The sequence below is a fragment of the Streptomyces sp. NPDC090442 genome, assembly GCF_044769405.1.
Classification (GTDB): Bacteria; Actinomycetota; Actinomycetes; order Streptomycetales; family Streptomycetaceae; genus Streptomyces.
On the sequence record NZ_JBIVXW010000011.1, the window covers coordinates 86372 to 143461 of the forward strand.

Below are 57090 nucleotides of genomic sequence, written 5' to 3' on the forward strand. Positions count from 1 at the left end.
GGGCAAACGACCAGTTTGGGGAGGTGGAGGAGGCGGGGGCGGGGGCGGGAAAGCCCAAAGTTCGGGAGCCAGCCACTCCTCCCCCAACAAACCAGCCCTCACCTCCAGTGCCGGCGGCCTCACCGCTCTGCCGGAAGCCCCCACCTCACGCCGGGATTCAGCCGCGCACCCCGTTGAGGGCCATTGCCACCGCTGCCTCCGTGATCTCTTCCGGGTTCTCGGCGGCGCCGAGTTCGATGCGGCGGACCGCGGCGTCGACGACTCCCTGGAGCAGCATCGCGGCGAGACGGGGCTGTGCGTGGCCGAGAGTGGCCAGCGCCTCGACGATCATGGCGATCAGTCCGCCGTGCGCCGCGCGGATCTTCTCGCGGGCTCCGGCGTCGAGTTCACCGGCGGAGATGGCGACGACGGCGCGGTGGCGGCGGTCGCCGACCAGGGCGAGTTGCCGGCGCACATACGCCTCGACCTTCCCTTCGGGCGTCTCGGCACTCTCCATCGCCGACTCGACCTCCGCGGCCCATACGGGGAAGTCGGCGGCGCACAGTTCTTCGACGACGGCCGCGCGGGAACGGAAGTACTCGTATACGGAGGAGCGCGCGAGTCCTGTGCGCTCGGCGAGGGCAGGGAAGGTCAGCGCTTCCGTTCCGCCCTCGGACAGCAGTGTGCGGGCGGCGTCCAAGAGGGCGCCGCGCTGCATCGTCCGGTGCTCGGCCACCGAGGCCGCTCGAATCCTGGGCACGTCACCACTGTACGGATGGCGTCCTCGTCGTGGCACTCCGCATCGCAACATGGATTGTCGCGACGCGGGTCATCGCGACATCGATGCGGGAGCGATGTCGCGGCTTCGCTCTCCCGGCCGTTATGCCGTTCCCCAGCCCACCCCATTACCGCGGCCCGTGATCGGGCGAACAATCCAGTAGCGCCAAGGACCCGCGGCCCCGAAGCCCACCACCTCCATACAACGGACCATTGCCCATCCGCCGCATCCCCCGGAGGCACCCGCTGCTCTCAACGCCCAACATCCGCCAGCTTCGCGCGGAGCTGGAGTACGGACTTGGTGTGGATCTGGCTGACCCTGCTCTCGGTGACGCCGAGGACGTTGCCGATCTCGGCGAGGGTGAGGCCCTCGTAGTAGTAGAGGGTGACCACGGTCTTCTCGCGGTCGGGCAGGGTGTTGATGGCGCGAGCCAGCAGCCGCCGCAGTTCGCGATCCTCGGCGATCTCGACCGGGTTCTCGGCGGCGGTGTCCTCCAGGGTGTCCATCAGGCTCAGGCGTTCTCCGCCCTCGCCTCCGACGTGGAGGAGTTCCTCCAGCGCGACGACGTTCGCCAGGGACAGTTGGCTGAAGACGCCGTGGAGTTCTTCGAGCGGGATGCCCATCTCGTCGGCGACCTCCGCCTCGGTCGGGGTACGCCGCAGTTGCGCTTCGAGGGTGGCGTAGGCACGTTCCACGGCCCGGGCCTTCTGGCGTACGGAGCGCGGGATCCAGTCCAGGGCCCGCAGTTCGTCGATCATCGCGCCGCGGATGCGAGTGATGGCGTACGTCTCGAACTTGATGGAGCGTTCGGGCTCGAACTTCTCGATGGCGTCGATGAGTCCGAAGACTCCGGAGGAAACGAAGTCGGCCTGCTCGACGTTGGGTGGCAGTCCGACGCTGACGCGGCCGGCGACGTATTTGACCAGCGGCGAGTAGTGCAGGATCAACTGTTCCCGCAGGCGTCCGTCGCCTGACGCCTTGTAGGAGCGCCACAGCTCGTCGAGCGAGGTGGGCGGGGCGGGGCGCACGCTGCCGCGCGCGGCGGGTGGTACTGCCGCGCGGTCAGACCCGGAGGTGTGCTGGGGCATTCGTCGCCTTGAGCCGTTCTGCCGAGACGGGGGTGGGTGGGTGTATGAGGCTTGAACTGTCGTGAGCGTAGCGTGACCGCAGCGTCGCGGTGTGCGAGGAAGGCAGGTTGAGTGTGCGCAGATACGTTCCGCTGCCCGCACCCCAGGGTTACTTTGCGCGACACGGCGGCACTCGGACGGAGCGCCGGAGGCGTGTGCGCCGGGAGTGCGCCCCTGGGGGGCGGTAGGGGCGGACGAGGTGGTGCAACGGGCGAGATCCTTTGCGTGCGCCGTGCCGAATCGGGGGCGTCCAACGGGCCTGCCGCATATGCCGAAGCACGGCAAATCTGGCTTCTGCGGTCATTCCCCTCACCCTTTCACCCGTTCGCGCCAGGTCAAGTACCGCCTCGCCGGGAACCTTCGGTCGAGTTGGCGCGTCGCACCAACTCCCAGCCCTCACCGCACCTTTGAACGAATCCGAGGGAGTGGAGCTCAAAGAGCTTGCCCTGGGTGAGATCGCGGGGCGTGCCCGACTCCCGGGCCACGTGGGCGGTATCAGTGCCGCCACGTGCGGGAAGCGCTTCGAGCACTCGGAGGGCGACCGGGTCCAACAGGTCGCGGGCGAGCGTCGGGCCACGACGTTCGGGGCCCAGATCACCGATGCTGCCGACGAGTTCGATGACCTCGTCCGCGTCGGTGACCACCGCCGCCTCTCCGCGCAGGAGTTGATGTACCCCGGCGGAGAGTCCGCTGGTGATCGGGCCCGGCATGCCCATCGTGAAGCGCCCGAGATCCAACGCTCGTCGGGCGGTGACCAGCGATCCGCTGCGGAGTTCGGCCTCCACGACGACCGTCCCGCGGGTCAGGGCGGCGATGACGCGATTACGTTGGACGAAGCGGCTCCGGGTGGGATGGTCTCCTGGTGGCAACTCGGCGATGACCAGCCCCTGTTCGGCGATCCGGTCGATCAACTCGGTGTGTCCGCGCGGATAGGGATGGTCGGTGCCGGAGGCGAGTACGGCGATGGTCGGGCCGTCCGCGGCGAGCGCGCCGCGATGGGCAGCGCCGTCCACGCCGTACGCCGCGCCGGAGACGATGGTCCAGCCGCGTTCGGCGAGCCCCGCGCCGAGGGTGGTGGCCAAGTGAGCGCCGTAGTCGGTGCAGGCCCGTGCCCCGACCACGGCGACCGAGCGGAGCGCCCAGATCCGTAAGTTGGCCGCGCCGCGCACCCAGAGGCCGATGGGGCGGGCGTCGCCGAGGTCGTCCAGTTGGCTGGGCCATTCCTCGTCGCCCGGGCAGATGAAGCGTCCGCCGAGCGCGGCGACGGCGGCGAGGTCGGCGGCGGGCCGGGCCCGCGCCGCGCGCAGCCGGAGGCCCGCGAACTTGGTCGGGCTGGCACCGACGGGTGGTGGCGCATCGTCCTCGGACAGCGCGTGCCAGAGGGCCACCGGGCCCAGCTCGCGCAGCCAGCGGCCGGCGGTTTCGTCACCCGGTTCGAGGATCCGGGTGAGCGCGGCGCGGGCGGCTCGCTGCGGTTCGTAGCTGCGGGGAGCCGGGGTTGCGGTACGGGGAGTGGCGCGTTTCCCGGTGGCCACATCGGCCGTCGCGCGGGGCGGCCCGCCGGACGCCCCAAAGGTGCGGCCGGGTTTCGCCAGGGCACTGTGGGTGGGGCACCGCTTGCCGGAACCCACCCCCGAGCCAGATTTCGACTCCGCTCCACGCCCCGGACTCGCCCCCGGTAGGGGCTCCTCCTCCGACCTCTTGGTGACGAAGCCCCATTCATCGATGGCGTTCATCGCTCATCCTCGCCATCCACCGGGCGGACGAGGGCGATCCGCGGCCTGTGTTCCCGTGTCTTCTTGAACCTCTCCTCCTCGGTCGTTGGCAACGGTTGCCCCGTGCTGGGCACTGCCGTCGCCGGCCGCTCCGTTCCCGTCCTCATCGTGTGAGCTCCCGTCCGTGTGGTCTCCGGCTCCGTCCTCGCCCCCGGTTGCCCCTCCGGATCGGGATCCGGGGTCCGTTCCGTCCCTGCTGTTGGCTGTACGTCGGCGTCACCGCGCAGTCTCGCCCCGGCCACGGTGGACGTTCCCGCTCCGCCTCCCGTGCCGGCCCACGTTGTCGTGCCCGTCTGCGTCGTGATGGCCCCGCGCCGTACGCCCGTGCGGAGTTCCAGGGCCCAGTTGACGTCCTCTTTGGTCGGGCGGTCGCGGCCCGCCAGGTCGGCGGCGGTCCAGGCGACGCGGAGGACCCGGTCGAGGCCACGGGCCGTCAAGAGGCCGCATTCCAGGTCGCGTTCGACCTGGTTGAGCGCGCCGGGGTGTACCGGCCAGCGGGTCCGTAGCTCGTGACCGGGCACCTCGCTGTTGGTCTGCCAGGGCGTGTCGGCGAAGCGGGCCGCGGCGCGTTCGCGGGCAGCGCGGACGCGTTCGGCGACGGTGGCGGTGGATTCGGCGCTGCGGCCGAGGGCGATCAGTTCGGAGCGGGCGACCGGCTCCACGGCGATCCGGAGATCGATGCGGTCCATCAACGGCCCGGAGAGTCGGGCGCGATACCGGCGGATCGAGGAGGGCCGGCATTCGCAGCCGCCGGCGGCGGTGCCGTGCCGCCCGCAGGGGCACGGGTTGGCCGCGAGGGCGAGCAGGAAGCGCGCGGGCATCCGCATCATGCCGCCGGCGCGGGCCACGACGACATGGCCGGATTCGAGTGGTTGGCGAAGCGCGTCCAGGACGCGCGGGCTGCACTCGGCCGCCTCGTCGACGAACAGTACGCCGTGGTGGGCGAGGGATACCGCCCCTGGGCGGGGCAGCCCGGTCCCGCCGCCGACCAAGGAGGCCATGGTGGCGGAGTGGTGCGGGGCGCAGTAGGGCGGGCGGTGGACGAGTGGCTGACCGGGTGGAAGGGTGCCGGCGACCGAGTGGACAGCGGTGACCTCCAGGGACTCCTTGGGTGTCAGGGGTGGCAGTAGCCCTGGGAGTCGTTCGGCGAGCATGGTTTTGCCGGCGCCCGGTGGGCCCTTGAAGAAGATGTGGTGGCGCCCGGCGGCGGCCACTTCGAGGGCGCGTCGGGCGTTGTGCTGACCGGCGACATCGGCGAGGTCGGGGGTGTGCTCGCTGGATGGCAGGCCGGCGGTGACGCCGTTGCCGGGCATGGCGAGCCCGGCCAGGAGCGGATCGGGGCGGCCTTCGGCGAGGAGGGTGTCCTCTTCGGGGACCGGTTCGTCGCTGAGCACGGCGATGAGTTGCCGCAGGCTGCGAATGCCGAGGACGGCGACGCCGGGGACGAGTGAGGCTTCGGCGACGGTCTGTTCCGGCACGACGACCTGGCGGTAGCCGGCCTCGGCGGCGGCGAGCACGGCGGGCAGCACGCCTCGGACGGGGCGGACCCGGCCGTCGAGACCGAGCTCGCCGATCATCATGAGGTCGGTGAGCTCGCGGGGATCGAGCCGCTCGGCGGCGCCGAGGACCGCGCAGGCCACGGCGAGGTCGAAGCCGCTGCCGCTCTTGGGGACCGACGCCGGACTGAGGCCGACGGTGAGCTTCTTCTGCGGCCACTCGCCCCCGGAATTGACCACCGCGGCGCGGACCCGGTCCCTGGACTCGACCAGGCTCTTGTCGGGCAGCCCGACCAGGGTGAACGCGGCCACGCCGGGCTCCAGATCGGCCTGGACCTCGACGACCACGCCCTCGACGCCGACCAGGGCCACGGAGCAGGTGCGGGCGAATCCCATCACGCCACCCCCCGTACGTGCTCGACCACGGGGGCGCCGCGGGCGGGCAGGAGGACGCCGATGACATCGATGCGGACGCCGCCGGTCGGCGGGCCGCCGTGCCGTTCCATCCAGCGCTCGGCGAGCAGTCGCAGCCGGGCGGTCTTCTCGGGCCGAACCGCCGCCATGGGGTGTTCGTACCAGCTCGCCCGGCGGGTCTTGACTTCGCAGACGACCAGGGCGTCGCCGTCGGCGGCGACGATGTCGATCTCTCCGTCGCGGCAGCGCCAGTTGCGGTCGAGGATCCGCATCCCGGCTTCGAGCAGCCGCCGCACGGCCAGGTCCTCGCCGTAGCGGCCGAGGGCATTGCGCGGCGTCATCGGGGCGGTTGGTTGCGCGGGCTGCGCCGCTGCCGGGGGTGCGGGCACTGCGCGTGCTGTTGAGGCTTCCGGCAGCGCTCGCCCCCCGCGGTCCGTCGGCGAACGGCCGTCGGCCCGCCTTCCGGGCTCGCGGGCTAACCCGTGGCCTCCGCTCCGCGACCCCCGAGCGGGGCCCTTGGGAGCACTGTCACCATCTCCTGGTGCGCAGGGTGCGCACTCTTGGCGCTTGGGGTTGCCGAACTTCCCGTTGGTTCCGGCGTCTGTCGCGTCCACGGCCTGCTGGCCGGTGTGCATGGCGTTCATGCGGTACCACCTCCGGCACCGACTGTGACGCCTTCGCGCAGATCTATTGGATCTTGGTGGACAACCGCCTTGCTGTGGACAACTCCGTCACCCGTCAGGGCGGCGCGCGTAGGCGCCCGGCTTCCTCCGCCTCTGCCCCCGGCCGCGTCGCCCCACGGGCCGCCGCTCAGCTTCCAGGAAGATCCAGATCGCTCTTGTTGAGCTCTTCGATGTTCACGTCCTTGAACGTGAGCACTCGCACCTGCTTGACGAACCGGGCCGGTCGATACATGTCCCAGACCCAGGCGTCGGCCATCGAGACCTCGAAGAACACCTCACCCTGGACGGAGTGCACCTGCATCTCGTAATCGTTGGTGAGGTAGAAGCGACGCTCGGTCTCGATCACGTATTTGAACAGCCCGACGACGTCTCGGTACTCCCGGTAGAGCTTCAGCTCCATCTCGGTCTCGTACTTTTCGAGGTCCTCGGCGCTCATGGCAGATCCCCTTCAGCCGTGCGTCCCCCTATTGTGCGTCAGACCCTCTCGGTCTCCAGGAGCACCGGCGCACTCGGGGGCCCTTCGTCGAGCAGTGTGCGCAGCAGCTCGGCGAGTCTGGTCGGATACACCGTCTCATGCGACGCCGACAGTTCCTCCGAGGTCCACCACCTCAATCCGGAGACGCTGCGTCGTTCCAGGTCCGTGTGGCCCGCGGTGTCGGTGGTGGTCCGGTCGGTCCGTGCCAGGTAGTACCACTCGTCCTGTTCCCAGCGTCGCCCGTCGAACGGGAAGGCGCAGCGGCGCTTCCACAGCAGCGGGCCGAGGGTGGCCTCGGTGATACCGGTCTCCTCGGCGAGCTCGCGCAGGGCCGCCTCCGCACGGGTCTCGGCGCCCTCCAGGCCGCCTCCGGGGGTGAACCACCAGGTCTCGTACGGGCTGTCCGGTTCGAAGCCGTGCAGCAACAGGATCCGGTCGTCCGGATCGAGCAGTACGACGCGGGATACCTGGCGCACCCCGGCGTCCTGCGCAGAGACAGCAGCCTCGCTTGCCACAGGCTTCGCGCCCGACTCGCCGCCCCCTTCCGGGCCGTCCGTCCCGACAGCCACCCGCTCCGGCCCCGGCCTCAACTCCCGCTCACCCACGTCCGCGTCCCTTCCGTCGCACGATCGGCCCGTACGAGGCTCCCCCAAGGATGAGCACGGCTCCGGCGACGACCGCCAGGACGATGGGCGAGAGCGGTCCCGGTCGCGAGGTGCCGCCCGGGAGCGCGGCGAAGCCCTCGGGGCGCTGGAGCATGCCGATGCTGTCGAGCGGCCAGGCCCGGGCGTCGACCCGGGCGACGACGGCGCTGCGCGGCACGGAGCCGTGATCGCCGTCGGTGAGGTGGACGCGGGAGTCGAGGGAGTCGTTGCGGTGGTCGCCGAGGAGGAAGAGCTGGTCGGCGGGGACAGTGGCCCGGAATCCGACGGGCGAGGCCGGGCCACTGCCCTGGAGATACGGTTCTTCGACGGGGGATCCGTCGACCGTGAGTTGGCCCTTCTTGGTGCAGCAGGCGACCTTGTCGCCACCGATACCGACGACCCGCTTGACCATCGGCAGGTCGCTCCAGGTGGAGTCCTTGAAGACGACGACGTCGCCGCGGCGTATCTCCGAGCCGTCGACCTTCTCGGCGAGGACCCGGGCGCCGGCGGCGATGGTGGGCGACATCGAGTCGGTGGGCACGGTGTACGGGCGGTAGATCAGCGCGCCCCACACGAAGCCCCCCAGGAACAGCACACAGCCGACGGCCACGGCCAGACCGGACAGGATGCTGCCCGTGGTCCGGCCGTGGCCGTCCGTCGATCGTTCCGTAGTGCTGCTCATCCCAGCGCTCCCGCCCCGCGGGGCGGGCCCGCGTCGAAGATCCGGGACGGCACCTTACCTGGGGTTACGCGCTGCGGTCAGCCTCCTGCGGCGCCAGATGACGAGCGGCACCGCGCCGGCGAGCCCCATGGCGGCCGGAGCCGCACCCATTGCCTTGTTGATCCCGGACTGGTCGAAGGTGTCCGGTACGGGGAGGGTTGCCCAGCGGTTGATCGGCCAGGCGATGGTGAAGGCGCGACCGACGACCTCGGACTCGGAGACCGTTCCGTTGCCGGGGAGGTTCTGGTGGTAACGGGAGTCGAGGGAGTCGTCCCGGTGGTCGCCCATGACCCAGATCCGCCCCTTGGGGACGTGGATCGGGCCGAACGGGCGGTCGCCGCACGGGGTGGCGTTGGGGAAGATGTAGGAATCTTCCTTCAGGGCCTTGCCGTTGACCTTCACCGGGCCGGTGCCTTGGCACTCGACGGTGTCACCGCCGACCGCGATGACCCGCTTGATCAGGTCCTTCTCCTCGGCCGACGGCATCAGCCCGATGAAGCTGAGGACCTTCTGCACGGGGTTGGGCTGCGGGGTGGGGGTCTCGTTGAGCCAGCCGCCCGGGTCGTGGAAGACGACGACCTCGCCGCGCTGCGGCTTGGAGCCGAACCACGGCGTCAGCTTGTCGACCAGCACCCGGTCCCCGCGCTGGAGGGTGTCCTGCATCGAGTCGGACGGGATCGAGAACGCCTGCACCAGGAACGTCTTGATCAACAGTGCGAGGATCAGGGCGATGCCGATGAGGATCGGCAGTTCCTTCCAGAAGGCACGCGGCTTCTTGCCTTTGGTCACGCTGCCGATCGCCTCCTCGTCGGCCGCTGTGTCCGACTGCTTCGATAGATCGGTCCGCGGCCGGTCCGGCGCGGACCCGCCTGACTGGGCCTGTGGCTGAGATACGGAACTCGCCGCCTGCGACATGGACTCACCGCGTCCCGCCGGCTCTTCGGGCTCTTCGGTTCCGGACCGCGCGCCGACCGCCAAGTCCCCCACATCCACTCCTCACTCCGCGCTGTCGCCTGCCCGTCAACCGGTGCAGGCCCACCACTCCCATAACGAGCGGGAGTTCCGCAGGGGTCGGGAGTACGGCCAAACTGTCGGGTGACACCCTATGCGCTGCACCCGCCGCCGAGGCCCTCGCACCCGGCGCGTCGTGCACGGTGGCGAAGGTGTCCCGCTCTTCGAGGAACCGCCAGTGGCTGAACGGCCAGGCGATGACCACCGCGCGGCCGACGACGTTGTCCTCGGAAACGGTGCCGTGGTACGGCTCGTCCAAGTGGTAGCGCGAATCCGCCGAGTTGGAGCGGTGGTCACCCATCACGAAGATCCGCCCGGTGGGGACGTTCACGGTGAACTTCAGCTCGGAGGGCGGGTTTCCGGGGTGCACATAGGGCTCGGTGAGCGGGGTGCCGTTGACGGTGACCCGACCCTGCTTGTCGCAGCAGCGGACGGTGTCGCCGCCGACCGCGATCACCCGCTTGATGAGGTCCTGCTCGTTGGCGGACGGCAGCAGTCCGATGAAGGTCATGACGTCCTTGATCGGGCCGGGGCTGCCGGTGGGCTGGTTCTGCTCGCCCTTGAGCCAGCCGCCGGGGTCCTTGAAGACGACGACGTCGCCGCGGTGCGGCTTGGCACCGAACCACGGGGTGAGCTTGTCGACCAGCACCCGGTCGCCGATCTTGATCGTCTGCTCCATGGAGCCGGACGGGATCACGAACGCCTGCACCAGGAACGTCTTCAGGACCAGCGCGATGGCCAGCGCCACCCCGATGAGGATCGGGATCTCCTTGAGGTAGGAGCGGCGCCTGCGACGCTTGATGCGCTTGGCCTGCCGGCGTCGCTCGGCCCGCCCGCCGGTCGCCCGACGGGATCCCGGCGCCGCGTCGGCGGCCTCCCCCTGGCCACCGGGCGTCCCGTCGGCCTCCGGACCCGGCCCCACGGAGCTCTGCTCCCCGTGGCGGGGACGTCCGTGGCTACCCATGGGGGCCTGCCGGGGCCGGTATACGGGCGAACGCCCCAGGGGTGTCGAGGGCGCTCCAACGGCTGAACGGCCAGGTGATCAACGCGGCACGGCCGATGACCCTGTCCACCGGGATGGTGCCGCCACCCGGTTCGCCGAGGTGGTCGCGGGAGTCGCTGGAGCGGGCCCGGTGGTCGCCCATGACCCACAACCGGCCCGGGGGCACCACGATGTCGAAGGGGACGGCGGAGGGCGCGTCCCCGGGATGGAGATACCCCTCGGTCACCGGCTCACCGTTCACGTCGATCCGCCCCCGTTTGTCGCAGCAGGTCACCCGGTCCCCGCCGACGCCGATGACGCGCTTGACGTAGTCGGTGTCGTCGGACCGGGCCAGGCCCAGCGCCGCGCCGGCCTTGCGCAGCAGTCCCGTGACGGGATTCTCCCCCTGCTCCCTGTGAACGAAAGATCCGGTGCCGTCGAAGACGATGACGTCGCCGCGCCGGGGGGTGGCGCCGAAACGGTACGCCAGCTTGTTCACCAGGACCCGGTCACCGACCCGAAGGGTGTTCTCCATGGAGGTGCTGGGGATCAGGAACGGCTGCGCGACGAAGGTGCTGAGCAGGAAAAGGAACGCCAGGCACAGCGCGAAGAGGGTGATCGGCCGGTACCGCAGCTCACCGACCCGGGCCCGAAAACGCGCGGAGCGCGACCGCCGCTCCGGCCCCTGGTCGGGGTCGGGAGTGGGGTCGCGCTCCGTGAGCTGTGCGTCGGTGTCCATGAGGCCCAGAGCCTATCCGGCCGGGCCCGGACGCCGGTCGCGAGCGTGGTCTCGCGGTGCATCGGAGCTGGTCGTTGCCGCTCCGGTGCGGCGGGCTCAGCGCTCGCGCTTCTCCTTGATCTTGGCGGCCTTGCCGCGCAGCTCGCGGAGGTAGTACAGCTTGGCGCGGCGCACGTCACCGCGGGTGACGACCTCGATCTTCTCGACGATCGGGGTGTGCACCGGGAAGGTGCGCTCGACGCCGACCGAGAAGCTGACCTTGCGGACCGTGAAGGTCTCGCGCACGCCGGCGCCCTGGCGGCGGATGACAACGCCCTTGAACTGCTGCACACGAGAGCGGTTGCCCTCGATGACGCGGACGTGGACGTTGACGGTGTCACCCGGGCGGAAGGCCGGGATGTCGCTGCGCAGCGCCGCGGAGTCGACGGAGTCGAGGAGGTTCATGACCCACTGCTTTCTTCGCCGATGCCACAGGTCATCAGCGGAATGATCGGAAAGATTGGTTCGCTGCCGGTCACCGGGCGGACGTCGGTCCCCCTGTGGCAGGGGCGCACGCCGGGCGCGGACAGCAGCGGCTCATTCTTCCACGACGTGGTTCGTCCGCCCAAATCGGCCGTCCTCGCCCTTGGCCCAGCCCAATATGGAGAGCATCTCGCGGTCCTTCTTGTCGAAGGCGGCGGGGTCGGCGCGCTCGATCAGATCGGGGCGGTTGCGGTCGGTACGGCGGAACGCCTCGTCGCGGCGCCACCGGGCGATCTTGCCGTGGTGGCCGCTGACCAGCACCTCCGGGATGGCGCGGCCGCGCCACTCCGGGGGCTTGGTGTAGACGGGCCCCTCCAGGAGGTCGGCCATCGCCCCGGGGGCGAAGGAGTCGTCCTGGTGGGAGGCGGCGTTGCCGAGGACGCCGGGCAGCAGCCGGGCCACCGCCTCGACCATGACCAGCACCGGGGCCTCGCCGCCGGCCAGGACGTAGTCGCCGATGGAGACCTCGCGGACGTCCAGGCGGCCGCCGTACTCCTCGATGACGCGGCGGTCGATGCCCTCGTAGCGGGCCGGGGTGAACACCAGCCAGGGCTTGGCGGAGAGTTCGACGGCGAGCTGCTGGGTGAACGGGACGCCGCTGGGCGTCGGAACGATCACGACCGGCTCGCCCTCGCCGGACGCCAGGATGCCGTCGAGCGCCTCACCCCACGGCTCGGGCTTCATGACCATGCCGGGGCCGCCACCGTAGGGGGTGTCGTCGACCGTGTGGTGCTTGTCGTGCGTGCACTCCCGCAGGTCGTGGATGCGCACGTCGAGCTGTCCGCGGGCGCGGGCCTTGCCGACCAGCGAGACGTTCAGCGGTTCGAGGTACTCGGGGAAGATCGTGACGACGTCGAGCCGCATCAGCTCTCCTCGCAGTTGGAGGCGATCTCGGCCTGGGTCTCGTCGAGGAGTCCCGGCGGCGGGTCGATGATCGCGCGCTGCTCCTCCAGGTCGATCTCGGGCACGATCTCGGCGACGAACGGGATCATGACGTCGCCGCCCTCGGGCCGGGCGACGATCAGCAGGTCCTGGTAGGGCAGGTGGGACACCTCGGTGATCCGGCCGACGGCGGTGCCGTCCCGGGTGACGACATCGAGGTCGATCAACTGGTGGTCGTAGAACTCCTCGGGATCCTCGGGGAGTTCCTCGGGGTCGACCTCGGCGATCAGCAAGGTGTTGCGCAGCGCCTCGGCGGCGGTGCGGTCCGCGACGCCGTCGAAGCACAGCAGCAGCCGGCCGCTGTGGACCCGGCCGGTGGCGATGGTCAGCGGCCCGGCGGACGACGGGTCGGTGGCCAGGACGGCGCCCGGGGCGAGCCGGAGCTCCGGCTCGTCGGTGCGCACCTCTACGGTGACCTCGCCCTTGATGCCGTGGGCGCGGCCGATCCGGGCGACTACCAGCTGCACTGTTCTGCTCCCTTTGCGGCTAAGCCGCCGCCGCTCTCGCGGACGTGGCTGAGGAACGTCATGGTTCCTCAATTGATGGTGACGGTGGTGGAACAAAGGGACGGGTGGCCGTGCGGGCCGCCGGGAGTGCCCCTGGGGTTCCACGCTCGCATACGGACGCGGGCCGGGGACGACCCGAAGGCCCTCCCCGGCCCGAGCCGGTGTTCAACTTGATCAGCGAACTTGGTCGACGTCGACGAGGTCGACGCGGATGCCCCGGCCGCCGATCGCGCCCACGACGGTCCGCAGTGCACGGGCGGTGCGGCCGTTGCGGCCGATCACCTTGCCGAGGTCGTCGGGGTGGACCCGGACCTCCAGCACCCGCCCGCGGCGCAGGGTGCGCGAGGCTACCTGCACGTCGTCGGGGTTGTCGACGATGCCCTTGACGAGGTGCTCAAGGGCCTCCTCAAGCACGCTCAGTCCTCGGTGGACTCGGAGGTGGACTCGGCCGCGGCCTCGTCCGCCTTCTTGTCGGCCTTCTTCGCCTTCGGGGTGATGGCCTCACCCTTCGGCTCGTCACCGGAAGCCTTGGCAGCGGCCTCGAAGAGGGCGCTCTTGTCGGCCTTCGGCTCGGCGACCTTCATCGGCGCCGGGGCCGGCAGACCCTTGAACTTCTGCCAGTCGCCGGTGACCTTGAGGATGGCCATCACGGGCTCGGTCGGCTGGGCGCCGACGCTCAGCCAGTACTGCGCACGCTCCGAGTCGACCTCGATGCGGGAGGGGTTCTGCACCGGGTGGTACAGGCCGATCTCCTCGATGGCACGACCGTCCCGGCGGGTGCGGGAGTCGGCGACGACGATGCGGTAGTGAGGCGAACGGATCTTGCCCAGACGCTTCAGCTTGATCTTGACTGCCACTGGAGTGGGGTCTCCTGGTCTTGACGTGGTGGGGCACAACGAGATGCCACGTGGGGTTGCGGTACTCGGGGGCCCCGATGGACGCGTCAGCCGGAGGAGAGAGGGATCCTATGCGACTGTCGAGTACAGCAGGCAATTGTGCCACACGCCCGGAGGTCAGCCGACCGCGGCCACCTCGGGGATGCGGAAGGGCTTGCCGCAGCCGCCGCAGACGATCGGCGCCTGGGCCAGCACGGATGGAACGACCCGGACATTGCGCCCGCAGTCGCACACGGCCTTGACGCGGACGCCACCCCCGGAGGAGCCGTGCCGGGCGGCCGGCCCGCGGAAGCTGCGGGCGGTGTCGGTGGCGGTTGCGGCACTGTGGGCCTTGAGGGCTCTGGCGAGCCGCTCGATGGTGGGGCGGTAGCGCCGTCTGGCCTCGGGGTTCAGCGTGACCAGCGAGAAGCCGCTGCTGGGATGCGGCTCGTCGGTGTGGTCCAGGCCCAGCTCCTCGGCGATCGCCAGGAACCGGCGGTTGTGATAGCGGCCTGCCCGGGAGGTGTCGCGGATGCCGCGGGCGGCGGCGATGCCGTGGACTGCCTCGTGGAGCAGCCGTTCGAAGGAGAGCTCGGCGCCACAGGCGGACGAGGACTCTCCGATCAGGGATTCGGGCGCGGCCAGGTCCGGCAGCTCGGGGTGGTGCCGTTGAATGTCGGCCCAGGCGAGCGCCAGCTCGGCGGCGAGAACAGGCGGTGTCGTGCTCACGTCGTGACAACGAGCCGGAGTCGCCCGGTGTTCCGATTCCGGGGCATCCCAAATAATTTGCACGTACCGGTCAGTTTCTGGGCAGGAGGCGTGGCCCGTGCGTGGTACGTCGATCTGCACAGAAGGCGCCCCGCCAGTGGCAAGCCGGTACGTAGGGCGCGTACCCCCGCGTACGCCACATGGCGTACGCCGACCGCGCCTCGGGCCGCAGGTCCGAGGCGATGTTGCCGACGGTACGAAATGTCGTGGGCGCCGGTCCGTCCCGTCCACCGTAGGGCCGCGGGATCCGTCGCCCCGAGGCGGGTCCCGCGGGCGGGGCCGGCGCGCGGTCGACGCTGCGTGGCGGGACCGCGGGCCTCGGGGCACCCTGGAACGGCGCTCCGGGAGTGCACGGCCCGGCGCACACAGGGGCGCGCGGGAGCCAATCCCCGGCGCACCCCCTGGACGCCCGGTCGGTTGCGCAGTTGTCTGGTTCGCAGGGGGCGCAACGCTTGGAAACACGGGGGCGGACGGTACTGATCAGCTTCGGGTTCTCGGCGAATAGGGGCGCTATCGATGTCACCCACGCTCGTGCGGCACCAGCTTCCGAACACCGGGTACCTCCCCAGCGCCGGCCCGGCCGCGCCGGCCGGCACCCGCGCCCGTGCCCGCGACTGGGCGGAGATCCAGGAGCGGATGCTGGTCCCCCTCTACGAGGCCGCATACGACCGGCTGGGCATCGGGCCCGGCTCCCGGCTGCTGGGGCTGGGCTGTGGTTCCGGGCTGGCCCTGCTGCTCGCGGCGACACGCGGGGCGCAGGTCAGCGGTGTGGACGCGGACGAGTGCCGGCTGGAGCTGGCGCGCGAGCGGCTCACGCCGGACGGGATGCCGGAGGTCACCCGGCTGGTCAGCGGCGGGCTGGCGGACGCGGCGCCGGCGGACGCGGCGTTCACCGTGATCACGGCGTTCCATCCGGTGGGCTGCGGCGGCGGGGCGCAGGAGGTCGCCGGGGCGCTGACCGCGGCGGCGGCGATGGCCGAGCGCGGCAGCGCGGTGGTGCTGGGCGGCTGGGGCCCGGTGGAACGGTGCGCGGTGGCCGGGGTGCTGGGGGTGGCACGGCGGCTGGCCGAACCCGCGGCGAGCCTGGGCGCCGGCTGGCGGCCGGCCGGGCGGGACGACCTGGAGGAGCTGGCGGGCCGGGCGGGGCTGCGGCCCGACGGATCGGGGCGGGTGGCCTGCCCGTTCGGGTACGCGGACATGACGAGCGCGGTGCGCGGGATGCTGTCGACCGGGCTGTTCGACGCGGCGCTAGAGGCGGCCGGAGCACGGCAGGTGGAGAAGGAGCTGGCCGAAGCGCTCCAGCCGTACCAACGGGCGGACGGGACGGTCTGGATGGCGAACGTCTTCCGGTATCTGATCGCGCGCACCCGTTAGACGGGACCTCTGAGCGCAACGACCGAGCCCCCGACCACCGAGAGGTGGCCGGGGGCTCAGGTCAGTTCCGTCGCGTCACTGCATGAACTTCTTGAATTCTTCGGGGAGTTCGAAGTTCTGCGGGTCCTGGCCGCCCTGCGGCAGGCCGAGCGGGTTGCCGGCCGCGGCCGCCTCGCGGCGCGCCGCCGCGGCCTCCTCGTCGGCCTTGCGCTTCATCGGGTTGCCGCTCTTGCGCTTGCCCTTGGCCTGCTTGATCTGCTTCTTCTTCCGGCCGGCGCCGCCACCCATGCCCGGGATGCCGGGCATGCCGGGCGTCCCGCCGCCCTGGGCCATCCGCGACATCATCTTGCGGGCCTCGAAGAACCGCTCGACGAGGTTCTTGACCATGCTGACGTCGACGCCGGAACCCCGGGCGATACGGGCCCGGCGGGACCCGTTGATGATCGTCGGGTCCTGGCGCTCGGTCGGCGTCATCGACTTGATGATCGCGGCGGTGCGGTCGACCTCGCGCTCGTCGAGGTTGTTGATCTGGTCCTTCATCTGCGCCATGCCGGGCAGCATGCCGAGCAGCTTGGAGATCGAGCCCATCTTCCGGACCTGCTCCATCTGGGCCAGGAAGTCGTCGAGGGTGAACTCCTTGGGCCCCTTCGCCAGCTTGGCCGCCATCTTCTCGGCCTCTTGCTGGCTGAAGGTCTGCTCGGCCTTCTCGATGAGCGAGAGCATGTCGCCCATGCCGAGGATGCGGGACGCCATGCGGTCCGGGTGGAACGCGTCGAAGTCGTCCAGCTTCTCGCCGTTGGAGGCGAACATGACCTGCTTGCCGGTGACGTGCGCGATGGAGAGCGCGGCACCACCGCGGGCGTCGCCGTCCAGCTTGGAGAGCACCACGCCGTCGAAACCGACGCCGTCGCGGAACGCCTCGGCGGTGTTGACCGCGTCCTGGCCGATCATCGCGTCGACGACGAAGAGGACCTCGTCCGGGCTGACCGCGTCCCGGATGTCCGCGGCCTGCTGCATCATCTCGGCGTCGATGCCGAGGCGGCCGGCGGTGTCGACGACGACCACGTCGTACTGCTTGCCGCGGGCGTGCTCGATGGAGTCCTTGGCGACCTGGACCGGGTCACCGACGCCGTTGCCCGGCTCGGGGCCGTAGAAGGCGACGCCGGCGCGCTCGGAGACGACCTGGAGCTGGTTGACGGCGTTGGGGCGCTGGAGGTCGCAGGCGACCAGCAGCGGCGAGTGTCCCTGGGCCTTGAGCCAGCGGCCCAGCTTGCCGGCGAGGGTGGTCTTACCGGCACCCTGGAGGCCGGCGAGCATGATCACCGTCGGGGGCTGCTTGGCCAGGCGGAGGCGCCGGGTCTCGCCGCCGAGGATGCCGACGAGCTCCTCGTTGACGATCTTGATGACCTGCTGGGCCGGGTTCAGCGCCTGGCTGACCTCGGAGCCCAGCGCGCGCTCCTTGACCTGCTTGATGAAGGCCCGGACGACCGGCAGCGCGACATCCGCTTCCAGCAGGGCGATCCGGATCTCGCGCGCGGTGGCATCGATGTCCGCCTCGCTCAGGCGGCCCTTGCCCCGGAGGTTTTTGAAAGTACTCGCCAAGCGGTCGGAAAGCGTATCGAACACGGCGGTCGTCGATCCTCGGGGTCGGGGGCTAAGGTCCAGTCGGGTTCTAGGGTATCCGGCCGTGCAAGCGATCCGGCCCCTGCCCGAGGGGGGCGGGCGCCGTAGGGGGTGGACGAACGGATCCCGTAAGGGTCGGAGGCGCCCCTTGCGGGCCACAACGCGGGGGCGACGGAGGGTATTCCCGGGAGCACGTTACGCGGTCGGGGTCATCGGGCCCCGGGGAGCGGACGGCACGCCCCGTAGGGCGGGAGTCGAGCGCCCCGGAGGACGGGAGCGGGGCCCCGGGGGCGGTCGGCCTCTAATGGGCGTCGGTCTCTAATGGGCCTTTAGGGAACGGGGGTTGAGCCCTGGAGGGGCGGTTCTCCAGGGCCCGCAGGGTGGGGGGCCGGGCCTGGAGGCCGTGCTCCCCAGACCTGGAGGCGGGGATCGGCCCCTCGGGTAGTGCTCGGGTCGGAGAGCGCGAAGCTCGGCCCTGGAGGGGCAACGGTCGGGCTCCGGAGGGCGGCGGTTGGGCCCCGGCGGGGTGGCACTCCGCGTCCTGGAGAGCGGCGGCCGGCCCGCTGGGGCAGTGGTCAGGCCGGAGAGAACGGGGCCCGGCCCCGGAGGAGGGGCGGTCGGGCTCCGGAGGGCGGCGGTTGGGTTCCGAGGAGGCAGCGCTTCGGGCGCTGGGCAGTAGTGGTCGGCCCCTGGGCGCAGTGGTTGCGTCCGAGCGGGCGGGAACCGGGGCCTGGGGAGCGGTAGTTGGCCTCTAGGGGGCGGGGGTCGGGTCGTGGAGGGCGGACTCGACGGCCTCGGCCACCGCGTGGGCCGTCGGGTCGGGGAGGGGCGTGCCGTCGGGGTCGGTCACGTAGAAGGCGTCGACCGCGTTGGCGCCGAGGGTGCTGATGTGGGCGCTGCGCACGCTGACGCCGGCCGCGTCCAGGGCGCGGCCGATCCGGTGCAGCAGCCCGTGCGCGTCCTGGGCGCGCACCTCGATGACGGTGGCGGTGCGGGAACTGCCGGCGGCGACGGTGACGCTCGGCGGCGGGGCGAGGACCGCGCGGGAGCGGCGGGCGTAGGCGCGTTCGCGTTCGGCGAGGCGGGCGGCGATGTCCAGGGAGCCGTCGAGGGCCCGGACGAGGTCGGCGCGGAGCCGGGCGGCCTCGGGCAGCGAGCCGTACTCGGCCGCCACCCGCCAACTCAGCAGCAGCACCGGGCCCCGGCCGAGGGGGTCGAGGGTGCGCAGCTCGGCGGAGCGGACGGTGAGGCGGTGCAGGGCCAGCACGCCGGCGGACGCGGGGAGCACGCCGGGCGGCACGGCCGTCGCGGAGTGGTGGCCGGGCAACGGGCGGGCGGGGACGGCGATGAGGAGTTCCACACCGACCGGTTCCGGGGCGGTCGCGCCCGGGTCGTCCGCGGCGGCGTCCGTCGACCCGGCCTCGGGGCGGGGGCACAGGGTCAGCGCCGGGCCGCCGGTGCGCTGCGCCTCGACGGCCAGCCGCTCCTGTTCGGCGGTGGGGGCGTCGGTCTCGCGCGGGTCCGGTGCGGGGCCGCCGGCGAGCCGGTCGGCGACGCGTCGGACGAGGCCGGCGACGAGCCCGGCGCGCCAGGAGCTCCAGGCCGCCGGCCCGGTGGCGAGCGCGTCGGCCTCGGTGAGGGCGTGCAGCAGTTCCAGGGTGCCCTGGCTGCCGACGGCCTCGGCGACCGCGCCGACGGTCTCCGGGTCGTCCAGGTCGCGCCGGGTGGCGGTCTCGACGAGCAGCAGGTGGTGCCGGACCAGGGCGGCGATCACCTCGGTGTCGCCGGGGCCGAAGCCGAGCCGGGTGGCCATGTCGCGGGCGATGGTCTCGCCGGCCACCGCGTGGTCGCCGGGCCAGCCCTTGCCGATGTCGTGCAGCAGGGCGGCGACCAGGAGGAGGTCGGGGCGGTGCACCCGGCGGGTCAGCGCGGCGGCGCGGACCGCGGTCTCGACCAGGTGGCGGTCCACGGTCCAGGTGTGCACGGGGTTGCGCTGCGGGCGGCAGCGGACCCGCTCCCAGTCGGGCAGCAGGCCGGCGATGACGCCCTCGGCCTCCAGGGCCTCCCATACGGGCACGGTGGGCGCGCCGGCGCCGAGGAGCGTGACCAGTTGTTCCCGGGCCTCGGCGGGCCAGGGCACCGCCAGCGGCGCGCCGGCCCGGGCGGCGGTGCAGCGGCGGATGGCGTGGGTGGCCAACGGGAGCCCGGCCTGGGCGGCGGCGGCCGCGGCGCGCAGCAGCAGCGCCGGGTCGCGTTCGGGGCGGGCGGTGCGGGCCAGCACCGCCTCGCCGTCGAGTTCGACGACGCCGTCGGCGAGCGGCGAGCGTTCGCCGCGGGCGCCGCCGCGGCCGGCCAACAGCCCGCGCAGCGCCGGTTTCACGGACCGGGCGCGCAGCACCCGGCCGACCTCGCGCCAGGTGACGTCGGCGGCGTAGGCGATGGTGCGGGCGGACTCGTAGGTGCGGCGGAGCAGGGCGTCCGCGTCGAGCAGGCCGAGGGCGCCGGCGACCTGGTCCTGGTCCTGGAGGGAGAGGCGGTCGGTGGCGCGCCCGGTGGTGCGGTGCAGGGCGTCCCGGGTGTCCAGGAGCGCGGTGCGGGCGGCCTCCAGTCCGTCGCGGGGGGCGTCGGCGAGCCAGGAGGCGGCGATGGCCCGTAGGGCGGTGGCGTCCCGCAGGCCGCCGTGGGCCTCCTTGAGGTCGGGTTCGAGGAGGTACTGGAGCTCGCCGTGGCGGGCGGCGCGCTCCTGGCAGAGCTCGCGGAGCTCCGCCAGCCGCCGGGGGGCGCTCTCGCGCCAGTCGGCGTAGGCGGCGGTGCGGACCGCGGCGGTCAGTTCGGGGTCGCCGGCGAGGTGGCGGGCGTCGAGCAGGCCGAGCTGCACCTTGAGGTCGTCGCGGGCCGCGCGGCGGGCCTCGGCGGGGGTGCGGACGGAGTGGTCGAGGTCCAGGCCGAGGTCCCATACGGGGTACCAGAGGCGGTCGGCGAGGGCGGCGAGGGCGGCGCTGGCGGCGCGGCCGTCGTGCAGCAGCACCAGGTCGAGGTCGCTGCGCGGGGAGAGTTCGCCGCGGCCGTAGCCGCCGACGGCGACCAGTGCGGTGCCGGTGGCGGCCGGGCCGCGGGAAGCAGGGGCGAGCGCGCCGGCCAGTAGGGCGGCGAGCCAGTCGTCGGTGAGGTGGGCGAGGGCGGCCCGGCGGTCGGGGCCGGTGGGGGTGTCGTCCTGGAGGAGCCGCAGCCGGGCGGCGGGGTAGTCGCCGCCCGTGCGAGCGGTGGCGGCGGGGTCTGCGGTCTCGACGCGCTCGGTCAACTCGGTTTCTCCTCGGTCGTGTTGTCCCCCGCGGCGCTCCGGTCGTCCCCCGCCGCCCGCCGCCGGCGGCTCACAGCGCGTCGGGTCCGCGCTCCCCGGTCCGCACCCGCACGGCCTCCTCGACGGGCACGCTCCACACCTTCCCGTCGCCGATCTTGCCGGTGCGGGCGGCCTTGACGACGACCTCCACCAACTCCTCGGCGTCCGCGTCCTCGACGAGCACCTCGATCCGGATCTTGGGCACCAGGTCGACGGTGTACTCGGCGCCCCGGTACACCTCGGTGTGCCCGCGCTGCCGTCCGTAGCCGCTGGCCTCGGTGACGGTCAGGCCGTGCACCCCGAACGCCTGGAGGGCGTCCTTCACCTCGTCGAGCCGGTGCGGCTTGATTACTGCCGTGATGAGCTTCACGCGTCCACCTTCTTGGTCGGGGATTCGCCCAGTGCCGTGGTCCTGCGGGCCGCGGTGCCGCCGCCCGCGCCGGCGAAGTCGTAGGCGGTCTCGGCGTGTGCGGCCTGGTCGACGCCGGTGATCTCCTCGTCCTCGCCGACCCGGAAGCCCATCACCAGGTCGATGGCCTTGGCAAGGACGTAGGAGACGACCAGCGAGTACAGCAGGACGCAGACCACACCGACGGTCTGCTTGCCGAGTTGGGCGAAGCCGCCGCCGTAGAAGAGGCCCTTGGCGTGGCTCTGCACGCCGCCGGTGGCGAACAGCCCGACCAGCAGCGAGCCGACGATGCCGCCGACGAGGTGGACGCCGATCACGTCGAGGGAATCGTCGTATCCGAAGCGGTACTTGAGGCCGACGGCCATCGCGCACAGCACCCCGGCGATCACGCCGAGCGCGATCGCGCCAAGCGGGCTGACCGCGCCGCACGCGGGGGTGATGGCCACCAGGCCGGCGACCGCGCCGGAGGCCGCGCCGAGGGTGGTGAACGAGCCGTGCCGGAGCTTTTCGTAGCCGAGCCAGCCGAGCATCGCGGCGCCGGTGGCGACCTGGGTGTTGAGGAAGGCGACCGCGGCGACGCCGTCGTCGTTGCCCAGCCAGGAGCCGGCGTTGAAGCCGAACCAGCCGAACCACAGCAGGCCGGCGCCGAGCATCACCAGCGGCAGGCTGTGCGGCCGCATCGGGTCCTTCTTGAAGCCGATGCGCTTGCCGACGACGAGGATCACGCCGAGCGCCGCGGCACCGGCGTTGATGTGCACGGCGGTGCCGCCGGCGAAGTCGATGACGCCCAGTTTGAACAGCCAGCCGCCGTCGGCCCACACCCAGTGGGCGACCGGGAAGTAGACGACGGTGACCCACAGGGCGATGAAGAGCGCCCAGGCGGTGAACTTCACCCGGTCGGCGAGGGCGCCGCTGATCAGCGCGGGGGTGAGCACCGCGAACATCAGTTGGAAGACAGCGAAGACGTAGATCGGGATGGTGCTGGTGCCCCAGAGCTGGGTCAGGCCGATGTGGCCGAGGCCGGCGAAGTCGCCGTTCCAGCCGATGACGCCGCCGGCGTCGGTGCCGAAGGCCAGCCCGAAGCCGTAGAGCACCCACAGGAGGGTGACGATGCCGAGGCTGATGAAGCTCATCATCAGCATGTTCAGCACGCTCTTGACCCGGACCATGCCGCCGTAGAAGAAGGCCAGGCCGGGGGTCATCAGCATCACCAGGGCGGAGCAGACGAGCACGAACCCGGTGTTGGCGGGGCTGAGCGTGGCTTTTTCCGCCAGGCCGTCTGCGAGCGGAAGGATGCCTGGGGGCATCGGCGTCTCCTCGTCGTCGATGCGGCCCGTGCGGGTGGGGGTGGGCCGGCTTCGCGATGAGGGTGTCGCGGCGCCGTTTCGGCCAAACCTTGCCGGTGTTTCACCGGGGTGACGAAGTCGTCCTGCGTGTTACGCCGCGATGAACTCCCCGTGCGTCGCGGCGGTCCGCTCAGCCGGCGACGGCGGTCTCCGGGAGCTGCCGGCAGAGCTCGTCGCTGAGCTCGACGACCTCGCCGACGGTGCCGAACTCCCGCAGGGCGGTGTCCACCGTCTTGCGCAGCCGGTTGTTGACCCGTTCGGAGCGGACCTGACGGGCGAACGGTATCGCCTGCTGGGCCATCTCGGCGCACCGCTCCGGCTCCTTCTGGAGCAGGTGGACGGTGGCCATGCCGATGAGGTTGAGCGCGTAGGAGCGCTGGTGCTCGGGATCCTTGGCGAACAGTTCGACGGCGCGGCGCATGACCGGCTCGGCGAGCGAGGCGTAGGTGGGGCTGCGGCCGGCGACGTAGGCGAGGTCGCGGTAGGAGTGGGCGTTCTCGGCGTTGAGTTCGGCCTCGGAGAAGAAGCGGATCCAGTCCGGATCGGGTTCGCCGGCGGTGATGTCGGAGAAGGTGTCCTCGGCCATCCGCACCGCGCGCTTGACCTTGCTGGGCTGGCCCATGCCGGCGTAGGACCGGGCCTCCATCGCATACAACATCGCCTGGGTGCGGGGGGTGGCGGTCTCCCGGCTGCCGTACTGGGCGAGGTGGACGAGCTCCAACGCGTCGTCGGGCCGGCCGAGATGGATCATCTGCCGGCTCATGCTGGAGAGGATGTACGAGCCGAGCGGGCGGTCGCCGGCCTCCTTGGAGGCGTGCAGCGCGAGGACGAAGTACTTCTGGGCGGTGGGCTGGAGGCCGATGTCGTAGCTCATCCAGCCGGCCAGCTCGGCGAGTTCGGCGGCGACCTTGAACAACCGCCGGGCGATCTCGGGCGGCTGGGGCTCCTGGAGCAGGTCGGTGACCTCGTGGAGCTGGCCGACCACCGCCTTGCGCCGCAGGCCGCCGCCGCACTGCGCGTCCCACTGCCGGAACATCGCGGTGGTCGCCTCCAGCAGCTCCAGCTCGGGGCGGGAGAGCCGGGCCGGGCGGCGGGGCCGCTCGGAGGGCGCACCGGGCTCGCCCGGGGCCGCGGGCACCGGCACCAGCCAGCGCTGCATCGGCTCGATCAGGGAGGGGCCGGCGGCGAGCGCGAGCGAGGTGCCCAGGAAGCCGCGGCGCGCCAGCATCAGGTCGCTGCGGGTGAACTCGCTGATGAGGTTGACGGTTTGGGGCCCGGCCCAGGGGAGGTCCACGCCGGAGACGGACGGGGACTGGTGCGCCGAGCGCAGCCCCAGCTCCTCGATGCCGACCACGCAGCCGAAGCGTTCGGAGAAGAGTTCGGAGAGGATCCGCGGGATGGGCTCGCGGGGTTGCTCGCCGTCGAGCCAACGGCGCACGCGGGAGGTGTCAGTGCTGATGTGGTGGGCGCCCATCTGGCGCGCCCGGCGGTTCACCTGTCGCGCCAACTCGCCCTTGGACCAACCGCTGCGCAGGAACCACGACCCCAACTGCGCGTTGGGACGTTTGACGGCGTCGGTGCCGTCCGTGCTGGTGGAGCCGGCGGTGCCGTCCGTGCCGCCCACAGGAACGCCCCCATTCCGATAGCGCTTGTCCGCGAACCACCCACAGGATGCCGCCTGTTGCGGCCCCCCTTCCGCGGTACATCTACCCGACCGCGGAATCCGGCCACACCTGCGGCCGTCGCCCCTCGCGCGTTGCCACGGGCATACGCGTACGAATGTTGCCCCTGCGGGTTCGTGCACCGAAAGTAATCCTACGATCACGCCCGTCGGGAGGGCGATTGCAGAAACGCCACCATTCGCCACCCCTTTGAATGAACTCCCCGGCCGCCTCTCGCGATTGACTTGACACAGGTCGTCCGGGCGCGGGCGGAGCGGTGCACGCGAGGGCGTGCGGACCGAGCCTCGCCACCCGGCGCGTGACGGCACACCACCGGCACCGCAATGCGCCGACGGAGCGTGAACACCAGCGTGAAGAACCGTCTCCTCGTCAACTCGCCGACTCGTCACCACTCATCCGCACCACCCGAAGGAGGGGGCATGGGTTTCACGATCGGCGGCATCCGGGACCTCCGTTCCGGCTCGCGCCGCCGCGTCCGCTCCGCCGAAGGCACCGCGGCGGCGGAGTACACCGGGCTGTGGGGCTGGGACGTCGTCCCCGGCGCGCGCGCCGTGCGGGCCGGCGGCCGGACGGTGTGCTCGTGCGGGGCCGCCAACTGCCCGTCCCCGGGCGCCCATCCGCTCTCCTTCGCCCGCGAGGTGCCGGCCGGCGCCACGCTGGAGAAGGCGGTCGCCGCCTGGGCGGAGACGCCGGGCGCCGCGGTGCTGCTCCCGGTGGGCCGGTCCTTCGACGTCCTGGACGTGCCGCAGGACGCGGGCCGGGGCGCGCTGGTGCGGCTGGAGCGGATGGGCCTGCCACTGGGGCCGGTGGCCGCCACGCCCACCGGGCGCGCGCTGTTCTTCGTCGCCCCGGGGGCGGCCGACGCGCTGCCCGACCTCCTCTACCGCATGGGGTGGGACGACGCGGATCTGGACCTGCGCCCGTTGGGCACCGGCGACCACGTCACCGCGCCGCCGTCCGACCTCGGTGGCCGGGGGCCGATGCGCTGGCTGCGCCAGCCGGTCCTGGACACCGCCGGCTGCCCGCCGCAGGCCCGGCTGCTGCTGGGTGCGCTGGCGTATGTGTGCAACCGGGCGGCCTCCGGTGCGGCGGTGTCCGGCCCGCCGGGGCGCTGAGCCGGCGCGCGCCGTGGCGGCCGGGGCGCGCGGGCGGGCCCGGCCGTCGTCGTCATCTCCCGCCCCGCGCGGCCGCATTGGCCGGATGTGATCCCCGGCGACACCCGCCCGCCGGCTTGGCTTGATCCGAACGCTCGGGGCGGGGCTCCCGGTGGCCCGACCCCGCCGTCCTACGGGAACGGCGGCGGCCCCCGGTACCCGTCGTCCACGGGTACCGGGGGCCGCCGCCGTCGCGCCGTGCCGCCGTCAGTCGATCAACGCGTCCACGAACGCCTCGGGCTCGAACGGCGCCAGGTCGTCCGGACCCTCACCCAGGCCGACCAGCTTGACCGGGACGCCCAGTTCGCGCTGGACGGCGATGATGATGCCGCCCTTGGCGGTGCCGTCCAGCTTGGTGAGCACCACGCCGGTGATGTCCACGACCTCGGCGAAGACCCGCGCCTGGACGAGGCCGTTCTGGCCGGTGGTGGCGTCCAGGACGAGCAGCACCTCGCCGACCGGGCCGTGCTTCTCGACGACCCGCTTCACCTTGCCGAGCTCGTCCATCAGCCCGGTCTTGGTGTGCAGCCGGCCGGCGGTGTCGATCAGCACGACGTCGGCGGACTCGGCGATGCCCTCCTTGACCGCGTCGAAGGCGATCGACGCCGGGTCGCCGCCCTCGGGGCCGCGGACCGTACGGGCGCCGACCCGCTCGCCCCAGGTCTGGAGCTGGTCGGCGGCGGCGGCGCGGAAGGTGTCCGCCGCGCCGAGCACCACGGACTTGCCGTCGGCGACCAGGACGCGGGCCAGCTTGCCGGTGGTGGTGGTCTTGCCGGTGCCGTTGACGCCGACGACCATCACCACGCCGGGGATCTCGTCGCCGCCGTTGCCGACGGCGCCGTCGGTGTGCACGGTGCGGTCCACGTCGGTGCCGATGAGGGCGAGCAGCTCCTCGCGGAGCAGCTTGCGGAGCTCCTCGGGGCTGCGGGTGCCCAGCACCTTGACCCGCTCGCGGAGCCGGTCGACGAGTTCCTGGGTGGGGGTGACGCCGACGTCGGCGGTGAGGAGGGTGTCCTCGATCTCCTCCCAGGTGTCCTCGTCGAGGTGTTCCCGCGACAGCAGGGTCAGCAGGCCCTTGCCGAGGGTGTTCTGGGAGCGGGCGAGTCGGGCGCGCAGCCGCACCAGGCGGCCGGCGGTCGGCTCGGGGACCTCGACGGCGGGGGCGGCGGGCGCCTCCGGCTCGGCGGACGGCGCCTCGGCCTCGGCCTCGGGAGCCTCGGCCGTGGGCAGCTCGACTTCTTCGATGGTGCGACGTTCTTCGTCGCGGGGGGTCTCGGCCTCCTCGCCGACCTGCGGTTCGACGGGGGGCGCGGTGACGGAGGGCTTGGGGGCGGCCGGCGGGGGCGGCGGCAGCTGTTTCTTCTTGCGGCCGGTGACGACCAGCCCGCTGATCGCGCCGAGCACGACCACGGCGATGACTACGGCAAGGATGACGGTTTCCATAACCCCTCCAGTATCAGCCACACCCCGCCGCGGACGGCCGCACGCGCCCGGGGGCCCGTCCCGGTTGCCGGCGGGGTTCTCTCAACTCCCGCGGGCCCTGGGTGATCCCGGTCGGGAACCCGCCTCAGGACTCCCTGCGCTCCTCGGTTCGCCAGCGCTCCAGGGTGGGGTCGCGGTCGGACTCGTACATCCCCGATCCCTGGCAGTGGCGGCACTCGCCGGCCCGCTGAACGGTCTCGTACGGGCCGCGGAACGGGTCGACGCCGGGGGCGTAGGCCAGGGCCTGGGACACATAGCCGGTGCCCTGGCACCACTGGCATGTCTTGGCGGGCACATCGGCCTCCTGGGCGGGTTCGCTGTCGTTCATCGAGTTCACCTTGCACCAATTCCGCCGCGCCATGCCCCGAGGGGCGGGATCGCGCCGCCCGGTGGCAGCGCGCCCGCGCTCAAACGAGACGTACGTCTCTCCGACGGGCCCCGGGCGAGGGCCGGGAGCCGGCCGACGTCGGGCGAGCGGGGCGGTAGGGGCGTCCCCTGCGTCTTGTATGTCCTGATCACGGGGGTGTGACTGGATTCATCGACAGCCTCCGCGCTCCGTGCGATCGTCAGGGAGTCCAAGCGGACGGATCGAAAGAACTTGGAACAAAGTACGATGGTCGGCGGCTGAGCAACGCGCGTAGAGTCCTGGCAACCACTTTTCTGGCCAGGCACCACAGCCGCTGCCTGCACCTCCTCTCCCGGGGGTGCCACCCAGACCCCCGCACGGAGACAGCTGCACCCATGGGCACCAGCACCACGTCTGCATCCACGTCCACTTCCGACGCCGACGGCGCCGTCGAGACCCGCGGCATCGAGCCGGTCCCGGATCACGAACGCCGGGGGCGGGTCCGGGAGCTCTTCCCGACCTGGGTGGCGGCGAACATCAGCGTGCTGCTGCTCACCATGGGCGCCTCCCTGGTGATCAACAACGCCCTGAACTTCTGGCAGGTGCTGATCGTCGCCGCGATCGCCGCGACGATCTCCTTCGGGATCGTCGGCCTGCTGTCGGTCTCCGGGAAGTGGGGCGGCGCGCCGGGCGCGATGCTCTCCCGGGCCGCCTTCGGCGTGCGCGGCAACTACTTCCCGGGCGCGATCCTCTGGGTCGCCCGCTTCGGCTGGGAGACGATCAACGCGGTCAGCGGCGCCTACGCGATCCTGACCGTGCTCCGCCTGGTGTTCGGCATCCAGACCAACAACGTCCTGGTCGTGGTGACCCTGTTGGGCTTCGTCGCCTGCACCTTCCTGATCAGCGGGATGGGCCGCAAGGCGCTCAACGTCTGCAACAAGTACTCCACGTACCTCTTCAGCCTCATCAGCGTCGTCGTCCTGATCTACCTGATCGTCGAGATGCCGTGGGGGGCGATCTTCGCCAAGTCGCCGGGCAGCGGCGCGATGATGATCGCGGGCATCGGCACCATCGCGGCCGGCGGCATCAGTTGGGTGCCCACCGGCCCGGACTTCGCCCGCTACCTGCCGCACTCGGCCTCCGGCAAGAAGATCGTCGGCACCACCGTCTCGGGCGCGGCCCTGGTCCTGGTCCCGATGGTGGTCATGGGTGGCGTGATGGCCGTCTCCAAGCCGGAGCTGGCCAACCAGAACACCGACCCGATGTCCTTCCTCGGCCAGGTGCTCCCGTCGGCCATCGCGATCCCGTACCTGATCACCGCGCTGATCGGCATGATGCTGATCAACAGCCTGTCGATGTACTCCGCGGGCTTCACCGCGCAGACCATGGGCGTCAAGCTGCCGCGCGCCCTGGCGGTCAGCATCAACGCCGCCATCAGCCTGATCGGCGGGCTGTTCATGATGCTGGTGGCCAAGGACTTCGTGGGCCAGTTCATCGCCTTCCTGACGCTGCTCGCGGTCTCCTTCTCCGCCTGGATCGGCGTCTACGGCATCGACATGGCCCGCCGCCGCAAGAAGGCGGTCCGCTACCACGCGCCGAGCCTGATGAACATCGACCGCACCAGCCGCTACTGGTACAAGGGCGGCTTCTGCTGGCAGGCCATGACGGCCTGGGGCGTCGCCCTGCTGGCCGGCCTGTCGTTCACCAAGGTCCAGTGGTTCACCGGCCCGCTGGCCGACACCTGGGTGGGCCAGAACGGCCTGGGCTGGGCGGCCACCATCCTGATCGCCGCGGTGGTCTTCGCGGCGCTGCCGGCCGCCCGCGAGACCGGCACCCCGGAGCCGGCCCCCGTCGCGGGCTCCGACGAGGAGCGGTCGACCGTCGAGGTCGGCTGACCGGCGGCCGGATACCGCCCCTCCCCCTGGTGAACTGACGTATCGTCAGTTACGGTCCCCTTCGCCACCTGCTCTGGCGAAGGGGACCCGTCATGTCCGCCGGTTCTGCCGCACCCACCACGGTCCTGCGCTTCAACCTCGCCGGCCCACCGGCCGCGCCGGGCGACCTCTCCGCCCGTTACCGGGCCGCCGTCGAGATGGCCCAGTACGCCGACGACCACGGCCTGACCATGGTCCAGACCGAGGAGCACCACGCCACCGACAACGGCTGGATGCCCTCCCCGCTCGCCTTCGCGGGCGCCGTCCTCGGCGCCACCCGCCGGATCGGCGTCACCGTCTCCGCCCTGCTCACGCCGCTGCACGACCCGCTGCGGCTGGCCGAGGACCTCGCCGTGCTCGATCTGCTCGGCGGCGGCCGGCTGGTCACCGTCGCCGGCCTCGGCTACCGGCCCGAGGAGTACGCGGCGCACGGCAAGGAGTGGCGCGAGCGCGGCGCCCTCCAGGACGAGGTGCTCCGGGCGCTGTTGGACGCCTGGACCGGCGAACCGTTCCGCTACCGGGGACGCACCGTCCGGGTCACCCCCCGCCCGTTTACCCGACCGCACCCACCGCTGCTCATCGGGGGCGCCTCGCGGCCCGCGGCCCGACGGGCGGCCCGCCTGGGGCTGCCGCTCTTCCCCAGCGCCCACCTGCCGGAGCTGGAGCGCTACTACCACGAGCAGTGCGCCGCGGCCGGCACGACCGGCTGGGTGCTCCAACCACCCCGGCACACCTGCCTGTTGCACCTCTCCGAGGACCCGGACCGCAGCTGGGCCGAGCACGGCGACCACCTGCTCTACGAGGCGCGGCGGTACGCGGCCTGGCAGTCCGCCGGAAACCACTCCGCGGTGCGCTCGACCGCGCAGGACGCCGCGGCCCTACGCGCCGAGGGCGTCTACCGGATCCTCACTCCGGACGACTGCCTGCGACTGGCCCAAGAGGACGGCGCCCAGGGGACGTTGATCCTGCATCCGCTGTGCGGCGGCATGCCGGTCGAGGAGGGCTGGCGGTCGCTGCGACTGTTCGCGGAGCGGGTCGCGCCGCGGCTGGCGGACTGAGCCGGAGCGGACCGCGGGCGCGACGCGGTCGATTGTCAGTGCCGGGTGTCACGATCGGTGCATGAGCTTCTTCGACGGTCTGCCCGCGTCCGCCCCACCCCCCGAACCATCGCAGGACACCCTGGAGTTGGGCCCGTACGCGCCCGGTGACGACGAGGAGTTCGCGCCCGCCCACTGGTTCGTCCCGGCGCAGCTTCCGCAGGTCGCCGAGGCCGGCGCGGGCCCCGACGTGCGGATCCTGCTCACCGGGTGGGAGGTCTGGCCGGGGTCGGTGACGATGCGGCTGTCGGTCTTCCTGCGGCGGCTCCGTCCCGGCGGCCCGCCCGCGCCGCACGGCCACCCGGGCGACGGGGCGCTGCGCTGCGGGCTGCTGCTGGCCGACGGGCGGAAGGTCACCACCCTCGACGGCGCGCCCTGGCCGCTGGCCGAGCGGCGCGGCCCGACCCTGCGGATGAGCGGCGGCTCCGGCGGCGCCTTCCACTACCAACTGGAGCTGCACCTCTCGCAGTTGCCGCCGGCCGGCGCCACCCAGCTGGTGGTCGAGTGGCCGGACCAGCAGGTGCCCGAGACGGTCACGGTCGTCGACGCCGGGCCGCTGCGGGCGGCGGCCGGCGGGGCGCGGGAGGTCTGGCCGGACGCCGCGCCGCCGGCGGAGCGTGCGGAGTCGCGGGGGTTCCGCACGCGCGCCACGGGCCCGGCCGCGATCATGGCCCGGCCGGCCGAGCCGGAGCCGCGGCCGTGGGCACCGCCCGTGCCCGAACCGCCTCGCGGCGACTGGGAGTTCCTCTCCCCGCCCCAGTGGCGGGACCCCGCCGCGGTGCTGGCCCGCCTGGAGCACGGTGCCGACCCGACCGCCCTGGCCCCCGACTCCCCGGAGACCCCGCTGCATCTGGCCGCCGCCCACGGCTCCCCCGGGGCCGTCGCCGCGCTCCTGGAGTACGGCGCGGCGGTGGACGCCCCGGACGACCAGGGATGCACCGCGCTGTGGGGCGCCGTCTGCCATGGCGCCGCGGCGGCCGCCGAGGTGCTGCTGCGGGCCGGCGCGGACGCCTGGCGCCCGCAGCTCGGCGGCCGCTCCCCCGGCCGGCTGGCGCTGACCACCGCGCTGGCCCCGCTGTTCGCCGGCCTCCCGGGCGCGGTGCCGCTGTCGCCAAAGGAGCGCGCCGCCGTGCGGGACGCGGACGAGCGGGCGGCGGTCTTCCGCGGGGTGCGCGCCGAGGGCAGGTCGGTGGCGTTCGTGGCCGGCGTCGACGAGGCGGAGGCGGTCCGCCGGCTGGGCCGCGCCCCCGCCGACGGCCCCGGGCGGGCGCCGGCCCCCGGGGCGGATCCGTCCGACCCGGACTCCTGGGGCCTCGATCCGTACGGCGCCGACGCCCACCGCGCGGTGGGCGTGACGGGCGTGCCCGGCGGCTGCGTCCTGCTCCAGCCCGCGTCCTACGTGCTGGGCACCGACCCGCTGCTGGCCGCACTCTCCCCGGGCACCACCGCGTACGGCCTCTACGTCAGCCCCCGGGGCGGCACGTTCGGCGTGCTCGCCCGCGACGGCCGCGTCGAGCTGTCCGAGGAGCTCGGCCTCCCGCCGCTCGACGGGGCGCCCGAGGGCCACTGGACCCACCGCTTCTGGAGCCGCTCCCTGCCGGACGACCTGTACGACGCGAGCGCGCTGGCCTACGCCTCCGCCGCGGCCGGACTGCGCGTGCCGACCCCACAGCCCGTGATCGGCCCGCCCCGCCGCTGGGTGGAGATACCCGCCGACAGCCGGCTCCTGGCGTAGGCGGGCTCGGCGTGCCCCGTGCGGAAACCACCGCTGCCCCGACTCGGGTGAGTCGGGGCAGCGGCGAGAACTGAGGAGAGGGCTGGCGGGGAGTTAGCCCATCTCCTCCAACGCCTTGCCCTTGGTCTCCTTCACGAACTTGAGCACGAAGGGGATCGAGAGCAGGGCGAAGACCGCGTAGATCACGTAGGTACCGGACAGGTTCCAGTCCGAGAGGCTGGGGAAGCTGGCCGTGATCGCCCAGTTGGCGATCCACTGCGCGGAGGCGGCGACGCCCAGCGCGGCGGCACGGATCTTGTTCGGGAACATCTCGCCGAGGAAGACCCAGACCACGACGCCCCAGGAGAGCGCGAAGAAGAGGACGAAGGCGTGTGCGGCGATCAGCGCCACGGTGCCCTCGGTCGCCGGCAGGGTGCCGGCCGCGGTCTTGGCGGAGAAGGCCCAGGCTTCCAGGGCCAGCGCGACGGCCATACCGGCGGAGCCGATCAGCGCCAGCGGACGGCGACCGATCCGGTCGACGAAGATCATCGCGATCACGGTACCGATGATGTTGATGATCGAGGTGGTGAAGCTGTAGAAGAACGAGCTCTCCGGGTTGATGCCGACCGACTGCCACAGCGTCGAGGAGTAGTAGAAGGCGACGTTGATGCCGACGAGCTGCTGGAAGACGGAGAGTCCGATGCCGACCCAGACGATCGGCAGGAAGCCGCCCTTGCCGCCGAGGAGGTCCTTGAAGGTCGACTTGTGCTCGCGGCGCATCGCGTCCTGGATCTCGACGACCCGGGCGTCGAGGTCCACGGTGTGCCCCTCGACCTCGGCGAGCACCTCCTTGGCGCGCTCGGTCTTGCCGACGGAGATCAGGAAGCGCGGCGACTCGGGGATCGCGAAGGAGAGCAGGCCGTAGAGGACGGCCGGGATGACCATCACGCCGAGCATCCACTGCCAGGCTTCCAGGCCGGCGATGGTGCCGCGCTGCTGGCCGTGGGCGAGGTTGAGGATGCCCCAGTTCACGAGCTGGGAGACGGCGATGCCGACGACGATCGCGGCCTGCTGGAAGGAGCCGAGCCGGCCGCGGTAGGCGGGCGGCGAGACCTCGGCGATGTAGGCCGGGCCGATGACCGAGGCCATGCCGATCGCGATGCCGCCCAGGACGCGCCACATCGCCAGGTCCCACAGGGCGAACGGCAGCGCGGAGCCGATGGCACTGATGGTGAACAGCACCGAGGCGATCTGCATGACCCGGATCCGGCCGATCCGGTCGGCGATCCGGCCGGCGGTGGCGGCGCCGATCGCGCAGCCGATCAGGGCGATGGCGATCACCTGCGCGAGGACGGCGGACCCGACGTCGTAGCGGCTGCGGATCGCCTCGACGGCGCCGTTGATGACGGAGCTGTCGTAGCCGAAGAGAAAGCCGCCCATCGCGGCAGCCGCGGTGATGAAGATGACATGGCCGAGGTGGTCCGGCTGGGCCTTGCGGCCTTCCGGGACCGTCGGCTGCGCGGTGCTGGTCAACGTGAACTCCAGTGGCCCGGCTGCGCTGCCGGGCGTAGGGGGCTGGCCCTACAAGTGGTGCACACGTTGGGGGTACCCACCACTTGAAGGTAAAAGCAACGTTGCAGAGACTATGCCTTTAAGTTTCGAAGTCAATACCCGAAACCTGACGTCTTCCTCACCCGTCCAGCGCAGCCTCCATTCAAGTTCTGAATTGATCTTGAGAAGGTGAAGACGGGCCGGCGAAGAAGGCGCGTTGGGGGCCTGCACGGGCCCCCGCCCGGTGGGCTCAGCGCAGCCGCTGGCTGATCACCTTCGAGACGCCGTCGCCCTGCATCGAGACGCCGTAGAGCGCGTCGGCGACCTCCATCGTCCGCTTCTGGTGCGTGATCACGATCAGCTGGGAACTCTCCTGGAGCTCCTCCATGATCCGGATCAGCCGCTGGAGATTGGTGTCGTCCAGCGCCGCCTCGACCTCGTCCATCACGTAGAACGGGCTGGGCCGCGCCTTGAAGATCGACACCAGCAGCGCGACCGCGGTCAGCGAACGCTCCCCACCCGACAGCAGCGAGAGCCGCTTGACCTTCTTCCCCGGCGGCCGCGCCTCCACGTCCACCCCGGTCGCCAGCATGTCGTCCGGGTTCGTCAGCACCAACCGCCCCTCGCCGCCCGGGAAGAGGCGCGCGAAGACGCCCTCGAACTCCCGGGCGGTGTCGCGGTACGCCTCGGTGAAGACCTGCTCGACCCGCTCGTCGACCTCCTTGACCACCCGCAGCAGATCGGCCCGGGTCTTCTTCAAGTCTTCGAGCTGCTCGCTGAGGAACCGGTGCCGCTCCTCCAGCGCCGCGAACTCCTCCAGCGCCAGCGGGTTCACCTTCCCGAGCTGCTGGTACGCCCGCTCGGCAGCCCGCAGCCGCTTCTCCTGTTCGGCCCGCACATACGGCACCGGCAGGTTCCGCGGGTGCAGGGGGTCCTCGGGCAGCGCCTCGCCCTCGGCCGGCGGGGACGGCGGGACCGGCTGGTCGGGCCCGTACTCCGCCACCAGCGCGGCCGGTTCCACCCCCAACTCCTCCAGCGCCCGGCCCTCCAACTGCTCGATCCGCAGCCGCTTCTCCGCGCCCAACACCTCGCCGCGGTGCACCGAGTCGGTCAGCTTGTCCAACTCGGTCGCCAGCCCGCGGCCCTGCTCGCGCGCGCCCGCCAGCGCCCGCTCCCGCTCGTCCTTGGCCCGTTCCGCGGCGGCCCGCTCCTCCTCGGCCCGGACCACCGACACCTCGATGTGCGCCAGCAGTTGACCCGCGCCCGAGGCCACCGCCCCGGCCACCGCCGCCTCGTGACGCAGCCGGGCGCGCCGCCGCTCGGCCCGCGCCCGCGCCTCGCGCTCCGCCCGCGCCGCCCGGTCCAGCCCGTCCGCCCGCCCGGCGAGCGCCTTGACCCGCTCCTCGTGCGTACGCGCCTGGAGCCGGGCCTCCATCTCGGTCTGCCGGGCGTTGGCCCCGTCCGCGGCCAACCGGTCGCGCACCGAGGTGTCCGGCTCCTCGTCGGCCGCGCCCGGGGCCTCCTCGGCCGCGACGAGCCGGGCGGCCAGTTCCTCCGCCTCCTCCATGGCCCGCGCCAGCGCCTCCTCGGCCCGGGCGGCGGCCGCGGCGGACCGTTCCGCCTCCCCCGCGGCGGCCCGCGCCTGCCCGGCCAGCCGCCCCAGATCCCCGGCGACCTTCGACTGCTCCCGGTCGGCCGCGCGCCGCCGGGCGTCCAACTCCTCGACCAGCGCGGCGCATGCCGCCCGCCGCCGCTCCGCCGCCCGCCGCGCCTCGGCCAGTTCGTCGCAGCGGGCCGCCAGCTCGGTGAGTTCCGCGGCCGCCTCGTCGACCGACGCCTGGACCTCCAGCAGGCTCGGCGCGCCCGCCGAACCGCCCTGCGCGAAATGCGCCCCCAGCAGATCGCCCTCCGCGGTGACGGCGGTCAGCTCCGGCCGCGCCGCCACCACCTCCTCGGCCTCCGCCAACGTCCCGACCACCACCACGTCCCGCAGCAGCCGGGCCACCGAGGCGGTCAACTCCCGCGGCCCGCGGACCAGTTCCTGCGCGGACACCGGCCCGCCGCCCGCCCCCGGCTCCGGCGCGACACCGCCCCCGCCGGCCCCGCCGGACCTCTCGCCCCGTCCGGCCCGCTCGGCGGCCTCCACCGCCACCGCCTCTACTTCCTCCCGCGCCCGGGCCGGCGCCGGCACCCGCGCCGGCCGGCTGCCGGCCAACACCAGCGCCGCCCGCCCCGCGTCCTCGGTGCGCAGCAGCCGCAGCGCCGCCGCGGCCGCGGCCGGGTCGGTGACCGCGACCGCGTCCGCCGCGGCGCCCAACGCGGCCGCCACCGGGACCTCGAACCCGGGCGTGACGGTGAGCAGTTCAGCCGCCGGCCCGAGCAGCCCGCCGATCCGGTCCGCGGCGGCCAGCAGCGCGCCGGTGCCGTCCTTGCGGCGCAGCCCGAGGGCGAGCGCGTCGTGCCGGGCGGCGGTCGCGGCGCGCTCCCGCTCGGCCGCGGTCAGCGCCTCCCGCGCCGCGCTCAGCGCGGACTCCGCCTCGGCCGACTCCCGTCGCGCCGCCTCATACCGGCCGGCGATCTCCTCGTCGTCCGCGTCCAGCCCGTCGACCTCGGCCCTGAGCTGCTCGTACTCCTCCTGCGCCGCGACCGCCCGGGACTGCGCGGCGTCCCGGGCCTCGGCCAGCCGCTCGATCTCGGCCCGCGCCGAGGCGGCCCGACCGCGGGCGGCGGTCACCTGACCGCTGAGCCGGGCCAGCCCCTCGCGCCGGTCGGCCAAGGCCCGGGCGGCGTCCCGCAACCGCCGTTCCTCCTCGGCCAACTGCCGCTCCAGCGCGGCCCGGTGCTCCACGGTGTCCTCAAGCGCCCGGCTCGCCGCCTCCAGGCCGGCCGTCAACTCCGCCTCCTGCTCGCGGATCCGCGCGGCCTCCCGCTCCAACTCCTCGGGGTCCCGACCGCGCCGCTCCTCCGGCGGAGCCGCCGCCGCGCTCCGCACCCGGGCCTCGGCCAGCGACACCGTGCCGCGCACCCGCTCGGCGAGCTGGGACAGCTCGTACCAGGTCTGCTGCGCCCGATGCACCCGCGGCGCCAACGCCCGGACCTCCGCCTCCAACGCCGCCTCGCGCTGCTGCGCCGTCCGAAGCTGCGCCTCCACGGCCTCCTTGCGCTCCTTCAGCGCCGCCTCGTCCGCGATCTCGTCGGCCAGCGCCCGGCGCAGCGTGACGAGGTCGTCGGCGAGCAATCGCAGCCGGGCGTCGCGCAGATCGGCCTGGATGACGGCGGCCCGCCGGGCGACCGCGGCCTGCCGCCCCAGCGGCTTGAGCTGCCGCCGCAGTTCGTCGGTGAGGTCCTGCACCCGGGCGAGGTTGGCCTTCATCGCGTCCAGCTTCCGCAGCGCCTTCTCCTTGCGCTTGCGGTGCTTGAGCACGCCGGCGGCCTCCTCGATGAACGCCCGGCGGCCCATCGGATCGGCGTGCAGCACCGAGTCGAGCTGCCCCTGGCCGACGATCACATGCATCTCGCGGCCGATACCGGAATCCGAGAGGAGTTCCTGGATATCCAGCAACCGGCAGGTGTCGCCATTGATCTGGTACTCGCTGCCGCCGTTGCGGAACATCGTCCGGGTCAGGGTGACTTCGGCGTATTCGATGGGCAGCGCGCCGTCGGAATTGTCGATCGTCAGCGACACCTCGGCGCGGCCGAGCGGCGGCCGCCCGGTCGTCCCGGCGAAGATGACGTCCTCCATCTTCCCGCCGCGCAGCGATTTAGCCCCCTGCTCCCCCATCACCCACGACAACGCGTCCACGACGTTGGACTTGCCGGAACCGTTGGGGCCCACGACGCAGGTGATGCCCGGTTCGAACCGCAGCGTCGTGGCGGAGGCGAAGGACTTGAAGCCTCGCAGGGTCAGACTCTTCAGATGCACGTCTTTGTACGATACCGGCCGCCCCGCGCGCCCCCTCCGCAACATTCCGACGACCGTACGGCCCCCGGGTATCCGCCGCCGTTCACCCCCGGTTTCCCAGGCCGGAGAACACGTCGGTTTCACCGGGTAAAGGGAGGGGCACATCATGCGGTAAGGACGACACCGAGGGGCTGGGGAAACACCGCGCGACGGAAGTGACCGAAGGGGCACGAGATGCCCGGACGGCCCGGAGGAGAAAAGCCCGACCGAAACGGAATTGCTCAAGGGGCGGAACGACGGGGGAAATGACGAAGGGACGCCGAAGCGTCCCTTGCAGATCTTGAGAAGAGCGGTGCCTCAAGCGGCTGGCGTGCAGCCCGTCCGGCCCCGGTCTGGGGTCAGGTGAGCGCGGGCTCCGCCTGGGGTACGTCGATGTCGAGCACCGAGTCGTCGCGACGCGTGGCAGCGGAGAGCATGTCGTTCTCGGCCTGCATCCGAATGAGTTCGGATTCGAGGTCCTGGACGCGCTGCTGAAGCCGTCGCATCTCGGCGAGGACTCGGGGGTCGGAGCCGCCGACGTAACCGAGAAGCGCCTTTGCCATGATGGATGGTCCTCCACAATGAGTGACCGACCGAAGCGGTGTGGGTCGTGAGGGATTCGCACCCGCGGTGCTTGTCATTCTCCAGGTGTACTCAATGCCAAACAGCTAAGGTGCGCGGGGATTCCAGAGTCTCACCAAACGGATGGGGGGTCAACACGATCACGCCCCGTATCCTCGGGCACCCGTGAGTGCGCAGCCACCGTGACAGGGCGCGCCACTCGCCAGAAAGGTCCCGCGGGGCGTGGAGATCATCCGTACAGCGGCAGCCTTCCACGGGTCGGCCGAGTTGGCAACCACCAGCGCTTATCTCCCGTAAGCAGCTCACGGAGGCGCACCGGCGGGAGCACCCGAGGAGGCCGGGTAGGCGGGCCCGCGCGGCCCTGTCAGCGGATCTCGAAGCCGTCGTAACCGCCCCGCGGCGTGGCCCAAATCTCAGTGACGCCGGCGACCGCCCCGGGCGTGTCCCCGGTACGGAGCCACTCCAGCAACTCCTCGCAGCGGTCCTTCGCCCCCTCCGCGACGACCTGGACGCGGCCGTCGCCGAGGTTGACCGCGAAGCCGATGAGTCCGCCGATGCGCAGGGCGTTCGCCCGGGTGAACCAACGGAACCCGACCTCTTGGACCCGTCCGCGTACCCACGCGGTCATGCGCACCTGCTCGTTCATGTGTGCACGTTAACCGGCCAATTGCTCAGCAAGCACATCCGTCCCTGGTGTCATGGCGTACAGTCCCCCGACAGCGAGGACTCACTCTTTCGAGTGAGTTGTCTTGGTGCGGGACGGAAGGAACCTCTGCGGATGGGTCGCCATCGACGCTCTGCTCCCCACGCTTTAGAAGCCGTTCGTACAGGGCCCGTTGACGGGTCGGCGGGCGCGCCGGCGGGGCGGCGCGGGCACCGGGCGGCGCCCCGTCGGAGCACGCCGGTGCGCACCGGGCTGCTCGGCGCCTCCGCGGCCGTGGCGATGGGCGCGGTGGCGGTGACGTCCGGACTGGTGCCCGGCGGCGGGCGGTTCGAGGTGAGCGGCGGCGGCCGCCCCGACCGGATCCGCGCCGATGCGCCGTCGGACGCCGAGCCGCAGCAGAGCGGCGCGGCCGCGCCGGCGGCCGGCCTCCCGGCCTCGACGGGCCGGGGCAGCGGCGGCGCGGAGACCGCGCCCCGGGATGCCGGACGGACCGCTCCGGCCCCCTCGTCCCCCAGCGCCACCCCGTCCGCGTCCTCCTCCGCGTCCCCGGGCGCCGCCTCCCCCGCCCCGGAGGGCACCGACCGGCCGACCGTACCGCCCACCAACGGGCCGACCACCGCGGCGCCCAGGCCGTCCGCGTCACCGAGCGTCCGCCCGACCGCCGCCGGGAGCACCGAGTCCGCGGCCGAGGCCGAGGTGGTCCGGCTGGTCAATCAGGAGCGGGCCCGGGCGGGCTGCTCGCCGGTGACCGCCAGCGACCAACTGGCCGGCCTGGCCCAGCGGTTCAGCGACGACATGGCGCGGCGGGGCTTCTTCGGGCACACCGATCCGGACGGCCACACGCCCTGGGACCGGGCCCGCGCACAGGGCATAGCGGACGTGGGCGGGGAGAACATCGCCCGGGGCCAGGCCGATGCGCGGTCGGTGATGGACGTCTGGATGAGCAGCCCCGAGCACCGGGCCAACATCCTCAACTGCGAGTACACGACCCTCGGCGTCGGCGCCCACTTCGGCCCCGGCGGGCCGTGGTGGACCCAGGAGTTCGGCTTCTAAGAAAGCCGCAGGTCAGGGCCCTATCCAGCTTCCTGGGCCGTCTCGGGGCCGTCGTCCGTTGCTCCACTCTTCCCGAAGACGCGATCCACCGCGGCCCGGGTACGCGTCTCGCTCGCCGGCATTAGATGGGTGTAGGTCCGCAAGGTGAAGCCGGGGTCGTGATGCCCCAGGTATTCACTCAGAGCCCTGATGCTCTCGCCCGCGTCCAGAAGGACCGAGGCATAGAAGTGCCGAAGCGCGTGCATGCCGTTATCCCGCCCGGTCGGCACGCCAGCAGCCCGCAGCGCCGGACGCCACACACGATCGTTGAAGCGGTTCCGGTTCAGCGCCAGACCCTCGGGGCTGTAGAAGATCAGTGTCGCCGTGACCGGTGCACCGTCGAGCGTCTTCCACGGCAGGGTGATCTCCCGCGGCGGGTACCTGGTGATGTGCGCCGCAAGAGCGAAGCTGACGGACTCGGGAAGCGGCACGTCCCGCACCTTGCCGCCCTTAGGAGGGGCGTACACGGGACGCCCGCGCAGTAGCTTGACCTGGCGATGGACGTGGAGCACCCCACCGAGGAAGTCGGCGTCTTCCACTGCCAAGCCGAAGACTTCGCCTTGACGCAGCCCACACCCGGCCGCCGGCTCGACCATCTCGGCGTACTGGTCGGGCAGCTTGTTCCTAACTTGGCTGACCCGCTCATACGGCCACGGCCTGACCTTGCGGGGATCGAGGCGCGGAGCCTTCACGGACCGGGCCCGGCACGGGTTCTCTCGAATAACCCGGTCCTCGACCGCAGCGGTGAAGACCGTAGAGACGTGCGCGAAGATCCCCCTCCGGTACGCGGCTGACAGGCCCGCATCCTCCATCGCTCTCATCCAGAGGCGAATGTGCGAGGGCTGGAACGACGCCATAGGTCGAGTGCCAAGATGCGGTGTCGCGTGGAGACGAAGACGGCTCTCCACTGATTCGCGGGTCGCCGGGTCGGTCGTCTGCGTCGTCAACCACGTCGCGACGTACTGGGCGAACGTCAACTTCCCCGCGTTGGGATCGATGTAGTCGCCGCGCGACATGTCGGCCTCGACGTTGTTGAGCCAAGCCTCGGCTTTGCGCTTTTGCTTGTCGGGGAAGCTCTTGGACTTCTCGGAGCCGTCCGGGGCGACGTAGCGGGCGCGGTAGCGCAGGCCCGTGCCGTGGCGGTCGGTCTTGACCTTGATCGGCTTGCCGTCCGGGCCGTCGATCACCTTGAACCAGCGGTCTTGGATGTGTCCGGCCATCAGGCAGCCTCTTCCATGAGTTGGGCGACCCAGACGCGAACGTCTTCGGGGTCGTAGCGCAGGTGACGACCGACGCGAAAGCCGCGGGGACCGGTGTGCTTGCGGCGCCACTGGTAGACGGTCTCGACGGGGACGCCCAGGAGGTCCGCCAGGTCAACCGGCGTGAGGTAGCGGTCGGGCAGTGGCCGCTTCATGCGCACACCTCCCAGTCATCCAGGCCGGGTAGGTCGGTGACCGCTTGGCGCGCGGTTTCGCGGTCGAGGCGGATATCCCGGGCGATCGAGGCGGCAAGCCAGGTCTCGCCCGGCGTGTGGCCTTGGCCGGCGTAGGTCCAGTGGGCGAGGACCAGCGTGGAGCCCTCCGTGTCGTTGAGGTCTTCGGTGAAGCCGCGTTCCCGGCGTTCTTGGCGGGCGCGGTAGTCGGCGCGGACCTGGCGCAGGGCGCCGAGGGTGGTGGAGTAGCGCGGGGACTTGGTGGAGAAGTGGCCGCGAAAGCCCAGCATGTGGGCCCACTGCCACAACTTGCGGTCCGGGTAGGCGTCGTCCAGGCGGTAGCACGCTTCGATCAGGCGCCGAGTGTGCCCGGGCAGGCCATCGACCTTGTCCAGTTCGGAGAGCTCTCCGATGCGGCGGTCTACGGTGCCGGTGGTCTCGGCGGCTTTGGTGGCGTACTTCGCCACGTACGCAGCAACCGCCGCTTCGGTCAGCTCCGCATGCGCGAGTCCACCGATGGCCTGGACGTCGACTTGGTCTCCCCAACGCAGCACGCGGGCAGGGAAGTTCTTGGATTCCGGCACGGGGACGCTGACGCGGGCAGCGGCGGCCCGGATCGCGTCATCGAGCAGGGACACGCTGGCCCATGCCGGCGGTTCAGTCTCCGGGCCGTCGGGGCCGTCCAGGCGTACGACCGCGTGGAAGTGGACGGCGCCGCGCTTTTGGAACTCGGCGACCTTGCCGAAGGAGACCCGGCACGCTTCTTTCAGGGCTGCTTGCGTCACGCCGGCGCGGGCGGCGATCTCCCGGCGCAGGTAGATGGTGAAGCGCCGCCACAGGTCGCCTGCGTGGTTGTTCCACAGCACCGCGCCCGCGTAGTCGTAGCGAGCCGGGTCCAGGGCTGTGCCCAAGGCGGGGTCGTTGTCGGGGTGTTGGGCGCCGCAGCGGCACCTGCCGCCGTCGGGGCGGTTGTGGACCGGGCCGAACGAGGGCGCCGTTAACGTGGCGAAGACCCGGGGGTGCGTCCGGATCGTGCGCGGGGTGCCCTTGTTGGGGTCACCGCTGATCCCCGCACGCATCAGGTGGTACACGTCCCCCGCGTACGTCCAGGCGCACGAAGGGCAGCGCGAGGCGCGGCGGTTGCCGCAGGCCACCCGCAGACGACCGCCCGGCTCCCCCTCGGTCGAGTAGGAGTACAGGACATCCCCGGTCCGGCGGTCGCGGGTCACCGTCTGGCCCGTCAGGTGGATCGGGTTGGAGCAGCCGCCGGTGCGGCGGACCTGGTCCTGCCAGCGGTCGAAGCCGGGCGAGTTGGCCACCCGCAGCAGGTCCGCCAGCGTCACGGAGTCGGTGCCCAAGGAGGCCGCAGCACCAGCCACGGCCTCAGGGGCAACGGGGAAGACCGTCACAGGTACTCCTCCCGCGGGTAACCATGTCCCAGGGGCGGGTACAGGCCGCGCAACTTCGCCTCTTCCTCCGCGTAGTGCGCGTCGTTGACCACGTGAAAGAACTCGGTGTAGGGCCGCACGTCGTGAGCGTCGAGGTACATCCCGATCAACTCGGCGCGCTTCTCGTCGGCGATCTCAGCCGCATTTACGGAGTCATCGAAGTACGTCACGCCGCCACCCCCGCCGGCTCGGCCACGGCCAGTCGCTCGGGGCCGGTCAAGGCGCCGAACATCGGGTCACCGGGGCAGAGCGTGTCACCGTCGTGGGTGAGCACCTCCAGACCATCGATCCGCACGCGGGTCCAGGACGGGAAGTGGCGCGAGCGGCAGCCGGGGCACGGGGCGCGGCCGGTGTCAGCGTCGGCCCACGTCAGCGAGAACTCGGGCAGCGCTTTGAGGCTCATGCCGCCACCGCCGCCCCGGACAGCGGAGCACCGGTTGCCCAGTCGAACCGCTGGGCTACCGGGCACAGTTCCCAGCCGTCAGCCGTGTCGTGGACCAGGGCTCCGACGCCACCGAGGTTCGCCCACCGCCAGTGGACAACCAAGGCACCGCACGACATGCACGGCGCAGCGGCGGGAACCGCTTCTTCAGTCCGGGACAGCGGGGCGCGGTACGCCCGCGCAGCGTGATCAGTCGAGGAAACGCGGTCATGCACAAGCGGTACGGCCATGGCTGCCCTCCAAAGGCTCAGCTCATTCACTCCTCTACTGTTATACAGGAGTATCGGAGCAGAGAACAAGCCCCTAGATTCGGGGCTTGAGCTGGGTCAGTCGGCGGAGAAGTCGTACTGAAACACGTGCTTGTCAGCAGCCACGATTGACACGAAGACCTCTACGGCTCGACCGCCCGTGTCGATCGCCGTACGAATCAGCGAGACGACAGGCACGCCAGGCAAGAGGCGAAGCGACTTCTTCTCATCCTCTGTGGGCATCCGCGCCTGAAGCTCTTCCCGGAAGGAAGCCAGTCGATGCCCACGCTCTTCCAGCCGCGCATAGCTACCACCCGGCCCGGCGTCCTCTTCTACGATCGGGGTGCCCTCCACCAGATCGAGAGGGTAGTAGCTGTCAGCCAACTGCATGGGGACACCGCCACCCCACATGCGGCGCCTACGCGCGAACACCGGGGCCTCCGCCGAAACGTCGAGCCGCTCCGAAACCTCGGCCGGCGCCGGGACATTGCCGAGGTACAGAACCTCCTGCTTGTAATCAAGACCCAGCGCCCGCATGTCCGCAGCGAAGCCCCCCAAACCAGCAGCCCGGTTGGCCCGGGTCAGACGCTGGGAGGCCAAACGCACCACAGCACCACGCTCACGCACCCGAGTACCCCGACCGTGCTCGGTAACCACCAAGCCCTCCGCCCTCAGCAGGTCCAGGGCGCGACGGACTGTCCCTCCTGACACCCCAAAGGTCTTCACCATCTGCGACTCACTGGGCAGGGCTGCACCTGCACGCAAGACGCCCCGGGTGATCTCGTCTCGGTAGTGGTCCGCGATCTGCTTGAACACAGGCCGGTCACTGGTGATGTCGATGGGCATGCAATCTCCTCCGGTACTCATCTACAAAAGTAGCGGACCCAACGAACGGTTGCGAGGTCAGGAAGCGCCATACTCCGTAGAAGCACCCGGAAGGCAGGTGGCGGAGTCTTGATCGACAGTCCAGGTCGAACCGCAACAAGGGCATGACGACAGTCGATCGGCTGGACTCAGAATCTGCTGCTGCGGACACATTGGGCAGCGTCCACGCGCGAGTGCCAACTCGGCCTGTCCCGTCAGGTCGAGCATTGACCATGCAACGCGTTCGCCCTCATGTTCAGCCGCCGTGCAGCGAAGGATCACACCAACCTCCATGGTTCGCGGAAAACGTAGTTGTTACAGGATTCTCTACCTCATCAAGCCCCGGCTGCGCTCCGCTTCGCCGGGCGCGCTCCCGGCTCCGCTGCGGGCGCCGCTCCCGCCTCCGGCCCGCTCCGCCCGCGCTGCGCCGACGCGCGCCCACACGTGGATAGGCCGGCGGCCACGAGTCGATCACCGTACACACCATCCCGGTCAAAACAGTGCCTCCGGCGGGGGATCGGCCGGCACCGGGGGCCAGGGGGCGCCGCTCCCGGCTGCGGGTCCGTCGTGGCGTGCGTGAGGCGCTTCCATCCCGTACGCCGTCGACCCAGGCAGAGCCGAGCAGACGCGGCCCATGGCGTCCAGGTCGTTCGTACAGTGGCGCGCTCCACCTGGACGCCATGAACCACGCCTGCTCCACGGTGTGTGGGTCGACGGCGTACGGGATGGAAGCGGGTGTGGGTGGTGGGTTGAGATGGTGTCGAGGCGGAGGGGTCGGGGCCGTCACGGGGCCGTGAAAGGGCGCTCAACGACGACCAACGCTGACAACCGTTGGCGGCTCAACCGCAGGTCACAGCGTTGATCGTTTCTTCCGTCGCAGGCCGCAGCCCCGGCGGGTCACTTGTTCGGCTTCTGACGGCGCCCGGGTCCGCGGTTCGCTAGCTCGGCCGGGGCGGGCGTTGGCAGCGCGGGCAGAAGTAGCTGGACCGGTTCATCCAGGGCCGGCGGCGGATCGGGGTGCCGCAGCGGCGGCAGGGCTCGTCCTCGCGGCCGTAGGCGTCCAGGGAGCGCTCGAAGTAGCCTGACTCGCCGTTGACGTTGACGTAGAGGCTGTCGAAGCTGGTGCCGCCGACGGCCAGCGCGGCGGTCATCACCTCCCGTACGTGCCCGAGCAGTTCGGCGGTGCGGGGGCGGGTGAGGGTGGCGGTCGGCCGGTCGTAGTGGAGCTTGGCGCGCCACAGCGCCTCGTCGGCGTAGATGTTGCCGACGCCGCTGATCAGGGTCTGGTCGAGGAGCGCGCGCTTGATCGTGGTGCGGCGGCGGCGCAGCGCGTCGTGGAGGGCGGCGTCGTCGAAGGCCGGGTCGAGCGGGTCGCGGGCGATGTGCGCGATGACGTCGGGGAGCAGGTCGGGGTCGCCGGGCACGGTGTCGTGCAGCGAGAGTCCGCCGAAGGTGCGCTGGTCGATGAAGCGCAGCTCGGTGCCGGCGGCCTCGGCGGGGACGTCGGTGTCGGTGTCGGCGAAGCGGATCCGGATCCGCAGGTGCTTCTCGTCGGGGGCGTCCTGCGGCTGGACCAGCAGTTGGCCGCTCATGCCGAGGTGGGCGAGGATCGCCAGGCCGTGGGTGACGTCGGGGGTGACGACCGGGGCGATGCCCTCGGCGGCGCTCTGCGCGGTCGGACCGCCGCCGGTCACCGGGAGCCAGAGGTACTTGCCGCGCCGCCGGGCCGGGCCGATGCGCAGCCCGGTCAGCCGGGCGGCGAAGTCGTCCGCGCCGGCGGGGTGCCGGCGGACGGCGCGCGGGTGGCGGACCTCGATGGTGTCGATGGTGCGGCCGCTGACCCAGCGCGCGAGGCCGCGCCGGACGACCTCGACCTCGGGCAACTCGGGCACGGGCACTCCTCACGCTCTTCGGGACGGTCTCCGGGAGGGAGTCGGGCGCAGGAGCCGGGAAGTCAGGGCCCCGCGGGCGGAGTCACCGGACTTCCGGAACGGGCTCCCGGAGAGGCTTGCGGAAAGGCTTCTGACCCCGCCCGGGGCGGCCGACCAGGCCGTCCGGGAGGGGTCAGAAGCGGATGTTTCAGTGTGCCGGCGACGTGGTGTCGCCCGAAGCCTGAGCCGGGTCGACGCCGTCCGGCGTCTTCCCCGCCGCCTCGTCCGCCGCGGCGCGGATCGCGCGCCATGCGGACTCGGCCGCCTGCTGCTCGGCTTCCTTCTTGCTGCGGCCGGTGCCGGTGCCGTACGAGACACCACCGACGCGGGCGGCAGCAGTAAAGGTCTTCTCGTGGTCCGGGCCGGTCTCGGTGACCAGGTATTCCGGGACACCGAGGCCCTCGGTCGCGGTGAGCTCCTGGAGACTGGTCTTCCAGTCGAGGCCGGCGCCCAGGCTGGAGGACTTCTCGATGAGCGGGTCGAAGAGCCGGTGTACCAGCTCGCCGGCCGCGTCGAGGCCCTGGTCGAGATAGACCGCGCCGATCACCGCTTCAAGGGTGTCGGCGAGGATGCTGGCCTTGTCCCGACCGCCCGTGCCCTCTTCGCCCCGTCCGAGGCGGATGAAGGCGCCGAGGTCGAGGCCGCGGCCCACCTCGGCGAGCGCCCGCGAGTTGACCACCGCGGCCCGGAGTTTGGCCAGTTGGCCTTCCGGCAGGTCCGGGTGGATGCGGTACAGCGTGTCCGTGACCACCAGGCCGAGCACCGAATCCCCGAGGAATTCGAGTCGCTCGTTGGTGGGCAGACCGCCGTTCTCGTAGGCGTACGAGCGGTGCGTCAGTGCACGCACCAGAAGGGCGGACTCAAGTGTGTACCCGAGCCGCCCTTCCAGAAGCGAGAGGGACGAGGCCGTGTCCGTAGGTGCCGTATCGTCGCCGCGCTTGCGGGGTGACGCGTGGCCGTCTTCTGCCTTCTTCGGGCTAGACACAGTGCCTGTCACCAGCCGCTCAGACCGCGATGACCTGGCGCTTGTTGTAGGTGCCGCAGCTCGGGCACGCGATGTGCTGCTGCTTCGGCTCCTGGCAGCGCTCGCACGCAACCAGGGTGGGGACCGCAGCCTTCCACTGCGACCGGCGGTGGCGCGTGTTGCTGCGCGACATCTTCCGCTTCGGAACAGCCACGGCTACTTCTCCTGAGGTTCATCCCCGCCGTCGCGGGGTTCATTGTCCTTCTCGTGGCCCTGGTTGGGCTCGACGAGTTCCTGCAGTGCCGCCCAGCGCATGTCGACGGCGTCGTGGTGGTGGTCCGGGTCGTCCGCCAGCCGCGCCCCACACTCGGAGCACAGGCCAGGGCAGTTCTCCCGGCACACCGGCTGCAACGGCAGTGCCAGCACCACCGCGTCCCGCAGCACGGGTTCGAGGTCGAACAGGTCGTCCTCGATGTAGAACGTGTCCTCCTCGTCCTCGGCGTCGTCGCCGGACTCGGGGGTCCGGACGTCGGCGTCGGGGTAGGCGAACATCTCCTGGAAGTCCGCTTCGAGCACTCGCTCCAGCGGCTCCAGACACCTTACGCACTCCCCCTTCACGGTCGCACGGGCGGTACCCGTAACGAGCACCCCGTCCATGACCGCTTCCAGGCGGAGGTCGAGCTCGACCGGTGCGCCCTGGGGCGCTCCGATGACCTCGTTGCCGAGGTCCGCGGGGGCCTCGACGGAGCGGGAGAGTCGCTTGAGCGTGCCGGGACGACGCCCCAGCTCGCGTGTGTCGAACACGAGCGGGGAACGGTGGTCGAGGCGGGGGCCCAAGACTTTCCTGCTTTCTCGTACTGCGGTGATCCGCCGTCCGCGGCCGGAGTCCGGCGTGCGGGCAGCGTTGATCGCGGGCATACACGCGACCGAACAGTCAGGATACTGGACGGCCCCCGTTAGGCCCAATCCGCACCTGCGCTTCCCGGCCGCGCAACGGTGCGCGGCCGGACACGGCCGGGTCGTGGCTCAGAGAAGCAGGCCCTAGTGACGGCGCTCCTCGTACTGCCGCAGCTGGTCGAGGTTGATCAGGCTGGTGTCGAAGAGGCTGGTCTCGTCCAGGGCGCCGGGCTGGTTGCCGGGGGCCTGCGGGACGTGCTGGGCCTGCTGGGGCACCTGCGGCTGCTGGTAGCCGGCGGCCGCGTCGTAGCCCTGCTGCGGGATCTGGGCGGCCGGCTGCTGGGCCTGCTGCCAGTCGTAGCCGTACGGGTCCTGCTGCTGGACGTAGGAGACCTGCTCGGGCTGCTGGTAGGCGTAGTCGGTCGGCTGCTGGTAGGCGGCGACCTGGTCGTAGTAGCCGGGCTGCGGCTCCGGGGGCGCCGGCCGCGGGTCGCTCTGGATGAGGGAGACGCCAGCCAGGCCCGCGAGGTAGTCCGCGTCGGCCTGCGGCGCGGCGGCGGACTGCGGGTCGCCCTGCGCGGCGAGGTGGTCGCCGAGCTCGTCGATCGCGCGGGCGCCCTGGAGCTTGTCCCGGCCGCGGCCGACCGCCTCCAGGGTCTTGGTCAACACGGCCTGGAACGCGCCGAATTTGGCGTCCACGTAGGCGTCGGCGCGCTGCGTGAGGGTCGCGGGGTCGGCGCTGCGCTCGGGGGCCTCGGTGTCCTCGTAGCCCTGCTCGTCCAGGCCCGGACCGTGGCCGAGCAGTTTCTCCCGGCCACGGTCGACGGCGCCGATGGTCTTGGTGAGCACGACCTCGAAGTTGGCCAGCTTGCTGTCGACGTAGTCGTCGGCCTGGGCGCGGACCTCCTCGGCCTCGGCGCGCGCCTCGGCCAGGAGCCGGTCCGCCTCGTCCTGGGCCTGCCGGACCACCTCGGTGTCGGAGATCAACGAACCGCGTTGGCTGTGCGCGGACTCGATGATCCGGTCGGCCTCGGCGCGCGCCTCCTCCACCATCTGCTCGCGCCCGCCGAGGAGTTCCTGCGCCTGCGCCAGGGAGCCGGGCAACGCGGTGCGCACTTCCTCCAGCAGGGCGAGCAGTTCGGCGCGGTTGACCACGCACGAGGCCGACATGGGCACGGACCGGGCACTGCCGACGGCCTGGACGATGTCGTCGAGCTTCTTCTGGACGTCCACCTTGGACTCGCCACTCTCTGCAGGATCGGAAGGACGGAACGGGACGACTGTACGGCCAGGATCCCCCGCCCCGACACCTACTGACGATCCGTCAGGAATGTGCCGGTCCTACCGCACCGGACGGTGGGTCATGCCTTGTTGCGGAGCCGTTCGGTCAGCGCCGTGAGGACGAACGGCGGGACCAGGTGGGAGACGTCGCCGCCCCAGGCCGCGACCTCCTTGACCAGGCTGGAGGAGAGGAAGCTGTAGGTGGGGTTGGTGGGCACGAAGAGCGTCTCCACCCCGGAGAGGCCGTTGTTCATCTGGGCCATCTGGAGCTCGTAGTCGAAGTCGCTGACCGCGCGCAGGCCCTTGACGATGGCGGGGATGTCGCGCTGCTTGCAGAAGTCGACGAGCAGGCCGTGGAACGCCTCGACCTCGACGTTGCCGAACTCGGCGGTGGCCCGCCGGATGAGGTCGATCCGCTCCTCGACCGTGAACAGGCCCTGCTTGGACTTGTTGATCATGACGGCGACATGGACGACGTCGTACAGCTTGGACGCCCGGGCGATGATGTCCAAGTGCCCGTTGGTGATGGGGTCGAAGGACCCCGGACAGACGGCGCGGCGCAACTTCGTCTCCTCGCTCTCCGGTCCGTTCATGACACGGTTGCTGACGTCGATTCGGCTGACACCGAAGCGGCGCGACCGTACCAAAGCGTCCCCTCGCCGTAGCGACGGGCCTTGATCGCTTCGAAACCGTCGGGCCAGGCGAACGCACCGCCCCGGGTACTCCGCTCCACGGTGACGAGTGCCTCCCCCGCAAGCCACCCCTGACCACGGAGTGTGAGCAGGATCTCGCGGAGGTCGTCGTCGCCGACCGCGTACGGCGGGTCCAGGAAGACGACGTTGTAGGGGGCGCCGGGGGCCGCGGCCGCGGCGATCTGCTCGGCCTTGCCGGGACGCACCTCGACGCCGGGGAGGCCGACCGCCTTGACGTTCTCTTGGATGGTGCGGACCGCGCGGGCGTCGGCCTCGACCAGCAGGACGTGCGCGGCGCCGCGGGAGAGCGCCTCCAGGCCGACCGCGCCGGAACCGCCGTAGAGGTCGAGCACCCGGGCGCCGGCCAACGGGCCGTCCAGCGACTCCCAGGTGGAGAACATGCCCTCCCGCGCGCGGTCGGAGGTCGGGCGGGTGCCGTTGCCCGGTGGTACGGCGAGGCGGCGGCCGCCGGCGGCGCCGGCGATCACGCGGGTCATGGGCCCGTCCTTACGTTGAACGTGGTCGACAGAGGGGCGGGCGCCCGGCCGGGCTCCGCTCTCCCACGATATGTCCGTCCCCCACGCGGCGGGACCGCCCCCGGTGCCGGCCGCCCGTGATCGTTCTCACGGGTCGGGCCGCGGCCGGGCGGGGGCTACGACGGGGTGCGGCGTCAGCCCTTGTCCAGATACTGCTCCCGTTCCTCGTCCAGCAGGGCGGACAGCGCGGTCCGCAGTTCGGGACAGCCGGTCAGCTCCGGGTCGGCGGTGACCAGGGCGGTGGCCTCCTCGCGGGCGGCCGCGATGACCTCCTCGTCGTCGATGACCGCGAGCATCCGCAGCGAGGAGCGGACGCCGGACTGCGCCTGGCCGAGGACGTCGCCCTCGCGGCGCTGTTCGAGGTCGATGCGGGAGAGCTCGAAGCCGTCGAGGGTGCCGGCGACCGCGGCGAGCCGGGCGCGGGCCGGGCTGGCCTCGGGCATCTCGCTGACCAGCAGGCACAGTCCGGGTGCCGAGCCGCGGCCCACCCGGCCGCGGAGCTGGTGGAGCTGGGAGACGCCGAAGCGGTCCGCGTCCATGATCACCATGGCGGTGGCGTTGGGGACGTTGACCCCGACCTCGATGACGGTGGTGGCGACCAGGACGTCCAACTCACCGGCGGCGAAGCGGCGCATCACCTCGTCCTTGTCGTCGGGTGCCATCCGGCCGTGCAGCACCGCGACCCGCAACCCGGCGAGCGGGCCCTTCTGCAGCTGCTCGGCGATGTCCAACACCGCCAACGGGGGGCGCTTCTCGGCCAGATCCTCCGGCGAACTCGCCTCCGCGGACGCCTCCTTGGGCTTCTTCCCCTTGGCGGCCTTCTCCTTGGCCGCCTTCCCCTTGGGCGCGGACTCGTCCTCGTCGTCGCCGATCCGCGGGCAGACCACATACGCCTGGTGGCCGGCGGTCACCTCCTCCCGGACCCGCTCCCAGGCCCGGGCGAGGAAGTGCGGCTTGTCCTTGGCCGGCACCACATGGCTGGCGATCGGCGACCGTCCGGCGGGGAGTTGGTCCAGCACCGAGGTCTCCAGATCGCCGAAGACCGTCATGGCGACCGTCCGCGGGATCGGCGTCGCCGTCATCACCAGCAGGTGCGGGGGCTGTTTGCCCTTGGAGCGCAGGGCGTCGCGCTGCTCGACGCCGAAGCGGTGCTGCTCGTCGACGACGACCAGGCCGAGGTCGTGGAACTGCACCACGTCCTCGATCAGGGCGTGGGTGCCGATGACGATGCCGGCCTCGCCGGTGACCAGGTCGAGCAGTGCCTGGCGGCGGGCCGGGGCCCCCATCGAGCCGGTCAGCAGCACCACTTTGGTGCCCTTCTCCGAGCCGCCCAGCATGCCTCCCTCGGCCAGGTCGCCCATCATCTCCGTGACGGAACGGTGGTGCTGCTGGGCCAACACCTCGGTGGGCGCGAGCATCGCCGCCTGGCCGCCGCTGTCCACGACGCCGAGCATGGCGCGGAGCGCGACCATGGTGTTGTGCGTGACCGTGAAGTGGTCGGTCACATAGGCGTGCGAGGGGTGCGCGACGCTGATGCACTGGACGGGCCGGCGGCCGACGTGCTCGACGGCGACGACCGCGCGCTCGCAGCCCGCCCCGGCCTCCGGGAGCGTCAACGCGACCTCGACGCGGCCGTCGTCGGCGGGGGCCGTGCGGGCCGTGCCGCCCAGCGAGCGCGCCAGCCAGGCGACGTCGGCGGCCAGCGGGGCCGGGGCGGCGCGGAGGATGCCGTCGGTGCCGCGCCGCTCGCCGCCGGCGTCCAACAGGCCGTGCAGCAGCGCCCGGCGGTCCTTGACGGGGGCGTTGCGGTACGCGTCGGGGACGGCGCGGCCGGTCGGGCCGGCGCCGCCGGCGCCGAGGGTCCGGCCCAACGCGTAAGGCTCCAGGGGGCGATGGCCGCCGTCGTCGAGGTCCACCGGGGTGGCCGGGGCGATCGACCACCGGGGGCGGCCGTCCTCGCCCCGCAGGGCGGAGCGCAACTCGCGGGTGGTCAGCACCCGCTCGCCGGTGGCGCGGGAGGAGACGATCCAGAGGTGCTCGTCGTCGCACTCGATCGCGCTGCCGTCGGCGAGCACCAGCCGCCACACCTCCCGCTCGCCCTGCGGGAACACCCCGTCCACCAGGGCGATCTCCCCGCTGGGCACGACCACTTCGGTGCCCGGCGCCATCTCGCCCATGGGGCGGAAGCCGCGCGGGGTGAGCACCAGGGCGTCCAGCGGCTGGGCCTTGCCGGAGCCGACCTCGCCCTGGAGGAGGCGGTGCATCGGATGCTCCGTCGCCAGGTCGTCGAAGATCTCCCGGCTGACCTTCGACTGGCCCTCGGTGAGCGTGAACGGCAGCCGGGCGTCGAACGCGTCGAGGATGCCGCCGGGGCTCAACCGCCTGGGCACGGCCGGGAGTTGGGTCTCGGCGAGGCGGCGGCGGGCGAGCGCGACCTGGAGGACGAACGCCTCGTCCCACTTCAGTCGGGCGCGGGCGTCGGCGATGTCGGCCTTGGTACCGGGACGGTGGATCTTCAGCAGCGCCTCGGTGAGCGGGACCAGGCCGCGGCCCTCGCGCAGCGCCGGGGGCAGCGGGTCGACGGCGTCCTGGGCACTGGGCAGCACCGCGTCGACCGCCTTGGCGATCTTCCAGGAGGCCATCTGCTGGCACGCCGGGTAGATCGGCATGAGCTGGTTGGCGAACGCGTCGACGGCACCGCTGTCGGCGTCCTGGTCGAGGAGGGCGTATTCCGGGTGGGCCAACTGGAGTTTGCGGTTGAAGACCGAGACCTTGCCGGCGAACATCGCGCGCCTGCCCGGCACCAGTTCCTTGTGCGGCTTGTGGATGCCCTTGCCGAAGAAGACCAACTGGAGCCGGCCGCTGCCGTCGGTGAGGGTCACCTCCAGGCGCTGGCCGCGGCCGTGGTTGAAGCTCAGCACGCGGGCGTCGGCGACCCGGGCGACGACCGTGACGTGCTCGTCCAACGGCAGGTCGGAGAGCCGGGTCAGCTCACCGCGCTCGGCGTAGCGGCGCGGATAGTGGTGCAGCAGATCGCCGACCGTCTCCAGGCCGAGGTGCTCGGCCAGCACCTTCGCGGTGGTGCCGCCGAGGATTTTCTTCAGGGGTTCATCGAGCGCTGCCACGCGTTCCATTGCACACCACGCCACTGACAACGAGCCACCACCGCCGCTTTCCGCGGTCGGGAATTCCGGGCCGGGAGATATCCGGGACGCGGTTTTCGAAGCCGTATCGGGGCACGTATCGGGGCGCCCGCTATTCCACGCCGATCAGCAGCGGCGCCGCGTATTCGCCGCCTTCGTAGACGACCGTGTCCACCGCGAGGTGGCGCTCCCGGACGTGCCGTTGCAGGTGTGCGGCGAGCTCGTCGGGGACGTCCGCGCCGAGGACGAGGGTGACCAGTTCGCCGCCCGCGGAGAGCATCCGGTCCAGCACAGCCGTCGCGGCGCGGGCGAGGTCGGGCCCGATCACCGCGACGTCGCCGTCGATCAGGCCGAGCACGTCCCCGGCCTGGCAGACCCCGGCCATCGTCCAGGAGCGGTGCTCGGCGACGGCCAGTTCGGCGTAGCGGGTGGCGCCGGCCGCCGCGGTCATCGCGACCATGTCCTGGTCGAAGCTGCGGCCCGGCTCGTGGACCGCCAGCGCCGCGAGGCCCTGGACGGCGGAGCGGGTCGGGATCAGCGCGACCCGGATGCCCTCGGTCCGGGCCTGCTCGGCCGCGGCCGCCGCGGTGTGCCGCAGCTCGGGGTCGTTGGGCAGCAGCATCACCTCGCGGGCGCGGGCCTGCCGGATCGCCTGGACCAGTTCGCCGCTGGCGGGCGGCTCCCCGGGGCGGACGGTCACCGGCGTCGCGCCGGCCTGCGCACACAGCCCGGCCAGCCCGACGCCGGGCACCACCGCGACCACGGCCCGGGCCGCCAGCTCCGGCTCCTTGGCCCGGGGGCCGGCGCCGAAGTGGGTGATCCGGACCCGGTACGGCCGGCCGGCCTCGATGCCGGCCTCCACCGCGGCCCCCGCGTCGTCGACGTGGACGTGGACGTTCCACAGCCCGTCCCCGCCGACCACCACCAGCGAGTCCCCGAGCCGGTCGAGCCGGCCGCGCAGCGCGGCCACGTCCGCGTCCCCGGCCTCCAACAGGTAGATCACCTCGAAGGCGGGGCCGCCGGCGTGCGGATCGGCGCAGCCGTCCCGGACCGCCGCGTCGCAACCGGCCGCCACCGGGAACGCCTCACCGGCCCGTACGGCGACGGGGGCGGCGCCGACCTCCCCGGACAGCGCGTCGGCGAGCGCCCCCAACAGGGCCACCAGCCCGCAGCCGCCGGCGTCCACCACTCCCGCCCTGCCCAGCACCGCGAGCTGCCCGGGGGTGGCCCGCAGCGCCTCGGCGGCGCCCTCGTGGGCGGCCCGCGCGACCGCGGCGGGCCGGTCGGCGGCGCGCTCGGCGGCGTCGGCGGCGGCCGTCGCCACGGTCAGCACGGTGCCCTCCACGGGGTGCGCCACCGCCTCGTACGCCGCCGTCGCGGCCCGCCGCAGCGCCGCGCGCAGGGCGTCCGCTGCGCCGCTGCCGCCGGCCGGGGCGGTGGCCAGCACCTGGGCCATGCCGCGCAGCAGCTGCGCCAGGATGGTGCCGGAGTTGCCGCGGGCCCCGATGAGGGCGCCGTGCGCCATGGCGCCGACGGCGTCCGCGAGTCCGGGCGCGGTGCCGGCGGAGGCGTGGCCGTCGAAGGCGGCCTCGACCGCGCGGGCGGCCGACTCCAGCGTCAGGTAGAGGTTGGTGCCGGTGTCCCCGTCGGCGACCGGGTAGACGTTGATCGCGTCGATCCGCTCGCGTTCCCGTCCGAGCGCCTCCAGGGCCAGACCGCACCAGGTGCGGACCGCGGCGGCGTCGAGCGGGTTTGGCACATCGTCCTCCTGGGTCGCGGGATGCACCCGCACAGTAGCCGCGGTCGGGGCGGGAGGCCGGGGCGGGGGCCGGAGGGTGCGTGGTAGTTTCGTCCTGCAGGAGCGGTCGTTGTATGCTGCTCCGGTTGCCCGATGAAAATCGGGCCATTCCTCTCCTGTCGGCGTCGGCACGGCTATGCACTCGACCCGCCAGGTTTCCCGTAAGTGCATCTGAAGTCTTTGGAGTGACCCGTGGCTGCCAACTGCGACGTCTGCGGCAAGGGGCCGGGCTTCGGCAAGAGTGTCTCGCACTCGCATCGCCGCACCAACCGTCGTTGGAACCCCAACATCCAGACGGTGCGTGCAGTGATCGGGCGCACGCCGAAGAAGCTGAACGCCTGCACCTCGTGCATCAAGGCCGGCAAGGTCTCGCGCTGACGCCTTAGCCGTAGCGCAGCCCCGCCGGTTGCTGAGGAAGCCGGTCCACCATCACGGTGGGCCGGCTTCTTGCCGTGGGTCGGCGGGCTGTCGCGAGTCCTACGGGGACGGTCATGAGCCCAGCCGCCGGCGCGATCAGCGGGTGCGCAGCCGCCAGCCGTGGTCGACCGGTCCGATGCCCGCGCCCAGTCGGAAGCCGGCCGCGATCGCGCCGCTGACGTACTCCTTCGCCGCCGCGGCGGCCTGCGGGACGGTGTCCCCCCGGGCGAGCCGGGCCGCGAGGGCGCTGGCGAGGGTGCAGCCGGTGCCGTGGGTGTGCCGGTTGTCGTGACGGGGGGCGCGCAGCCAGTGCTCCTCGACGCCGTCGGTGAGCAGGTCCACGGCGGTGCCCGCGGCATCGGCTGCGTCGGCCGGCAGGTGGCCGCCCTTGATGAGCGCCCAGCGCGGCCCGAAGGCCAGGATCGCGTCGGCGGCCCGCCGCATCCCGTCCGCGGTGCTGACCCGCACGCCGGTGAGCTGGGCGACCTCGTCGAGGTTGGGGGTGGCGACGGTCGCGGTCGGCAGCAGCTTGGTGCGGACCGCGTCCAGGGCGGAGGCGGCCAGCAGCGCGTCGCCGTGCTTGGAGATGCCGACGGGGTCGACGACGACCGGGGCGGTGAGGCCGGCGAGCAGCTCCGCGACGGTGGTGACGAGCGCGGCCGAGGACAGCATCCCGGTCTTGACGGCCTGCACGCCGATGTCGTCGACGACGCTGCGGAACTGGGCCCGCACCGCCTCGGCGGGGAGCTCCCACGCGCCCTGGACGCCCAGCGAGTTCTGCGCGGTGACCGCGGTCAGCACGCTCATGCCGTGGGTGCCCAGCGCCAGCATCGTCTTCAGGTCGGCCTGGATGCCGGCACCGCCGCCGGAGTCGGAGCCGGCGACGGTCAGCACGCGGGGTGGTGTCTCCATGCCGCGAATCTACTCGGCGTCCCCGTTGTCGCCGAAGTGGTCCCAGCCGGCCTTGGCCCACGGGGCACCGTCCACCGTCACCTGGGGCAGTGCCGAGGGGTTGAGGACCTCGCCGATCACCTTCCAACGGGCGGGCAGCTTCACGTCGGACGGGAAGGTGGCGACGATGGCGTGGTCCTCGCCACCGTTGAGGACCCACTGCATCGGGTCCACGCCGACCGCGGTGCCGATGTCGGACATCTGCGAGGGGATGTCGATCATGGCCGACCGCAGGTCGATGCGGACCTTGCTGGCGTCGGCGATGTGCCCGAGGTCGGC

The 57090-nt window shown here is 72.1% G+C and carries 51 protein-coding genes and 1 pseudogene (1 of these 52 running past the window's edge); 7 read left to right on the forward strand and 45 right to left on the reverse strand.

From position 1 onward, the window contains the following. Positions 1–157 precede the first annotated feature (157 nt). The 17 genes and pseudogenes from ACIQU6_RS10815 to ACIQU6_RS10895 all read right to left on the reverse strand — a co-directional run bounded on the left by ACIQU6_RS10815 (position 158) and on the right by ACIQU6_RS10895 (position 14398). Complete coding sequence (locus ACIQU6_RS10815) at positions 158–697, reverse strand: TetR/AcrR family transcriptional regulator (RefSeq protein WP_403481352.1); 540 nt, start codon at positions 695–697, stop codon at positions 158–160. Between the two features lie 311 nt (positions 698–1008). Then, positions 1009–1845, reverse strand: coding sequence for an RNA polymerase sigma factor WhiG (gene whiG / locus ACIQU6_RS10820; protein WP_274912988.1), 837 nt, complete (start codon positions 1843–1845; stop codon positions 1009–1011). Positions 1846–2219: 374 nt separating this feature from the next. After that, positions 2220–3620, reverse strand: coding sequence for a DNA-processing protein DprA (gene dprA / locus ACIQU6_RS10825; RefSeq protein WP_403481295.1), 1401 nt, complete (start codon positions 3618–3620; stop codon positions 2220–2222). Between the two features lie 347 nt (positions 3621–3967). Continuing rightward, a pseudogene (locus ACIQU6_RS10830) lies at positions 3968–5551 on the reverse strand (YifB family Mg chelatase-like AAA ATPase); the annotation flags it as partial. Next, entirely contained in the window at positions 5551–5910 is a 360-nt protein-coding gene (locus tag ACIQU6_RS10835) for a YraN family protein (protein ID WP_403481296.1), read from the reverse strand. The gene ACIQU6_RS10835 and the pseudogene ACIQU6_RS10830, both read right to left, overlap by 1 nt. 469 nt (positions 5911–6379) lie before the next feature. Further along, positions 6380–6688 carry a DUF2469 domain-containing protein gene (locus ACIQU6_RS10840; RefSeq protein ID WP_003980220.1) on the reverse strand — a complete coding sequence of 103 codons (309 nt, stop codon included), beginning with the start codon at positions 6686–6688 and terminating at the stop codon, positions 6380–6382. Positions 6689–6726: 38 nt separating this feature from the next. Then, positions 6727–7242: an NUDIX hydrolase gene (locus ACIQU6_RS10845; protein WP_403481297.1), complete on the reverse strand. Its 516-nt coding sequence runs from the start codon at positions 7240–7242 to the stop codon at positions 6727–6729. Positions 7243–7324: 82 nt separating this feature from the next. Continuing rightward, positions 7325–8053 carry a signal peptidase I gene (gene lepB / locus ACIQU6_RS10850; protein ID WP_403481298.1) on the reverse strand — a complete coding sequence of 243 codons (729 nt, stop codon included), beginning with the start codon at positions 8051–8053 and terminating at the stop codon, positions 7325–7327. A 54-nt stretch (positions 8054–8107) separates the two neighbouring features. Next, a complete protein-coding gene (gene lepB / locus ACIQU6_RS10855; RefSeq protein WP_403481353.1) occupies positions 8108–9070 on the reverse strand; it encodes a signal peptidase I in 963 nt (320 codons plus the stop codon). Further along, positions 9012–10067 carry a signal peptidase I gene (gene lepB / locus ACIQU6_RS10860; RefSeq protein WP_403481299.1) on the reverse strand — a complete coding sequence of 352 codons (1056 nt, stop codon included), beginning with the start codon at positions 10065–10067 and terminating at the stop codon, positions 9012–9014. Before lepB (ACIQU6_RS10860) ends, lepB (ACIQU6_RS10855) begins: the two co-directional genes overlap by 59 nt. Beyond that, the gene (gene lepB / locus ACIQU6_RS10865) at positions 10060–10824 is read right to left on the reverse strand and encodes a signal peptidase I (protein ID WP_403481300.1); all 765 of its coding nucleotides are present in this window, start codon (positions 10822–10824) and stop codon (positions 10060–10062) included. The genes lepB (ACIQU6_RS10860) and lepB (ACIQU6_RS10865) overlap by 8 nt, the downstream gene beginning before the upstream one ends. 96 nt (positions 10825–10920) lie before the next feature. Continuing rightward, positions 10921–11268 (reverse strand): 50S ribosomal protein L19, encoded by a 348-nt coding sequence (gene rplS / locus ACIQU6_RS10870; protein WP_274913000.1) that lies wholly within the window; start codon positions 11266–11268, stop codon positions 10921–10923. Positions 11269–11400: 132 nt separating this feature from the next. After that, complete coding sequence (gene trmD, locus ACIQU6_RS10875) at positions 11401–12210, reverse strand: tRNA (guanosine(37)-N1)-methyltransferase TrmD (RefSeq protein WP_403481301.1); 810 nt, start codon at positions 12208–12210, stop codon at positions 11401–11403. Then, the gene (rimM, locus tag ACIQU6_RS10880; RefSeq protein WP_403481302.1) at positions 12210–12755 is read right to left on the reverse strand and encodes a ribosome maturation factor RimM; all 546 of its coding nucleotides are present in this window, start codon (positions 12753–12755) and stop codon (positions 12210–12212) included. Before rimM ends, trmD begins: the two co-directional genes overlap by 1 nt. 213 nt (positions 12756–12968) lie before the next feature. Next, positions 12969–13208 (reverse strand): RNA-binding protein, encoded by a 240-nt coding sequence (locus ACIQU6_RS10885; protein ID WP_003980229.1) that lies wholly within the window; start codon positions 13206–13208, stop codon positions 12969–12971. A 2-nt stretch (positions 13209–13210) separates the two neighbouring features. After that, positions 13211–13651, reverse strand: a complete 441-nt coding sequence (gene rpsP / locus ACIQU6_RS10890; protein ID WP_274913004.1) for a 30S ribosomal protein S16 — start codon at positions 13649–13651, stop codon at positions 13211–13213. Positions 13652–13807: 156 nt separating this feature from the next. Further along, complete coding sequence (locus ACIQU6_RS10895) at positions 13808–14398, reverse strand: hypothetical protein (RefSeq protein ID WP_274913006.1); 591 nt, start codon at positions 14396–14398, stop codon at positions 13808–13810. A 555-nt stretch (positions 14399–14953) separates the two neighbouring features. Between ACIQU6_RS10895 and ACIQU6_RS10900 the strand changes: the two genes are divergently transcribed. Beyond that, positions 14954–15811, forward strand: coding sequence for a methyltransferase domain-containing protein (locus tag ACIQU6_RS10900; protein WP_403481303.1), 858 nt, complete (start codon positions 14954–14956; stop codon positions 15809–15811). A 75-nt stretch (positions 15812–15886) separates the two neighbouring features. On the opposite strand, the gene ffh is transcribed toward ACIQU6_RS10900, so the two are convergent. From ffh to ACIQU6_RS10925, 5 genes are all read right to left on the reverse strand, one after another. Beyond that, complete coding sequence (gene ffh, locus ACIQU6_RS10905; protein WP_403481304.1) at positions 15887–17437, reverse strand: signal recognition particle protein; 1551 nt, start codon at positions 17435–17437, stop codon at positions 15887–15889. Positions 17438–18185: 748 nt separating this feature from the next. Beyond that, positions 18186–20735 (reverse strand): [protein-PII] uridylyltransferase, encoded by a 2550-nt coding sequence (locus tag ACIQU6_RS10910; protein WP_403481305.1) that lies wholly within the window; start codon positions 20733–20735, stop codon positions 18186–18188. 70 nt (positions 20736–20805) lie between these two features. Then, positions 20806–21144 carry a P-II family nitrogen regulator gene (locus tag ACIQU6_RS10915; RefSeq protein ID WP_039632407.1) on the reverse strand — a complete coding sequence of 113 codons (339 nt, stop codon included), beginning with the start codon at positions 21142–21144 and terminating at the stop codon, positions 20806–20808. Beyond that, complete coding sequence (locus ACIQU6_RS10920) at positions 21141–22490, reverse strand: ammonium transporter (RefSeq protein WP_403481306.1); 1350 nt, start codon at positions 22488–22490, stop codon at positions 21141–21143. The genes ACIQU6_RS10915 and ACIQU6_RS10920 overlap by 4 nt, the downstream gene beginning before the upstream one ends. A 169-nt stretch (positions 22491–22659) precedes the next feature. Continuing rightward, positions 22660–24153, reverse strand: a complete 1494-nt coding sequence (locus tag ACIQU6_RS10925; RefSeq protein WP_403481307.1) for a hypothetical protein — start codon at positions 24151–24153, stop codon at positions 22660–22662. Between the two features lie 477 nt (positions 24154–24630). On the opposite strand from ACIQU6_RS10925, the gene ACIQU6_RS10930 reads away from it, so the two are divergent. Then, positions 24631–25326 (forward strand): bifunctional DNA primase/polymerase, encoded by a 696-nt coding sequence (locus tag ACIQU6_RS10930; RefSeq protein WP_403481308.1) that lies wholly within the window; start codon positions 24631–24633, stop codon positions 25324–25326. 246 nt (positions 25327–25572) lie between these two features. Here ACIQU6_RS10930 and ftsY read toward each other — a convergent pair whose 3' ends face one another. Both ftsY and ACIQU6_RS10940 read right to left on the reverse strand, forming a co-directional pair. Further along, positions 25573–26808: a signal recognition particle-docking protein FtsY gene (gene ftsY / locus ACIQU6_RS10935; protein WP_403481309.1), complete on the reverse strand. Its 1236-nt coding sequence runs from the start codon at positions 26806–26808 to the stop codon at positions 25573–25575. Between the two features lie 124 nt (positions 26809–26932). Continuing rightward, positions 26933–27175 (reverse strand): hypothetical protein, encoded by a 243-nt coding sequence (locus ACIQU6_RS10940; RefSeq protein ID WP_403481310.1) that lies wholly within the window; start codon positions 27173–27175, stop codon positions 26933–26935. A 413-nt stretch (positions 27176–27588) separates the two neighbouring features. On the opposite strand from ACIQU6_RS10940, the gene ACIQU6_RS10945 reads away from it, so the two are divergent. From ACIQU6_RS10945 to ACIQU6_RS10955, 3 genes are all read left to right on the forward strand, one after another. Then, positions 27589–29088: a purine-cytosine permease family protein gene (locus tag ACIQU6_RS10945; RefSeq protein ID WP_403481311.1), complete on the forward strand. Its 1500-nt coding sequence runs from the start codon at positions 27589–27591 to the stop codon at positions 29086–29088. A 92-nt stretch (positions 29089–29180) separates the two neighbouring features. Then, positions 29181–30185 carry an LLM class flavin-dependent oxidoreductase gene (locus tag ACIQU6_RS10950; RefSeq protein ID WP_403481312.1) on the forward strand — a complete coding sequence of 335 codons (1005 nt, stop codon included), beginning with the start codon at positions 29181–29183 and terminating at the stop codon, positions 30183–30185. A gap of 61 nt (positions 30186–30246) precedes the next feature. Then, positions 30247–31959: an ankyrin repeat domain-containing protein gene (locus tag ACIQU6_RS10955; RefSeq protein WP_403481313.1), complete on the forward strand. Its 1713-nt coding sequence runs from the start codon at positions 30247–30249 to the stop codon at positions 31957–31959. A gap of 93 nt (positions 31960–32052) precedes the next feature. On the opposite strand, the gene ACIQU6_RS10960 is transcribed toward ACIQU6_RS10955, so the two are convergent. The 4 genes from ACIQU6_RS10960 to ACIQU6_RS10975 all read right to left on the reverse strand — a co-directional run bounded on the left by ACIQU6_RS10960 (position 32053) and on the right by ACIQU6_RS10975 (position 38657). Further along, entirely contained in the window at positions 32053–33471 is a 1419-nt protein-coding gene (locus tag ACIQU6_RS10960; RefSeq protein ID WP_403481314.1) for a sugar porter family MFS transporter, read from the reverse strand. Between the two features lie 268 nt (positions 33472–33739). Further along, positions 33740–37411 carry a chromosome segregation SMC family protein gene (locus ACIQU6_RS10965; RefSeq protein WP_403481315.1) on the reverse strand — a complete coding sequence of 1224 codons (3672 nt, stop codon included), beginning with the start codon at positions 37409–37411 and terminating at the stop codon, positions 33740–33742. Between the two features lie 377 nt (positions 37412–37788). Continuing rightward, positions 37789–37992, reverse strand: coding sequence for a hypothetical protein (locus ACIQU6_RS10970; protein ID WP_344574174.1), 204 nt, complete (start codon positions 37990–37992; stop codon positions 37789–37791). A 383-nt stretch (positions 37993–38375) separates the two neighbouring features. Then, positions 38376–38657: an acylphosphatase gene (locus tag ACIQU6_RS10975; protein ID WP_403481316.1), complete on the reverse strand. Its 282-nt coding sequence runs from the start codon at positions 38655–38657 to the stop codon at positions 38376–38378. Positions 38658–38789: 132 nt separating this feature from the next. Between ACIQU6_RS10975 and ACIQU6_RS10980 the strand changes: the two genes are divergently transcribed. Continuing rightward, complete coding sequence (locus ACIQU6_RS10980; RefSeq protein ID WP_403481317.1) at positions 38790–39728, forward strand: CAP domain-containing protein; 939 nt, start codon at positions 38790–38792, stop codon at positions 39726–39728. A 20-nt stretch (positions 39729–39748) separates the two neighbouring features. Here the strand turns inward: ACIQU6_RS10980 and ACIQU6_RS10985 are convergent, their stop codons facing one another. From ACIQU6_RS10985 to ACIQU6_RS11055, 15 genes are all read right to left on the reverse strand, one after another. Next, entirely contained in the window at positions 39749–40987 is a 1239-nt protein-coding gene (locus ACIQU6_RS10985) for a tyrosine-type recombinase/integrase (protein WP_403481318.1), read from the reverse strand. Further along, complete coding sequence (locus ACIQU6_RS10990) at positions 40987–41181, reverse strand: helix-turn-helix transcriptional regulator (RefSeq protein WP_403481319.1); 195 nt, start codon at positions 41179–41181, stop codon at positions 40987–40989. Before ACIQU6_RS10990 ends, ACIQU6_RS10985 begins: the two co-directional genes overlap by 1 nt. Beyond that, entirely contained in the window at positions 41178–42578 is a 1401-nt protein-coding gene (gene repSA / locus ACIQU6_RS10995) for a replication initiator protein RepSA (RefSeq protein ID WP_403481320.1), read from the reverse strand. Before repSA ends, ACIQU6_RS10990 begins: the two co-directional genes overlap by 4 nt. Positions 42579–42604: 26 nt before the next feature. Continuing rightward, a complete protein-coding gene (locus tag ACIQU6_RS11000; RefSeq protein ID WP_403481321.1) occupies positions 42605–42817 on the reverse strand; it encodes a hypothetical protein in 213 nt (70 codons plus the stop codon). Beyond that, on the reverse strand, positions 42814–43050 hold the full coding sequence (locus tag ACIQU6_RS11005) for a hypothetical protein (protein ID WP_403481322.1): 237 nt from the start codon (positions 43048–43050) through the stop codon (positions 42814–42816). The genes ACIQU6_RS11000 and ACIQU6_RS11005 overlap by 4 nt, the downstream gene beginning before the upstream one ends. A 365-nt stretch (positions 43051–43415) precedes the next feature. Next, positions 43416–44183, reverse strand: coding sequence for a GntR family transcriptional regulator (locus ACIQU6_RS11010; RefSeq protein ID WP_403481323.1), 768 nt, complete (start codon positions 44181–44183; stop codon positions 43416–43418). 956 nt (positions 44184–45139) lie between these two features. Then, complete coding sequence (gene mutM, locus ACIQU6_RS11015; protein ID WP_403481324.1) at positions 45140–46093, reverse strand: bifunctional DNA-formamidopyrimidine glycosylase/DNA-(apurinic or apyrimidinic site) lyase; 954 nt, start codon at positions 46091–46093, stop codon at positions 45140–45142. A 187-nt stretch (positions 46094–46280) separates the two neighbouring features. Then, on the reverse strand, positions 46281–47129 hold the full coding sequence (rnc, locus tag ACIQU6_RS11020; protein ID WP_403481325.1) for a ribonuclease III: 849 nt from the start codon (positions 47127–47129) through the stop codon (positions 46281–46283). Positions 47130–47136: 7 nt separating this feature from the next. Then, positions 47137–47310: a 50S ribosomal protein L32 gene (gene rpmF, locus ACIQU6_RS11025; protein WP_016578620.1), complete on the reverse strand. Its 174-nt coding sequence runs from the start codon at positions 47308–47310 to the stop codon at positions 47137–47139. Between the two features lie 2 nt (positions 47311–47312). After that, positions 47313–47900 carry a YceD family protein gene (locus ACIQU6_RS11030; protein WP_403481326.1) on the reverse strand — a complete coding sequence of 196 codons (588 nt, stop codon included), beginning with the start codon at positions 47898–47900 and terminating at the stop codon, positions 47313–47315. Positions 47901–48137: 237 nt separating this feature from the next. Continuing rightward, a complete protein-coding gene (locus ACIQU6_RS11035; protein ID WP_403481327.1) occupies positions 48138–49226 on the reverse strand; it encodes a cell division initiation protein in 1089 nt (362 codons plus the stop codon). 128 nt (positions 49227–49354) lie between these two features. Next, positions 49355–49867 carry a pantetheine-phosphate adenylyltransferase gene (coaD, locus tag ACIQU6_RS11040; protein ID WP_383416459.1) on the reverse strand — a complete coding sequence of 171 codons (513 nt, stop codon included), beginning with the start codon at positions 49865–49867 and terminating at the stop codon, positions 49355–49357. Next, on the reverse strand, positions 49864–50463 hold the full coding sequence (gene rsmD, locus ACIQU6_RS11045) for a 16S rRNA (guanine(966)-N(2))-methyltransferase RsmD (protein ID WP_403481328.1): 600 nt from the start codon (positions 50461–50463) through the stop codon (positions 49864–49866). The genes coaD and rsmD overlap by 4 nt, the downstream gene beginning before the upstream one ends. Before the next feature lie 173 nt (positions 50464–50636). Continuing rightward, the gene (locus tag ACIQU6_RS11050) at positions 50637–53636 is read right to left on the reverse strand and encodes a helicase-related protein (protein ID WP_403481329.1); all 3000 of its coding nucleotides are present in this window, start codon (positions 53634–53636) and stop codon (positions 50637–50639) included. Between the two features lie 121 nt (positions 53637–53757). Then, positions 53758–55404 carry a DAK2 domain-containing protein gene (locus tag ACIQU6_RS11055; protein ID WP_403481330.1) on the reverse strand — a complete coding sequence of 549 codons (1647 nt, stop codon included), beginning with the start codon at positions 55402–55404 and terminating at the stop codon, positions 53758–53760. A 231-nt stretch (positions 55405–55635) separates the two neighbouring features. Here ACIQU6_RS11055 and rpmB point away from each other — a divergent pair, with 231 nt between their 5' ends. Next, on the forward strand, positions 55636–55821 hold the full coding sequence (gene rpmB / locus ACIQU6_RS11060; RefSeq protein ID WP_006602870.1) for a 50S ribosomal protein L28: 186 nt from the start codon (positions 55636–55638) through the stop codon (positions 55819–55821). A 135-nt stretch (positions 55822–55956) separates the two neighbouring features. Here the strand turns inward: rpmB and thiD are convergent, their stop codons facing one another. Then, positions 55957–56772: a bifunctional hydroxymethylpyrimidine kinase/phosphomethylpyrimidine kinase gene (gene thiD, locus ACIQU6_RS11065; protein WP_403481331.1), complete on the reverse strand. Its 816-nt coding sequence runs from the start codon at positions 56770–56772 to the stop codon at positions 55957–55959. A gap of 9 nt (positions 56773–56781) precedes the next feature. Continuing rightward, a protein-coding gene (locus ACIQU6_RS11070) for a thiamine-phosphate kinase (protein ID WP_403481332.1) crosses the window boundary here: on the reverse strand, positions 56782–57090 show its 3' portion. Its footprint extends 660 nt past the window's final position; only the last 309 of its 969 coding nucleotides appear in the window; its start codon lies off the right edge, out of view — the gene reads right to left on this strand; the stop codon is at positions 56782–56784.

What these genes read in the sequence shown, in the direction of transcription:
- ftsY (WP_403481309.1), bottom strand. Translation starts at nt 26,808, where the DNA reads ATGGAAACCGTCATCCTTGCCGTAGTCATCGCCGTGGTCGTGCTCGGC.
- ACIQU6_RS11005 (WP_403481322.1), bottom strand. Translation starts at nt 43,050, where the DNA reads ATGAGCCTCAAAGCGCTGCCCGAGTTCTCGCTGACGTGGGCCGACGCT.
- ACIQU6_RS10920 (WP_403481306.1), bottom strand. Translation starts at nt 22,490, where the DNA reads ATGCCCCCAGGCATCCTTCCGCTCGCAGACGGCCTGGCGGAAAAAGCC.
- ACIQU6_RS10815 (WP_403481352.1), bottom strand. Translation starts at nt 697, where the DNA reads ATGCAGCGCGGCGCCCTCTTGGACGCCGCCCGCACACTGCTGTCCGAG.
- lepB (WP_403481300.1), bottom strand. Translation starts at nt 10,824, where the DNA reads ATGGACACCGACGCACAGCTCACGGAGCGCGACCCCACTCCCGACCCC.
- rplS (WP_274913000.1), bottom strand. Translation starts at nt 11,268, where the DNA reads ATGAACCTCCTCGACTCCGTCGACTCCGCGGCGCTGCGCAGCGACATC.
- ACIQU6_RS10930 (WP_403481308.1), top strand. Translation starts at nt 24,631, where the DNA reads ATGGGTTTCACGATCGGCGGCATCCGGGACCTCCGTTCCGGCTCGCGC.
- ACIQU6_RS11010 (WP_403481323.1), bottom strand. Translation starts at nt 44,183, where the DNA reads ATGCCCATCGACATCACCAGTGACCGGCCTGTGTTCAAGCAGATCGCG.
- ACIQU6_RS10835 (WP_403481296.1), bottom strand. Translation starts at nt 5,910, where the DNA reads ATGACGCCGCGCAATGCCCTCGGCCGCTACGGCGAGGACCTGGCCGTG.
- ACIQU6_RS10990 (WP_403481319.1), bottom strand. Translation starts at nt 41,181, where the DNA reads ATGAAGCGGCCACTGCCCGACCGCTACCTCACGCCGGTTGACCTGGCG.
- ACIQU6_RS10970 (WP_344574174.1), bottom strand. Translation starts at nt 37,992, where the DNA reads ATGGCAAAGGCGCTTCTCGGTTACGTCGGCGGCTCCGACCCCCGAGTC.
- ACIQU6_RS10975 (WP_403481316.1), bottom strand. Translation starts at nt 38,657, where the DNA reads ATGAACGAGCAGGTGCGCATGACCGCGTGGGTACGCGGACGGGTCCAA.
- ACIQU6_RS10980 (WP_403481317.1), top strand. Translation starts at nt 38,790, where the DNA reads ATGGGTCGCCATCGACGCTCTGCTCCCCACGCTTTAGAAGCCGTTCGT.
- coaD (WP_383416459.1), bottom strand. Translation starts at nt 49,867, where the DNA reads ATGAACGGACCGGAGAGCGAGGAGACGAAGTTGCGCCGCGCCGTCTGT.
- ACIQU6_RS10940 (WP_403481310.1), bottom strand. Translation starts at nt 27,175, where the DNA reads ATGAACGACAGCGAACCCGCCCAGGAGGCCGATGTGCCCGCCAAGACA.
- ACIQU6_RS10840 (WP_003980220.1), bottom strand. Translation starts at nt 6,688, where the DNA reads ATGAGCGCCGAGGACCTCGAAAAGTACGAGACCGAGATGGAGCTGAAG.
- lepB (WP_403481299.1), bottom strand. Translation starts at nt 10,067, where the DNA reads ATGGGTAGCCACGGACGTCCCCGCCACGGGGAGCAGAGCTCCGTGGGG.
- ACIQU6_RS11050 (WP_403481329.1), bottom strand. Translation starts at nt 53,636, where the DNA reads ATGGAACGCGTGGCAGCGCTCGATGAACCCCTGAAGAAAATCCTCGGC.
- ACIQU6_RS10900 (WP_403481303.1), top strand. Translation starts at nt 14,954, where the DNA reads ATGTCACCCACGCTCGTGCGGCACCAGCTTCCGAACACCGGGTACCTC.
- dprA (WP_403481295.1), bottom strand. Translation starts at nt 3,620, where the DNA reads ATGAACGCCATCGATGAATGGGGCTTCGTCACCAAGAGGTCGGAGGAG.
- thiD (WP_403481331.1), bottom strand. Translation starts at nt 56,772, where the DNA reads ATGGAGACACCACCCCGCGTGCTGACCGTCGCCGGCTCCGACTCCGGC.
- lepB (WP_403481298.1), bottom strand. Translation starts at nt 8,053, where the DNA reads ATGAGCAGCACTACGGAACGATCGACGGACGGCCACGGCCGGACCACG.
- ACIQU6_RS10985 (WP_403481318.1), bottom strand. Translation starts at nt 40,987, where the DNA reads ATGGCCGGACACATCCAAGACCGCTGGTTCAAGGTGATCGACGGCCCG.
- whiG (WP_274912988.1), bottom strand. Translation starts at nt 1,845, where the DNA reads ATGCCCCAGCACACCTCCGGGTCTGACCGCGCGGCAGTACCACCCGCC.
- rsmD (WP_403481328.1), bottom strand. Translation starts at nt 50,463, where the DNA reads ATGACCCGCGTGATCGCCGGCGCCGCCGGCGGCCGCCGCCTCGCCGTA.
- trmD (WP_403481301.1), bottom strand. Translation starts at nt 12,210, where the DNA reads ATGCGGCTCGACGTCGTCACGATCTTCCCCGAGTACCTCGAACCGCTG.
- ACIQU6_RS10945 (WP_403481311.1), top strand. Translation starts at nt 27,589, where the DNA reads ATGGGCACCAGCACCACGTCTGCATCCACGTCCACTTCCGACGCCGAC.
- ACIQU6_RS10950 (WP_403481312.1), top strand. Translation starts at nt 29,181, where the DNA reads ATGTCCGCCGGTTCTGCCGCACCCACCACGGTCCTGCGCTTCAACCTC.
- ACIQU6_RS10955 (WP_403481313.1), top strand. Translation starts at nt 30,247, where the DNA reads ATGAGCTTCTTCGACGGTCTGCCCGCGTCCGCCCCACCCCCCGAACCA.